The sequence below is a fragment of the Novosphingobium sp. ST904 genome (assembly GCF_001298105.1).
Classification (GTDB): domain Bacteria; phylum Pseudomonadota; class Alphaproteobacteria; order Sphingomonadales; family Sphingomonadaceae; genus Novosphingobium.
Genome location: NZ_LGJH01000166.1, coordinates 1 through 56532 on the forward strand (window position 1 = coordinate 1; position 56532 = coordinate 56532).

The 56532-nt window shown below is 65.0% G+C and carries 50 protein-coding genes, 1 tRNA gene and 8 pseudogenes; 34 read left to right on the forward strand and 25 right to left on the reverse strand.

The window, feature by feature from the left end; translation table 11 throughout:
• Positions 1-275: 275 nt before the first annotated feature.
• The 6 genes from ADT71_RS27925 to ADT71_RS27950 form a co-directional block, all read right to left on the reverse strand.
• Positions 276-1058: a sulfite exporter TauE/SafE family protein gene (locus tag ADT71_RS27925; RefSeq protein WP_054441998.1), complete on the reverse strand. Its 783-nt coding sequence runs from the start codon at positions 1056-1058 to the stop codon at positions 276-278.
• Positions 1059-1092: 34 nt separating this feature from the next.
• Entirely contained in the window at positions 1093-3651 is a 2559-nt protein-coding gene (locus ADT71_RS27930; RefSeq protein WP_054441999.1) for a TonB-dependent receptor, read from the reverse strand.
• A gap of 86 nt (positions 3652-3737) precedes the next feature.
• Positions 3738-3938: a YezD family protein gene (locus ADT71_RS35250; protein WP_054442000.1), complete on the reverse strand. Its 201-nt coding sequence runs from the start codon at positions 3936-3938 to the stop codon at positions 3738-3740.
• 271 nt (positions 3939-4209) lie between these two features.
• The gene (locus ADT71_RS27940) at positions 4210-4650 is read right to left on the reverse strand and encodes an Rrf2 family transcriptional regulator (RefSeq protein ID WP_054442256.1); all 441 of its coding nucleotides are present in this window, start codon (positions 4648-4650) and stop codon (positions 4210-4212) included.
• A 143-nt stretch (positions 4651-4793) separates the two neighbouring features.
• On the reverse strand, positions 4794-5288 hold the full coding sequence (locus ADT71_RS27945) for a hypothetical protein (RefSeq protein ID WP_054442001.1): 495 nt from the start codon (positions 5286-5288) through the stop codon (positions 4794-4796).
• 99 nt (positions 5289-5387) lie between these two features.
• Positions 5388-6092 (reverse strand): SDR family oxidoreductase, encoded by a 705-nt coding sequence (locus tag ADT71_RS27950; RefSeq protein WP_347812919.1) that lies wholly within the window; start codon positions 6090-6092, stop codon positions 5388-5390.
• Positions 6093-6233: 141 nt separating this feature from the next.
• Here ADT71_RS27950 and ADT71_RS27955 point away from each other — a divergent pair, with 141 nt between their 5' ends.
• Complete coding sequence (locus ADT71_RS27955; protein WP_231636281.1) at positions 6234-6824, forward strand: GlxA family transcriptional regulator; 591 nt, start codon at positions 6234-6236, stop codon at positions 6822-6824.
• Positions 6767-7033 carry a helix-turn-helix domain-containing protein gene (locus ADT71_RS34705; protein WP_231636282.1) on the forward strand — a complete coding sequence of 89 codons (267 nt, stop codon included), beginning with the start codon at positions 6767-6769 and terminating at the stop codon, positions 7031-7033. The genes ADT71_RS27955 and ADT71_RS34705 overlap by 58 nt, the downstream gene beginning before the upstream one ends.
• Position 7034: 1 nt before the next feature.
• Here the strand turns inward: ADT71_RS34705 and ADT71_RS27960 are convergent, their stop codons facing one another.
• Together ADT71_RS27960 and ADT71_RS27965 are read right to left on the reverse strand one after the other, a co-directional pair.
• Positions 7035-8030, reverse strand: coding sequence for a bile acid:sodium symporter family protein (locus ADT71_RS27960; RefSeq protein ID WP_054442002.1), 996 nt, complete (start codon positions 8028-8030; stop codon positions 7035-7037).
• 31 nt (positions 8031-8061) lie between these two features.
• On the reverse strand, positions 8062-9081 hold the full coding sequence (locus ADT71_RS27965; RefSeq protein ID WP_054442003.1) for an aldo/keto reductase: 1020 nt from the start codon (positions 9079-9081) through the stop codon (positions 8062-8064).
• A 383-nt stretch (positions 9082-9464) separates the two neighbouring features.
• On the opposite strand from ADT71_RS27965, the pseudogene ADT71_RS36110 reads away from it, so the two are divergent.
• From ADT71_RS36110 to ADT71_RS28010, 10 genes and pseudogenes are all read left to right on the forward strand, one after another.
• Positions 9465-9737 (forward strand): annotated as a pseudogene (locus ADT71_RS36110) (TonB-dependent receptor); the annotation flags it as partial.
• Positions 9738-9868: 131 nt separating this feature from the next.
• Positions 9869-11845, forward strand: a complete 1977-nt coding sequence (locus ADT71_RS27970) for a TonB-dependent receptor (protein ID WP_369818372.1) — start codon at positions 9869-9871, stop codon at positions 11843-11845.
• Between the two features lie 212 nt (positions 11846-12057).
• Positions 12058-13323, forward strand: coding sequence for a CynX/NimT family MFS transporter (locus ADT71_RS27975; RefSeq protein WP_231636285.1), 1266 nt, complete (start codon positions 12058-12060; stop codon positions 13321-13323).
• A gap of 217 nt (positions 13324-13540) precedes the next feature.
• Positions 13541-14755 (forward strand): SRPBCC family protein, encoded by a 1215-nt coding sequence (locus ADT71_RS27980; RefSeq protein ID WP_054442004.1) that lies wholly within the window; start codon positions 13541-13543, stop codon positions 14753-14755.
• 186 nt (positions 14756-14941) lie between these two features.
• On the forward strand, positions 14942-15427 hold the full coding sequence (locus tag ADT71_RS27985; RefSeq protein ID WP_054442005.1) for a VOC family protein: 486 nt from the start codon (positions 14942-14944) through the stop codon (positions 15425-15427).
• Positions 15428-15540: 113 nt separating this feature from the next.
• Entirely contained in the window at positions 15541-16371 is an 831-nt protein-coding gene (gene ygiD, locus ADT71_RS27990; protein ID WP_231636286.1) for a 4,5-DOPA dioxygenase extradiol, read from the forward strand.
• A complete protein-coding gene (locus ADT71_RS27995; RefSeq protein WP_054442006.1) occupies positions 16362-17459 on the forward strand; it encodes an acetamidase/formamidase family protein in 1098 nt (365 codons plus the stop codon). Before ygiD ends, ADT71_RS27995 begins: the two co-directional genes overlap by 10 nt.
• A gap of 77 nt (positions 17460-17536) precedes the next feature.
• A complete protein-coding gene (locus tag ADT71_RS28000) occupies positions 17537-18349 on the forward strand; it encodes a TauD/TfdA family dioxygenase (protein WP_054442007.1) in 813 nt (270 codons plus the stop codon).
• A gap of 8 nt (positions 18350-18357) precedes the next feature.
• The gene (locus ADT71_RS28005) at positions 18358-19602 is read left to right on the forward strand and encodes a serine hydrolase (RefSeq protein ID WP_054442008.1); all 1245 of its coding nucleotides are present in this window, start codon (positions 18358-18360) and stop codon (positions 19600-19602) included.
• 70 nt (positions 19603-19672) lie between these two features.
• Positions 19673-19905, forward strand: a pseudogene (locus tag ADT71_RS28010) (ribbon-helix-helix domain-containing protein).
• A gap of 90 nt (positions 19906-19995) precedes the next feature.
• Here ADT71_RS28010 and ADT71_RS28015 read toward each other — a convergent pair.
• Together ADT71_RS28015 and murA are read right to left on the reverse strand one after the other, a co-directional pair.
• The gene (locus ADT71_RS28015) at positions 19996-20211 is read right to left on the reverse strand and encodes a hypothetical protein (protein WP_054442009.1); all 216 of its coding nucleotides are present in this window, start codon (positions 20209-20211) and stop codon (positions 19996-19998) included.
• Between the two features lie 60 nt (positions 20212-20271).
• Positions 20272-21555 (reverse strand): UDP-N-acetylglucosamine 1-carboxyvinyltransferase, encoded by a 1284-nt coding sequence (gene murA, locus ADT71_RS28020; RefSeq protein ID WP_054442010.1) that lies wholly within the window; start codon positions 21553-21555, stop codon positions 20272-20274.
• A gap of 127 nt (positions 21556-21682) precedes the next feature.
• Here murA and galU point away from each other — a divergent pair, with 127 nt between their 5' ends.
• Entirely contained in the window at positions 21683-22564 is an 882-nt protein-coding gene (galU, locus tag ADT71_RS28025; RefSeq protein WP_054442011.1) for a UTP--glucose-1-phosphate uridylyltransferase GalU, read from the forward strand.
• Between the two features lie 63 nt (positions 22565-22627).
• Here galU and ADT71_RS28030 read toward each other — a convergent pair whose 3' ends face one another.
• The 4 genes from ADT71_RS28030 to ADT71_RS28045 all read right to left on the reverse strand — a co-directional run bounded on the left by ADT71_RS28030 (position 22628) and on the right by ADT71_RS28045 (position 27566).
• Entirely contained in the window at positions 22628-23317 is a 690-nt protein-coding gene (locus ADT71_RS28030; RefSeq protein ID WP_369818359.1) for a lytic transglycosylase domain-containing protein, read from the reverse strand.
• A 64-nt stretch (positions 23318-23381) separates the two neighbouring features.
• Complete coding sequence (locus tag ADT71_RS28035) at positions 23382-24515, reverse strand: phytase (RefSeq protein ID WP_054442013.1); 1134 nt, start codon at positions 24513-24515, stop codon at positions 23382-23384.
• On the reverse strand, positions 24515-27289 hold the full coding sequence (locus ADT71_RS28040) for a TonB-dependent receptor (protein ID WP_054442014.1): 2775 nt from the start codon (positions 27287-27289) through the stop codon (positions 24515-24517). The genes ADT71_RS28035 and ADT71_RS28040 overlap by 1 nt, the downstream gene beginning before the upstream one ends.
• Before the next feature lie 202 nt (positions 27290-27491).
• Positions 27492-27566, reverse strand: a tRNA-Thr gene (locus ADT71_RS28045).
• Between the two features lie 57 nt (positions 27567-27623).
• Here ADT71_RS28045 and ADT71_RS28050 point away from each other — a divergent pair.
• The 10 genes and pseudogenes from ADT71_RS28050 to ADT71_RS28090 all read left to right on the forward strand — a co-directional run bounded on the left by ADT71_RS28050 (position 27624) and on the right by ADT71_RS28090 (position 35740).
• Positions 27624-27899, forward strand: coding sequence for a hypothetical protein (locus tag ADT71_RS28050; RefSeq protein ID WP_132468613.1), 276 nt, complete (start codon positions 27624-27626; stop codon positions 27897-27899).
• A gap of 78 nt (positions 27900-27977) precedes the next feature.
• Positions 27978-28664, forward strand: a complete 687-nt coding sequence (gpmA, locus tag ADT71_RS28055; protein ID WP_054442016.1) for a 2,3-diphosphoglycerate-dependent phosphoglycerate mutase — start codon at positions 27978-27980, stop codon at positions 28662-28664.
• A gap of 1 nt (position 28665) precedes the next feature.
• Positions 28666-29153 (forward strand): annotated as a pseudogene (purE, locus tag ADT71_RS28060) (5-(carboxyamino)imidazole ribonucleotide mutase).
• Positions 29154-29302: 149 nt separating this feature from the next.
• Positions 29303-30367 carry a 5-(carboxyamino)imidazole ribonucleotide synthase gene (locus ADT71_RS28065; protein ID WP_054442017.1) on the forward strand — a complete coding sequence of 355 codons (1065 nt, stop codon included), beginning with the start codon at positions 29303-29305 and terminating at the stop codon, positions 30365-30367.
• A 7-nt stretch (positions 30368-30374) separates the two neighbouring features.
• On the forward strand, positions 30375-30860 hold the full coding sequence (locus tag ADT71_RS28070; RefSeq protein ID WP_054442018.1) for a dihydrofolate reductase: 486 nt from the start codon (positions 30375-30377) through the stop codon (positions 30858-30860).
• Between the two features lie 12 nt (positions 30861-30872).
• Complete coding sequence (locus ADT71_RS28075; RefSeq protein WP_197283154.1) at positions 30873-31805, forward strand: bifunctional riboflavin kinase/FAD synthetase; 933 nt, start codon at positions 30873-30875, stop codon at positions 31803-31805.
• Positions 31806-31865: 60 nt separating this feature from the next.
• A pseudogene (locus ADT71_RS36115) lies at positions 31866-32694 on the forward strand (class I tRNA ligase family protein); the annotation flags it as partial.
• Between the two features lie 475 nt (positions 32695-33169).
• Entirely contained in the window at positions 33170-34765 is a 1596-nt protein-coding gene (locus ADT71_RS36120; protein WP_369818360.1) for a class I tRNA ligase family protein, read from the forward strand.
• 20 nt (positions 34766-34785) lie between these two features.
• Positions 34786-35319, forward strand: a complete 534-nt coding sequence (gene lspA / locus ADT71_RS28085; RefSeq protein ID WP_054442019.1) for a signal peptidase II — start codon at positions 34786-34788, stop codon at positions 35317-35319.
• 4 nt (positions 35320-35323) lie between these two features.
• Positions 35324-35740 (forward strand): DUF3035 domain-containing protein, encoded by a 417-nt coding sequence (locus tag ADT71_RS28090; RefSeq protein WP_054442259.1) that lies wholly within the window; start codon positions 35324-35326, stop codon positions 35738-35740.
• An 85-nt stretch (positions 35741-35825) separates the two neighbouring features.
• Here the strand turns inward: ADT71_RS28090 and ADT71_RS28095 are convergent.
• Positions 35826-37156 (reverse strand): annotated as a pseudogene (locus tag ADT71_RS28095) (hemolysin family protein).
• 224 nt (positions 37157-37380) lie between these two features.
• On the opposite strand from ADT71_RS28095, the gene ADT71_RS28100 reads away from it, so the two are divergent.
• The 3 genes from ADT71_RS28100 to ADT71_RS28110 all read left to right on the forward strand — a co-directional run bounded on the left by ADT71_RS28100 (position 37381) and on the right by ADT71_RS28110 (position 39531).
• A complete protein-coding gene (locus ADT71_RS28100; protein ID WP_054442260.1) occupies positions 37381-38055 on the forward strand; it encodes an OmpA family protein in 675 nt (224 codons plus the stop codon).
• A 133-nt stretch (positions 38056-38188) separates the two neighbouring features.
• On the forward strand, positions 38189-39049 hold the full coding sequence (nadC, locus tag ADT71_RS28105; RefSeq protein ID WP_054442020.1) for a carboxylating nicotinate-nucleotide diphosphorylase: 861 nt from the start codon (positions 38189-38191) through the stop codon (positions 39047-39049).
• 71 nt (positions 39050-39120) lie between these two features.
• Positions 39121-39531, forward strand: a complete 411-nt coding sequence (locus tag ADT71_RS28110; RefSeq protein WP_132468617.1) for a hypothetical protein — start codon at positions 39121-39123, stop codon at positions 39529-39531.
• 3 nt (positions 39532-39534) lie between these two features.
• Here the strand turns inward: ADT71_RS28110 and ADT71_RS28115 are convergent, their stop codons facing one another.
• Positions 39535-39990, reverse strand: coding sequence for a nucleoside deaminase (locus ADT71_RS28115; protein WP_054442022.1), 456 nt, complete (start codon positions 39988-39990; stop codon positions 39535-39537).
• Positions 39991-40104: 114 nt separating this feature from the next.
• Between ADT71_RS28115 and rpmB the strand changes: the two genes are divergently transcribed.
• Positions 40105-40392, forward strand: a complete 288-nt coding sequence (gene rpmB / locus ADT71_RS28120) for a 50S ribosomal protein L28 (protein ID WP_054442023.1) — start codon at positions 40105-40107, stop codon at positions 40390-40392.
• Between the two features lie 144 nt (positions 40393-40536).
• Here rpmB and ADT71_RS28125 read toward each other — a convergent pair whose 3' ends face one another.
• The 4 genes and pseudogenes from ADT71_RS28125 to xseA form a co-directional block, all read right to left on the reverse strand.
• Positions 40537-41538 (reverse strand): esterase-like activity of phytase family protein, encoded by a 1002-nt coding sequence (locus ADT71_RS28125; protein WP_054442024.1) that lies wholly within the window; start codon positions 41536-41538, stop codon positions 40537-40539.
• Between the two features lie 78 nt (positions 41539-41616).
• Complete coding sequence (locus tag ADT71_RS28130) at positions 41617-42501, reverse strand: M23 family metallopeptidase (protein ID WP_054442025.1); 885 nt, start codon at positions 42499-42501, stop codon at positions 41617-41619.
• On the reverse strand, positions 42498-42701 hold the full coding sequence (locus tag ADT71_RS28135; RefSeq protein WP_054442026.1) for a DUF2093 domain-containing protein: 204 nt from the start codon (positions 42699-42701) through the stop codon (positions 42498-42500). The genes ADT71_RS28130 and ADT71_RS28135 overlap by 4 nt, the downstream gene beginning before the upstream one ends.
• 27 nt (positions 42702-42728) lie before the next feature.
• Positions 42729-44245: pseudogene (xseA, locus tag ADT71_RS28140) on the reverse strand (exodeoxyribonuclease VII large subunit).
• A gap of 5 nt (positions 44246-44250) precedes the next feature.
• Between xseA and purD the strand changes: the two are divergent.
• Positions 44251-45537 (forward strand): phosphoribosylamine--glycine ligase, encoded by a 1287-nt coding sequence (gene purD, locus ADT71_RS28145; protein WP_054442027.1) that lies wholly within the window; start codon positions 44251-44253, stop codon positions 45535-45537.
• A complete protein-coding gene (locus ADT71_RS28150; RefSeq protein WP_054442028.1) occupies positions 45527-46117 on the forward strand; it encodes a hypothetical protein in 591 nt (196 codons plus the stop codon). The genes purD and ADT71_RS28150 overlap by 11 nt, the downstream gene beginning before the upstream one ends.
• A gap of 36 nt (positions 46118-46153) precedes the next feature.
• Here ADT71_RS28150 and ADT71_RS28155 read toward each other — a convergent pair whose 3' ends face one another.
• The 3 genes and pseudogenes from ADT71_RS28155 to ADT71_RS28165 form a co-directional block, all read right to left on the reverse strand.
• Positions 46154-46522, reverse strand: a complete 369-nt coding sequence (locus ADT71_RS28155; RefSeq protein ID WP_054442029.1) for a hypothetical protein — start codon at positions 46520-46522, stop codon at positions 46154-46156.
• The gene (locus ADT71_RS28160) at positions 46519-47055 is read right to left on the reverse strand and encodes a hypothetical protein (protein ID WP_054442030.1); all 537 of its coding nucleotides are present in this window, start codon (positions 47053-47055) and stop codon (positions 46519-46521) included. Before ADT71_RS28160 ends, ADT71_RS28155 begins: the two co-directional genes overlap by 4 nt.
• A 130-nt stretch (positions 47056-47185) precedes the next feature.
• A pseudogene (locus ADT71_RS28165) lies at positions 47186-48192 on the reverse strand (adenosine kinase).
• A 193-nt stretch (positions 48193-48385) separates the two neighbouring features.
• Here ADT71_RS28165 and ADT71_RS28170 point away from each other — a divergent pair.
• On the forward strand, positions 48386-48844 hold the full coding sequence (locus tag ADT71_RS28170; protein ID WP_231636287.1) for a hypothetical protein: 459 nt from the start codon (positions 48386-48388) through the stop codon (positions 48842-48844).
• Positions 48845-48999: 155 nt separating this feature from the next.
• Here the strand turns inward: ADT71_RS28170 and ADT71_RS28175 are convergent, their stop codons facing one another.
• Both ADT71_RS28175 and ADT71_RS28180 read right to left on the reverse strand, forming a co-directional pair.
• Positions 49000-49707: a DUF1013 domain-containing protein gene (locus ADT71_RS28175; protein ID WP_054442031.1), complete on the reverse strand. Its 708-nt coding sequence runs from the start codon at positions 49705-49707 to the stop codon at positions 49000-49002.
• Positions 49708-49860: 153 nt separating this feature from the next.
• Positions 49861-50862 (reverse strand): NAD(P)H-quinone oxidoreductase, encoded by a 1002-nt coding sequence (locus tag ADT71_RS28180; RefSeq protein ID WP_054442261.1) that lies wholly within the window; start codon positions 50860-50862, stop codon positions 49861-49863.
• Between the two features lie 89 nt (positions 50863-50951).
• Between ADT71_RS28180 and ADT71_RS28185 the strand changes: the two genes are divergently transcribed.
• From ADT71_RS28185 to ADT71_RS28200, 4 genes and pseudogenes are all read left to right on the forward strand, one after another.
• Entirely contained in the window at positions 50952-51185 is a 234-nt protein-coding gene (locus ADT71_RS28185) for a DUF1192 domain-containing protein (protein ID WP_054442032.1), read from the forward strand.
• 146 nt (positions 51186-51331) lie between these two features.
• A pseudogene (gene clpA, locus ADT71_RS28190) lies at positions 51332-53700 on the forward strand (ATP-dependent Clp protease ATP-binding subunit ClpA).
• 82 nt (positions 53701-53782) lie between these two features.
• A complete protein-coding gene (locus ADT71_RS28195) occupies positions 53783-54787 on the forward strand; it encodes a ligase-associated DNA damage response exonuclease (RefSeq protein WP_054442033.1) in 1005 nt (334 codons plus the stop codon).
• Between the two features lie 96 nt (positions 54788-54883).
• Entirely contained in the window at positions 54884-56488 is a 1605-nt protein-coding gene (locus ADT71_RS28200; protein ID WP_054442034.1) for a cisplatin damage response ATP-dependent DNA ligase, read from the forward strand.
• The last annotated feature ends 44 nt before the right edge of the window (positions 56489-56532 follow it).

Genomic DNA, 56532 nt, shown 5'->3' on the forward strand with positions numbered 1-56532 from the left:
CCGTCCCCGATCTTTACCTCGAGGAGCAAGTTGCCCGTAGCTGGTGGCGACCGCTGCGAAACCGTGTGGTCCGCTGCGGTGAGAGGCCCTCTAAGTCCCGCCCTTGATTCGGTCAACACCCCTTTTTCAAAAAAATGACACTTAATCAAAAAATGACGGGTTTCAGCCATTCCCGCCTCGGCATCCGGTAGCGCTTTGCTCCAGATGCGACTTGGGCCGAGGCGAAAGATGATTCGCCCCGGCCCAAATGTGCCTGATTTATCCCGATCAGCGCCTCAAAGGCCGGGAATCAGGTTCCATGCCTTCGCAATACTGAAAACGCTGGAGGCAATCAGAACGAGCGAGACTGCGAACAGCAAAGTTCGCGGCGGAACCCGCTTGGCCAACAGCGCGCCGAACGGCGCTGCGATCACGCCCCCTATGATCATCCCGATCGTCACCCCGCTGAAGGCACTGAACCCCAGCGCACCGATAAAGGAGATGGAGATCGACAGGGACAAAAGGAACTCCGCCGTGTTCACCGTGCCAATCACCTTGGCCGGATCTCCGCCCTGAATCAGCAGGTTCGAAGTGACGACGGGGCCCCAGCCCCCTCCACCGGCCGCATCGAGGAAGCCGCCGGTGAGCGCCAGTGGGCGGGTCATCCGGGGGTCCTCGAAACGCGGCTTCGACATGCGGATCGCCTTGACCAGCAGATAGAAGCCGATGCCCGTGAGATAGAGCATGATGTAGGGCCTCGCGACCGAGGCATCGATGTTGGACAGGAAGTAGGCTCCGAGTACGCCCCCCGCCACGCCGAAGGGAACCAGCCGCTTGAACAGCCCCCAATCGACGTTGCGGTGAACGATGTGACTCGCGCCGGAAGCACCCGTCGTGAATATCTCCACGAGATGCGTACTGGCCGAAGCCGCCGCCGGCGCGACTCCCAGGACGCTGACCAGCATCGTCTGGGAAATCACACCGAAAGCCATGCCCAAGGCGCCGTCGATGACTTGCGCCGCGAACCCGACGACCACGAAGGGCAGGATATCGCCCAGGCTTAATCCAAGATCGAACATGAGGTTGTCCTCCCTGTTCCGTGAATGACGGAGATCAGAAGCTGTACCGGACGGTCATGCCCCAGGTACGCGGATCACCGGGAAGCCCCGCGATCAGGCCGGTGTTGCCGGGACCGACGAAGAGCTGGTCGAAGTAGTTCTGGTCGAAAGCGTTGCGAACCCAGCCGTAGATATCGAAGCCGCTGTCAGCCCGGAAGCCGAGACGGAAGTTCGAAAGGCTGTACCCATCGATCCAGGTGTAGGCCGAAGGAGACGGATTCGACGAGAAGTTCGAACGATAGCTGCCGTCGTAGCCGAAGTAGACTTCGCCCTCCTTCCCAAGCAGGGAGACCGGGTTGTTGATCTCCGCGCCGAACGAGAACGACCACTTCGAAACACCAGGCAGGCGTTGGCCCGAAATGTCGCAGTTCTGGGGGCTGAGCGAGTTCGGCACGCCGGCGGCGCCCGGCGTCTGGCCGGTGATGACAGCCGTACCGCCCGAAAGTTCCGGCGGGCACGGCGCATCAGTGAACTTGCGATAGGTCGCGTCGGTATAGGCGCCGTTGACGTAGGCGTTGAAACGCTCGCTCGGACGGACCGAGAAGTCCCACTCGACGCCCTGCGAGCGAACCTTCTGCGCATTGGCGAGATAGCCACGCAGCACGCCATACTGGCCGTTGGTAACGTTGGCCTGATAATTGCCGATGTCGGTACGGAAGATCGAAAGGTTCAGAGTAGCCCGGCGGTCCCAGAACTGGGTCTTGATGCCGGCCTCGTAGTTATGAACCGATTCCGGCTTCACCGTGGCCGAGGCGAGAATCGGGTTGTTCTGAAGGTCGACCGGCACGCCGTTCTGGTTGATACCGCCCGACTTGAAGCTCTTTGCGTAAGTTGCATAGAACAGCACGTCCGGCGTGATCTTGTAGCTTGCGTTGAAATCGTAGCTGAAGTTCCAGTCGCTGAATTCGGGCGAGATTTCCTGCGGGGTGTAGATCGCCAACTGCGCGGTCTGGCGCGGCGTATAGGACGCCTGACCGAGCAGCAATTCATTGCCCTGTCCGTCAAAGACGCGGCGCTGGTAGTAGCCTTCCTTCTTGTCGTAATTCAGGCGCACGCCGGGCTGGAGCGTCAGTTCCGGCGTAAGATGCCAGCTCAACTGGCCGAACAGCGCAGCGCTGGTGTTCTTGAGATACTGCGTGTTGTAGGCAACCAGGCCGTTCAGCACGGAAGGATCGCAGGCGAGCTGGTTCGACGTCGTGGGGCCGCAGCCCGATGAGCCCGGCGGGACGACGGAGTCGTTGCCCGGATTGATGCTCCAGCGGCTGGCGGCGGCGCCTTGCGCTTCGGTGCCCTGCGTATCGATGCGCTGGTAGAAGCCGAAGGCACCGACGACGAAGTCGATCTTGTCACTGCTGTAGTTGTAGCGCAGTTCCTGCGTATACTGGTCCTGCTGCGAGGGGTTCTGCGACAGGGAGACGATCGGCAGGCCGGTGAAGTCACGGTCGTTGGACGGATCCCAGTCCCAGAAACGCCAGGCGGTGACCGAGGTCAGTTCGCCCGCGCCGAGATTCCACTTCACGCGCAGCGATGCGCCGCCGATCTTGTTCTTCGCCTTCAGCGGCGTGTCGAGATCGGTAAGACGATCGAAGGGATCGGTGCTGGGCGGTGCATAGCCCTGCGCCGCGGCGAGCGCGGCGAACTGGCGGTTGAGCGCACGCTGGGTCGTACCGGTGCGGACGTAGACCGAACCGCAGCAGTTCGCATCCTGCGTGCTGAAATCCCCTGCAAGCGTGATCGCCAGCGTGTCGGTCGGCTTCCAGAGCAACTGGCCGCGCAGGCCGAGGTTGTCCTGGCTCTGAATCCACTGGTTGGTCGTCACATTGTAGATCGTGCCGCGACGGTCAGTCGAGGAGATGGCAACGCGTGCCGCCAGCTTGTCCGTCAGCGGACCGGAAATAGCGGCCTTGGCCTGCTTGAAGTTGTAGTTGCCGATCGAGACTTCGGCCTTGCCTTCGAAGTCGAAGGTGGGCTGGTTCGTCGTGATGTTGATCGCGCCGGCCGTGGTGTTCTTTCCGTAGAGCGTACCTTGCGGCCCGCGCAGCACTTCGATCTGGGCGACGTCGAGGAAATCGAACGTGGCCGAGGCGACGCGCGAGTTGTAGACGTCGTCGATGTAGATACCGACGCCCTGTTCGATACCGTCATTGGTAAGGCCGAACGGCACCCCGAGACCGCGAATGTTGACCGCCGTGTTGCGCGGGTTCGAGGAATAGAACTGCAGTGTAGGCGTGAGCTGCTGGAGGCGGCCGACGTTGAACGAGCCGGTGGAGTCGATATGCTCGCCGCCCACCACGGAGATCGCCAAAGGCACTTCCTGGCTCGATTCCTGACGGCGACGTGCCGTCACGAGGATCTCACCGCCGCGATCGTGGGCGCCCGTGCCCACCGAGGTCGGCGGTCCCTCTTCGGTGCCGTCGGCATTGACCGATGTCGTCGTCGCCACCGGTTCCGCGGCTTCCTCGGCCAATGCGGGCGTCGCGGCCAGCATGAGCGTGAACGATAGGCAAGCGAGTGGAAGCGGGGCCGGAAGCGGCCCGCGAATAAACTTTCTCATGAAGTCCCCCTTATGTTTTTCGAAGGGCCTCACATCCGGCGGTCCGGTCTGCGCGGCAGGCTGTCAGGTTCCGGTGAAGCGCACGCCTACGAGGCGAAGCGCCGCCGTTCAGTGATGTCCAGCTGAACGAGCTTTCCATCGTGGACTGTCAGTTGGATGACGCCGTAGCGCATCTGATCCAGGGCATCGGCGACTACCTGAAGAGGTGCCGCCTTGGGATTTGTGCCCTCTGAATCCCTGGAGAGGTGCAGTCCCGATCGCTGGTTGTCCGATGACGGTTGAGACATTGCGAATCTTCCTCCGAGCGCGGCTTTATCCTGCCGCCGTCCGCACTCTATTCTCAACTTAATAAGTTGACAATACGTCTACCCGAAAGTTTCTCGTTTTCACGCCAAAGCAAAATCTATTTACGCCGAAGCGATGAATGGCTCCCCCCTTTGAACAGGATGGCAAATAGGGATCGCAGCCATCGACCGCCCGGCTATCCGGACGGTATCGCTTGAGAAAAATATAAATAAAATGGATACTTACTTGCCGCGCGGGGCGGTGCTTCCGCGCTTAGACGTCTTCGTCGATCTGCGCGGGAACGGGGTCGATCCGGTCAGAAAGACGCACGCCGTCAAGCAGTTCAGCGGTGCGATCACGCACTTCCAGCATCAAGGCACGAGTGCGACATTCACCTTCTTCAAGGCAATTCTTGCACTTTTCGTGCGCGAAACGACTGGCGCAGGGCACGAGTGCGAGCGATCCGCGCATCAGGCGAATGAGATCGCCATAAGTGATGTCGATCGGGGAGACCGCAAGCCGGTAGCCGCCATCCTTGCCTCGCTGGGAATCGACAATGCCGAACCGGGTCAGTTCAGACAGGATCGTCGTCAGGAATTTGGCGGGAATGTTCTGTGCTTCGGCGATCTGCGCGAGTTGAATCGGACCTTGCCCGTAGTTGTCGGCAAGATGCTGCATGGCGCGGATGGCGTATCGGGTTTTCTGCGAAAGCACGTTCCCGTCATGCAGCAGCGCAAGAGCCGATGGCAAGGCCGTTAAGCCGTGATTTCACAGATTGTCAGCCTTTTTGGTTGGCAAGGCAAAATGGCGCCTCCGCCGGAGGCCGGTTCAGGCGGAGGCAGGTGTCGAAACAGGGTTCAGGCGGCTGTCCGGCGGGCGACCGAGAAAGTACGGATGCCCAGTGCGATCATGGCGGCAAGCGTCGCGAGTTGTGCTGCGAGAAATGGAGTCTCGGTCCCTTGGGGAGCGAGAGCATGAAGCGACGGCACTTTCAGGAAGGCCTGTGTCACGAAGGCCAGCAGGTTGAGGTAAAGCGCCAGGCTCGCGCTCACTGCATAGATCGCCCTCGCGCGGCCCTTCAGCCGGTAACGGTAGACCGCAATGAAGGCGACTGCGAGAACCGGGGTCGAGACGATTCCGGTAATGAGCGCCGGCGTAATCGCGCGGATCGGAAACAGGAAACCGGTGATCGTCGTCGCCGCCGTAGTGACGAGAAAGAGCCCGGTGAGGAACCGCACTCTCACGCGGCCCGATGCGAAGGCCAGCATGACCACGATCCCGGTCGCGATCGCTACCAGGCTGATCGCGACATGGAGTGCGGTGAACTGGGCGATATCGAGACCAAGGATCATGACACGCCCCCTCAGTTGGCCGCCACCGCGCCGTAGCGCAGCGCGGGTGTTGCAAGCGAAAGGTTGGGACGCATCGCGATGCGCGCCGCCAGATAAGCTTCATACTGCGCCATGTCGGGCAGCGCCGGGATGGTCACCGCTTCTCCCATGTCGAGACCGGCGAGCGCGGCATCGACCATGTCTTGCGCTTCCATAGACCATGTGCGCGGGAAGCGTCGCCATCTTCTCATCGGTCCAGATCGCGGTGCGAGTGATCCCCGGCAGCACCGCCTGGACGCGAACGCCCTTGGGGCCAAGTTCGGCGGCGAGCGCTTCGCTAAATGCCAGCACATAGGCCTTCGTGGCGGGATAGACCGCCGTGAAGGCATCCGGCATCAGCGCCGTGACGGAAGTGATGTTGACGATGGTCCCCTCTCCCGCCGCAGCCAACCGGGGCGCGATCGCCGCCGAAAGGCGGGTTACGGCGCGGATGTTGAGGTTGATCATGCCCGAAAGATAGTCGGGGTCGGCTTCGACGATCGAGCCTTCGTTGGCGATGCCCGCATTATTGACGAGGCCCACGATCGCATCGTCGGCGCGCAGCCGCTGTTCCACGTGCAACAGATCCTCGGCCACCGCGAGATCGGCAGCGATCACTTCCACCGCGACGCCGGTTTCCGCCTCGAGCCGCGCGGCGAGATCGGCCAGCCTGTCCTTGCGGCGAGCGACGAGGATCAGGTCATGCCCGCGACGGGCCAGACGGTCGGCATAGAGCGCGCCGATGCCATCGGAAGCGCCGGTAACGAGGTAGGTGTTCTTGCTCATCGTACTTCTCCTGGGCTTTTATTGCTTTCGGGGTCGGCGTCTTTGCGCCGGGCACGATTGGAGATAGGCTTTGCCGTCCCGTTCGGGGCGCGGCGCTTGCGACATTGAGCAGGCCAAAACCGACAAAGGATGTTCGCGACGATGAAACCGACTTCGCGGCCTGAACTGGAAGTTGGCCTCTTACTCTACCACGGCTGCCAGATGGCGATGATCCATGGAATTACGGACCTCTTCGCCATAGCTTCCCACTTCTCCACCGGGCGCGGCGCCACGCTGGCCTCCAGCTGCGGCGGCGCCTTCATCCTCGCCGCAACCGGGCTTCTCGATGGCCGTCCGGCAACCACGCACTGGCTTTTCGCGCAGGACTTCCGGGAGCGGTTCCCCAAGGTTCTCGTAGAACCTGACAAGATCGTGATCGAGGACGGTGACATCATCACCGGAGGCGGACTCATGGCCTGGACCGATCTGGGCGTGCGGCTGGTTGACCGCCTGCTTGGCCCGACCGTCATGATCGAAACCGCGAAGTTCCTGCTCGTCGATCCCGCCGGGCGCGAACAGCGGCACTATTCCAGCTTCGCGCCGAAACTCACGCATGGCGACGAGGCGATCCTGAAGGTGCAGCACTGGTTGCAGTCCCGCGGCGGCCGGCGGCCAGCGTGGCCGAAATGGCGGATATGGCCGGGCTTGAGGAACGCACGCTCCAGCGCCGTTTCAAGAGCGCGACCGGGATGAAGCCCACCGAATACGTCCAGCACTTGCGCATCGGCAAGGCGCGCGAACTGCTGGAATTCACCCGGCGCTCGATCGACCAGATCGCCTGGTCGGTGGGCTATGAGGACGCCACCGCGTTTCGCCGCGTGTTCAGCCGGATACTTGGCCTGACTCCCGGCGACTATCGGGCTCGCTTTCACAGTGGAGCGGAACTGGCGGTGGCAGCCTGATTCACGCCGGAGAAAGCGCCTCGTCGCCCTTCCCCTCTTCGGCCTTGGCGGCGAGCCTTCGGGCGAGAACGGCGCAGACCATCAGCTGGATCTGGTGGAAGAACATCAGCGGCAGGATGATCGCGCCGACCTGCGCGGCGGGAAACAGCACGCCTGCCAGCGGCACGCCGGTCGCCAGGCTCTTTTTCGAGCCGCAGAACAGGATGACGATGCGGTCTTCGTGATTGAAGCCCAGCAGCCTGCCCAGCACATTTCCCAGCACCATCACGAGCGCCAGAATCCCAAGCGAAAGCGCCGCGATGAGCGCCAGTTCGGAAAGCGTCACCTTCTGCCACAGTCCCTCGAGCACGGCGGCCCCGAACGCGGTATAGACCACCAGCAGGATAGAACCGCGATCCGTATAGCCCAGCAGCTTCTTGTGCCGTTGGACGAAGCCCCCGATCCACGGCCGCAGCAGGTGTCCCGCCACGAACGGCAGCAGCAGCTGGAGCGAGATCGTGACGATCGGATCGGTCGAGAAGCCCTGCGCCTTGCCGGTGATGAGCAGCGCGGTGAGCACCGGGGTCAGGAAAATGCCTGCAAGGTTCGAGAACGAGGCGCTGCACACCGCCGCCGCCACGTTGCCGCCCGCAATCGCGGTGAAGGCGATCGAACTCTGCACCGTCGAGGGCAGCAGGGTCAGGAACAGCACCCCGGTTGCCAGCGAGGGTTCGAGGCCCGGAATGGCGCTCACGCCAAGGCCGATCAGCGGGAACAGCACGAAAGTCAGGCAGGCCACCGTCAGGTGCAGCTTCCACGCCCGCGCCCCGTCGAGGATAGCCTCGCGCGAGAGCTTGGCGCCATGCAGGAAGAACAGCAGCGCGATCCCCGCATCGGCCACCCCGCCCGCCACATCCGCCCAGACCCCGCGCGCCGGAAGCACTGAGGCCAGCCCCACCGTCGAGACCAGCAGGAGAAGATACGGGTCGATGTTCAGGCGCGAAAGCAGGCGATTCATGGAGAGTCCTGATCGAGGGAAAAGAAGGAAATCAGCCGGGAACGGGACCGGAGCCCGCACCGGAATCGCGAATGGCGGCGGCAATTCCGGCCAAGTCCTCATCGCTCAGCACCAGACCGGCCGCGGCCACCCAGCCGTCCACTTGCGCCGGGCTGCGCGCGCCGACGATGGCCCCCGTCACGCCCGGAACAGCCAGCACCCAGGCAACCGCCACCGCAGCCTGCGACACCCCGTGCCGCTCTGCCACCGGCTTCATCGCCGCTGCCACAGCCAGGTTGCGAACGAGATTCTCCCCAGTGAAGTCGGGATGGCGGCTACGCCAGTCATCCGCGGCAAGCGCCGCCGCGCGCTCGGCCGAGAAGGCCCCGGAAAGCAGGCCCGACTGCATCGGGCTATAGACGATCACCCCGGTATCCCGGGCAAGACACCATGGCAGTTCCCGTTCCATCGCACCGCGCTTCAACGCCGAAAGCGGCGGCTGAAGGGTGTCGACATGGCCCATGCCCTCAGCCTCGGCCAGTTGCCCGGCATCGTGATTGGACAGGCCGACCGCCCTCACCTTCCCCGCCGCCTTCAGTTCCAGCAAGGCGCCCCAGTATTCGTCCAGCGCCGCGCCGTCCTCTGCCGGCCAATGCATCTGCAGCAGGTCGATCCGCTCCACGCGCAGGCGCCGCAGTGAATCCTCGGCCTCCTGCACGATCGACGCCTTGCGGCCGACCCGAATCTTGGAATTGCGGTCGTTCGGATCCCAGACCTGCCCGCACTTGGTGAAGACATAGGGCCGTTCGTGAACGGGCATCCCCGCAAGGGCGCGCGCGACCACCTCCTCGGAGTGGCCAAGGCCGTAGATCGCCGCCGTGTCGATCCAGTTCACTCCGCGTGACACGGCATGGCGGATGGCACGGATCGAATCTGCATCGTCCTGCGCGCCCCAGCCGACCGCCCAGTCCGGCCCGCCGATGGCCCAGGCGCCAAATCCGACGCGGCTGATCTCCATGCCCGTCAAACCGAGCGGACGGGTGGCGAGCCTTTCTGCGATGCCGGTGGTCATGGCTGTGCTTCTCCCTGAGGGGCGGTGTGATCAAAGCCTGCGCCGCCGACCTTCGAACTCATCCCGCCATTGCCATGCCTCCGGCGCCCGGTCTTGTCGCCAGACCACCCGGCAGCTTGACGCAAGACGCCATGCCCCGCCGATTTTGCATTGCAAGAAAGCGGGCTGCGGGAAAACTCCTGTTCGTTAACCCGTACAAGCCTTGGAAAACCGGCGATTCGTACTAACTTCGCCCTCCGTCGCAGGTTTCAACGGTCAAGTACTTATTCGCAAATGCACAAGACCGCGTCCGTTCCCCGCGCCAGATTTTCCGACAAGCGGCCACAAGCACAAGCACGAGCCGCAAAACCGGGAATCGGTCTGACTTTGTTCGGGGAGCTACCATGATCAGCAAGTCACGAATCGCCTACGCGCTCGCCTCGAGCGTTTCTCTCCTCGCGTTCGCATCGGGCAGCGCGCACGCCGAGGAAGCCGCAGCAGCAGCAGCCACCGCTGCCGCCGCGCCGTCCGAAGGCCTTACCGATATCGTCGTCACTGCCGAGCGCCGCGACGTCAGCCAGCAACAGGCGCCGCTTTCGGTCAGCGCCATCACCGCCGAAACGCTCAAGGCCTCGAACATCAACGACATTACCGGCCTCAACGGTACGGTTCCCGGTCTCGTGGTCGCCCGCAGCGGCGGCGGCGAGCGCATCATCTCGATCCGCGGCATCGGTTCGAAACGCCCGAGAACACCAACACCCAGCCGGGCGTCTCCTATCACATCGACGGCGTCTACATCTTCAACTCGATCGCCGCGAGCGCGGCCTTCATCGACGTGGCGCAAGTCGAGGTACTGCGCGGTCCACAGGGCACCCTGTTCGGACAGGGATCGACCGGCGGCACCATCAACGTCGTATCGATCGAGCCGAGCACCGAGAGCCTGAGCGGCAATCTCAACGCCGGGATCGGCAACTACAACTACATGGAGGGCTCGGGCGCGGTGAACGTGCCCCTGTCCAGCACCCTCGCGGTGCGCGGCGCCTTCCAGTACACCAAGCACGACGGCTACGCCTATGCCACCAAGGTGCCCGGTGTAGAAAAGTACGACCTCGACGATCAGGACGAGACCGGCTGGCGTCTCGGCGCCAAGTGGCAGCCTGCTTCGAACTTCTCGGTCGTGCTGAACACGGTGCAGTTCAACAGCGAGACCAACGGCCCCGCCCAGAAGAACATCCTCGATCCCGAAACCGATCCGCGCGTACTGACGCAGGACTATCCGGGTCGCTCCAAGGTCAAGACGCAGCTCTATACCGGCGTGGTGAAGTGGGAGACGCCGTTCGCCACGATCAAGTCGATCACCGGCTACCAGAAGCTCCATTCCGAACAGGCGTGGGATTCGGACGGCCTCGACACCGAAACGTTCTTCCAGAACACCTACAACCCGATCAGCTTCACCGGCGTGGCCTACGACCATGTGCCGCTGTGGGAATCGGACACCAAGAGCTGGAGCCAGGAGCTCAACCTGACCTCCAACGGCAGCGGCCCGTTCAACTGGGTTCTCGGCGGGGTCTACCTGCACTCCAAGAACAGCCAGTACATCAACGAATACCGCGGTTCGACCGGCGACATCCTTTCCCCGGCGCTGCCCACCAGCACGACCTGGAACGATCCCGCGATCGAAAACCTGACTTATGCCGAACTGTCCTCGATCAAGCGCGATCTTTACGCCTTCTTCGCACAGGGCACCTACGATCTCACCAGCCAGCTCAAGCTGACCGCCGGCGTGCGATACAACCACGACAAGGCCACCGGCATGTTCGACAGCATGTCCGGCGGCACTTCCAGCCAGACCTCGGGCGCCTATCTCCAGCCTTCCTCCACGGGAGGCCGCAAGGGCGATGCATGGACCGGCAAGGTCGCGCTGGATTACCAGATCACGCCAAGCAACATGGTCTATGCAAGCTGGACGCGCGGCTTCAAGCCGGGGGGCATCAACTCTTCCGCTTCCGCGGGAAACAGCTACTCGATCCTGCCGACCTACAAGCAGGAAACCGTCGACTCGTTCGAGATCGGCACCAAGAACCGGTTCCTGGGCGATACGCTCCAGATCAACGGTTCGGCCTTCCTCTACAACTATCGCAACATGCAGTTCCTGGAGGAAGACCCGATCCTTTACGGCGAGGGCATCAGCAACGCCCCCAAGGCGCGTGTCTACGGCCTCGAACTCGAAGGCTCCTACATTCCCACCGAAGGACTGCGCTTCGACGCCTCGATGTCCTATCTGGAGGGCGAATTCACGTCGCACTACCTCGCGCTCGATCCGACCAACGCCGCCAATGCCCAGAACGCGGCGGGCTATCCCGATTACCTGTTCTGGACCAACTTCGCCGCCGCCGTGGCGGCACGCGATGCCGCGCGGGAGGATATCAAGGGTAACCGCATCCCCAAGCTGCCGCGCTGGCAGGGCAATGTGGCCGCGACCTGGAACGGTCAGGTCGGTCCGGGCGAACTGACCGCCCGTGCCCAGCTGATCTACCGGGGCAAGTACCAATACCGCCTGTTCAACGAAGGCGACGTCGACATCACGCCCTCGTACACGCAGGTCAACCTGATGCTGAAGTACGAACCGCAGGACACCAACACCAACGTCACCCTGCGCGTCGTCAATCTCTTCGATAAGAACGGCGTGAACTCGCGCTTCTCCGACCCCTACGGCAGCGCCCAGGTCATGGAGACCTTCATTCCGCCGCGTCAGGTGATCCTTTCGGTCGGCTACAAGTTCTGATCCGGCCCGAAAGGGTCGCGGGAACGGCAACGGGCGCGGAGGCTTCGGTCTCCGCGCCCTTTCCTTTTCGGACAAAGTGCCGCCGATCCTTGTTCCGCAGCCTCGATCAACTATCTAGGCGCAGGTCATCAAGAGTGTGCAGCCGCAGCATGAGAGCCTGCACGGCGTGTCAGTCCGGCGATTCCATCCGGACGGAGCCCGCAGGAGTAGCAATGCCGCGCAGTGCCCTCGTCATGTTCGCCGCCTCGCTGGGGTTCTTCTTCGTGACGGCGACGACCTTCACCTCTCTCGGCTATGTGCTCTATACGATGGTGGCGCAGCTCGGCTGGTCGAAGGCGGCAGCGGGGCTCAGCTTCTCGCTGCTCGGGCTCGCCTGTGGTCTCGCCAGCCCGCTGCCGCCGCTGCTGATGAAATCCATCGGCACCCGGCTGACGATGTTTGCGGGCTGCCTCACCCTTGCCGCCGGGTTCTTCATCGCTTCGCAGATCGAACACCTGACGCTGTTCTTCGTGGCCACCACGCTGATGGGCATCGGCTTCTCGCTCGTCGCTCCCTCGCCCGCCGTCTACCTGCTGGCGACATGGTTCCCGCGCACCTCCTCACGGATGATCGGCTTCTACTTCATGACCGGCGCGGCGGGCGGCATCGTCGGCCCCCTGATCGTCGGCGGCATCGTCGGCCTGACCGGCGACTGGCGCCTGCACTGGCTGGTCATGTCCGTAAGCGCCCTCATCCTCGGCCTGATCTGCCTTGCCTGCATCCGGGACGCGGTGAAGGTGGAAAGCGTCGAGCAGGTCAAGGGCGCAGGCCATGAGCAGGCCGCCCCGGCGCAGAACAGCGTGTGGACCGTGAAGCAGGCGCTGATGACCCCGAGCTTCCTGATTCTCGCCCTCCTCATGACGGTGGTGCAGACGGCGGTCACTTCGGCGCACTCCATTCTCGTGGCTCACATCGCCAACCTCGGCGAAGGCGCCGCGCCCGGCGCGATCGCCATGAGCCTGCTGGCCTTTGCCGGCACCGGCGCCAAGGGGCTGACCGGCACCCTGTGCGAACGCATCGACCCGCGCCGCATTCTCGTAGCGGGACTCGCCCTGCAGGCCCTGGCCATGGCATTGCTGTGGTCCGCCTCGATGGTGCTTGTCGCCACGGCAGCCGCCACTCTGTTCGGACTGGGCTGGGGCATGGCCTGGCTCTCGGCCCATATCCTCCTCCTGCGCTACTTCGGCGCCGGCATCGCCGGCGATATGACCGCCATGGCCACCACGGCAACGACTCTTGCAGTCCTCGGCCCGATCGGTGCCGGCCGGATCGCCGACGTGACCGGCGGCTATTCGCTGGCCATCCTCGTGTTTGCCCTGCTGCTGGCTGCCGCCACGATCATTGCGGTGCTGTTCCTGCGTGCGCCGGTCTATCGCCCCGCACCAGCCGCCCCGCAGCCAGCCGCGATCGACGAAGACGGAATGGTCCCGGCCGAATAAGCAGTTCCCGCCGGAAGCAAAAGCCACCCGAAGCGCTGTAGTCGCTTCGGGTGGCTTTTGCATTTTTGAAGCGGACTTCGCAGGGCGGTATCCATTCCTGCCAAAAGTCACTGCGCCCAGTGCAAAGCCCTGCCCTGCGGCACCCGCTAGTCTGGCCCGGTTGCGGGAGGACGCACGGCGTTCTCCCCGGTCTCACCGATACGGGGATCAGGCAGGAATGACTCTACTCAACGATCAGTTCTTCGACAGCCTTGGCAGTTCCATCAAGGACACGCTCGAAGCCGACACGCTGCCTCCGGCCTGCTATACCGACGAGGAATTCCACCACTTCGAGAAAGCTGCCCTGTTCGAGCACGAATGGCTCTGCGTCGGCCGTGCCGAGTGGCTGGAAAAGCCCGGTGACTTCTTCACCGTGACCCGCGCGGACGAGCCGATCATCGTCACCAAAACGCGCGACGGCACCGTCAAGGCGCTTTCGGCGGTCTGCCAGCACCGCGCCATGCTGGTGGCGGAGGGTCACGGCAATGCCCGCGCCTTCGTTTGCCCCTATCATCACTGGACCTACGATCTGGACGGCACGCTCGTCGGCGCACCGGCGATGAACCGCACCTGCAATTTCGACAAGAAGGCCGCCAGCCTGCCGGAAATCCGGCACGAGATCTGGCACGGCTTCGTCTTCATCAACCTCGACCCCGAAGCCGAGCCGCTGACCCCGCGCCTTTCGGGGCTGGAGGATGTCGTCGCCAACTATGACTTCGCGAACCTGCGCGGGCCGCGTCCAGAGGAAGCCACCGTGTTCCCCTGGAACTGGAAGGTCATGCTGGAGAACAACAACGACGGCTACCACGCCAGCCGCCTGCACGCAGGGCCGCTGCACGACTTCATCCCGAGCGGGCTCGCCACTTTTCCCGAAGTGCCGGAAGATTCGGCGGGCTATTATCGGCTCAACGGCACGCTCCACAAGAACGCCGCCTTCAACGCCACGCAGAAGTCGGTCTTCCCGGTGTTCCCCAAGCTTACCGAGGAGGAGCAGAACCGGCTCCTGTTCGTGAACCTGCCGCCCAGCCTCTCGCTGGTCGTGCTGAACGACACCGTGCTCTATCTCATCATGGACCCGCGCTCGGCCCAGTCGCACGCCCTGACCATCGGCACGCTGATGGTGCCCGAGGCCATGGACGATCCGCTGTTCGAGCTGAAGATGAAGATGAACGACACCGCAGTCGAGGAAATCGTCAGCCAGGACTTCCACGTCGACGAGCTGGTCCAGCAGGGCCTGCGCTCGAAGTTCGCGCCGCGCGGTCGCTACTCCTGGCAGGAGGGGGCCCAGCGCCTGCTCAACGTCTGGCTGGTGGAGCGCTATCGCCGCGAATGGGACCGCCGCCGCGGGCCCCAGAAACCTTTGGCTGCCCCGGTCACCCGCCTGCGCGCCTGATTCACAAACCTGAGTTTTACCGTCACCCATTCCCGACGGTCTGCGGCGTCCGGTCTCGTACCGGGCGCCGCCTTTTTATCCGCGCTTCCGGGCAGGCGCGAGGAATCAACGATTCGTGCGCGGCATGGCGAGCGTCCGCAAACCTACGGGCTAGGCCTGTCTCCATACCAACGGGAGCACGCCTACATGACCAACACCCTCATCTTCGTCGACTTCGCCACCGACGATCCCGCCAAGGCCGGCGAATTCTATGCGGAAGTCTTCGGCTGGGAAAACGACGCGCGCCCGCACGGTATCTACCACCGCATGGTCCCTGGCGGCTTCTTCCAGAACAAGGACGGGTCGGACAGCCAGATCGGCAACCTCCACCTCGGCGTGTTCGACGCGAACAACGCCCGCCCGCACCCGAATCCCGAAGGCGTGGAGCCGCGCACCTTGTCCACCGGTGGCCGCAAGGCGCGCATCTGGGTGCTGATCGGCGACGACGACAGCCCCGAACGCATTCTCGCCACCGCCGAAAAGCTGGGCGGCAAGGTGCTCTGGCGCAACCATTACTGGAAGGAATTCAACGGCTACAACCATGCCTTCGCCGACCCCTGGGGCAACGAGATACTTCTGTGGGGCAAGGCCGGCGAGAATCCGCAGATTCCCGAGGACTATACGCGCGAATAGGCAGGGGCATCCACGGCGGCGCGACAAGTTCTTGTGCGCGCCGCCGCAAGACCGCCCGCCCCGCTTCTCCATAGCCTGCACGCATCGAAGCAATACCCGGAGCCAGACGCACAATGAGCCGCCTTCCCATCGTTTTCTTCGGACATGGCAGCCCGATGGTGGCGCTGGAAAAGAGCGCCGTCACCCGCACCTGGAACCAGATCGCGGAGGGCATCGGCAAGCCGCGCGCAATCCTGTGCATCTCGGCCCACTGGCAGACGCGCGGCACCGCCGTCACCGCCATGGCCCAGCCGCGCACGATCCACGACTTCGGCGCCTTCCCGCAGGCCCTGTTCGACGTGCAGTACCCCGCCCCCGGCGATCCGGAACTGGCGACACGCGTGCGCGAACTGCTCAGCCCCATGCCGGTGAGCATGGACGCCAACTGGGGGCTGGACCACGGCACCTGGTCTGTGCTGGTCCACGCCTATCCCGAAGCGGACGTTCCGGTGATCCAGCTCGGCATGGATCTTGGCAAGAGCGCGGCCGAGCACTGGCTGGTCGGCCGCATGCTGCGCCCGCTGCGCGACGAGGGCGTGCTGATCATGGGAACCGGCAACATCGTCCACAACCTGCCGGCGATGGACTGGGCCAACCCGGCCGCCGATCCCTATCCCTGGGCCGAGCAGTTCAACTCCACGATGTGCAAGGCCATCGCCTCCGACGATCCGCAGACCGTGATCGACTACGAGGCACTGGGCGATGCCGCCCGGCTCTCGGTGCCGAGCTCCGACCATTTCCTGCCGCTGCTCTACGTCCTGGGCGCCCCGCCACGAGGACGAGGCGGCAACCTTCGAACCCGATTTCATCCAGCACAAGTCGCTCAGCATGACGAGCGTGCTGATCGGCGCCGAATAAGCGCCCGCACCCCATTTCCTTCCCAACAGGAGTTCCGATGGCACTGATCAGCCTTAAGCCCGAGCCCGCCAGGGAGGCCGCTCTCCAGCCGTCGGCCCTGCACCATCTTCGGGCCACGCCGGAAACGGTGCACTGGGGCTACTTCTCGCCCGAGATCAAGCCGGCGCTCTATGTGAAGAGCGGCGACCTGATCCAGGCGCAGGCCGTCACGCACCATGCCGGCGACGATCCGGACCTGATGTTCGACGATGACATCCGCCGCATCTTCACCGAAATCGATCCCGCCACCCGTGCGCCGGGCTGCCATATCATGACCGGCCCGATCTTCGTCGAGGGCGCCGAACCCGGCGACATGCTGGAAGTGCGCTACATGGCGATGCGCCCGCGCTTCAACTACGGCTCGAACCTCGCGGCCAACTGGGGCCATCTCTACGAGGAATTCGGCGAGACCGAGCGCGTCACGATCTACAAGATCGATCCCAACGCCAATACCGCCAGCGCGCTCTACGCCTATGACGTGGACGAGAAATATGTCGTGCCCGGCCGCATCACCCATTGCCCGGAATGCGACCGCTCCACCGCGCTGCCCGGCATCACCATCCCGGCCCGTCCGCACCTCGGCACCGCCGGCGTCGCGCCGGCCGTCAACGAGGCGGTGAGCACGATTCCCCCCGGCCTTCACGGCGGCAACATCGACAACTGGCGCATCGGCGCGGGCGCGACGATGTATTACCCGGTGCAGGTCAAGGGCGGCCTGTTCTCGATCGGCGACCCCCACATCAGCCAGGGCGACGGCGAGATCAGCGGCACCGCGATCGAATCCTCGCTCGACGTGCTGTTCCAGATCATCTTGCGCAAGGACTTCTCCTTCCCCTCGCCGCTGCTGGAAACGCCGGATTGCTGGATCGTCCACGGCTTCGGAGAGAATCTGGACAAGGCGATGAAGTCCGCCTCGCTGGACATGCTCCACCTCCTCACAGAGCATCAGGGCCTTTCGCGCAACGACGGCTATTCGCTGATGAGCGTCGCTGCCGACTTCGGCGTGACTCAGGTGGTCGACGGCACGCAGGGCATCCACTGCCGCATCGAACGCCGCATCTTCCCCGATAAGGGCAGCGTTCGCGATCCCGAATGAAACCGAACGCACCGGACGCGAGAGCCCTCACTCCGCGTCCGGTGCGTGCCCAAGAAGACAAGAACCGGAGCCCGACAATGGGTTATGAACTGATCGACGTCCGCCCCCTGACCAAGCGCATCGGCGCGGAAATCTTCGGGGTCGACTTGCGCCAGCCGCTCGGCAACCAGGCCTTCGCCGAGATTCACGACGCGCTGATGAAGCACCAGGTCGTGTTCTTCCGCGATCAGGATATCGATCACGAGGCGCACAAGGCGCTGGGCCGCGCTTTCGGCCGGTTGGCGATTCACTCGGGCGTCGCCGGGCTTCCCGACCATCCCGAAGTTGTCGCGATCCATGCCGACGAGAACTCGAAGTTCGTCGCGGGCGAAAACTGGCATTCGGACCTCTCAGCCGATGCCGAACCGCCGATGGGTTCGATCCTGCACATCCACACCCTGCCCGAAGACGGCGGCGATACGCTCTTTGCCAGCATGTATGCGGCCTATGACGCGCTGTCCCCGGCAATGAAGGCCTTCCTCGATCCGCTGACCGCCGTTCACGACGCCAACCACGTCTACAAGGCGATCTTCCCGGATTCGACCAAGACCTACCCCTGCAATTCGCACCCGGTGATCCGCACCCATCCGGTCACCGGCCGCAAGCTGCTGTTCGTGAACTCGTCCTACACCACGAAGATCAACGAGCTGTCCGGCCCCGAGAGCAAGGCCGTGCTCGATTTCCTGTTCGACCATGTGAAAGACGCCAATTTCCACGTCCGCTTTCGCTGGCAGAAGAATTCGGTGGCCTTCTGGGACAATCGCTGCACCCAGCACTTCGCGGTATGGGACTACTTCCCCGAGGTCCGCTCGGGCTTCCGCGTGACGGTGGCCGGCGACCGGCCCTTCTGAGCCCGTCGATGCAGTTGCACCTGCTGCTTGCGGCGACGGCGCTGGTTTGCGCAGCGCCCTCGCTTGCCGCTGCTCCAGCCGAGACACTGCAACGCGAACTCGACGCGATGGTCGCCTCAGGCGAATTGCCACAGGCGCTGGTGCTGATCGAACAGCACGGCAAGCCGCTGATAGAGCTTTCAAGCGGCTACGCCGATATCGAAAGCCGGCGTCCGATCGCCCGCGATGCGATTTTCCGGCTCTACTCGATGTCGAAGCCGATCACCTCGGTCGGGATCATGATGCTGGCCGAACGGAGCAAGCTCGCGCTGACCGATCCTGTCGGCAAGTATCTGCCGGAAATGGCGAACTTGCGCGTCTGGGACGGCAGCAAAACGGCTGACACGATTGCCGCTACACGTCCGGTCACTATCGAGGACCTGCTGCTCCACCGCTCCGGCCTCACTTACGAATTCATGGGCGATACCCCGGTCCAGCGCTGGTATCGCGAAAAAGGCGTCAGCCGCACCACCGCCGTCGCCAGCGCCCATGCGCAAGTGCCGCCCGCCGCGACGCTGGATAACCTCGTGGCCCGCCTGGGCCGGGCCCCCCTGCTCCACCAGCCGGGCGAGCGCTTCAGTTATGGTTTCTCCACCACGGTACTCGGCGCGGTGATCGAGCGCGTTTCCGGCGAAAGCCTCGACGCTTTCCTGAAGGGCAACATCCTCGACCCGCTGGAAATGAAGGACACGACTTTCGTCGTCAGCGACACGCAGGCACCACGTCTCGTCACCGGCTACCTGGCGACCGAACAGGGCCTCCGTGCGGTGGACCTGCCGGAAACGTCGGAATATCGAAACTCCGCGCGGCTGCGCGATGGCGGCGGTGCATTGGCCGGAACGCTGGAGGACTATCGCCATTTCGCGGAAATGCTGGCCGGTCGCGGAAAGTGGCACGGCAAGCGGCTGCTCAAACCGGAATCGGTCGATGCCATGTACACCCCTCGCCTGAGGACGGGCGGCGGCGAACATCTCGACAGCCCCTTCGGCTACGGCCTTGCGATAGGCGACCCCGGAACCGAAGCGCGCGGGGGACTGCCGGTGGGCGCCGGCAGCTGGTCAGGCTCGGCCAACACCTATTTCTTCGCCGACCCGGCTCACGATGTCGTCGCGATCCTGATGACCAACGAACTCACGCCCGGCCCATTCGAAGCGCGAACCTGGAAGCTGCGCGAGGCGCTCGACCGTGCGGCACTGGCTGTCACCAAACGCTAGGCGGCGTGGACCCCACCCCGGCGCGATGTTGACGTTTCCCCTCCTCCCCAACCCGGCTACGCTCTCTTCCATGACCCAACTTTACCACCCGCCGATCAAGCGCTCGATCGAGATCGCCGGCACAAGACTTCGATCAGTCTCGAACCGCTGTTCTGGGACATGCTCAAGGAAATCGCCGTGCGCCAGCGCGTGCCGCTGAACGCGCTGGTCGCGCGGATCGATGCGGACCGCCTGGAAGCAGAAACGCCTCCCGGCCTGGCCAGCGCCATCCGCGTCTGGCTGGTCGATTCGCTGCGGACCTGAGCCGGCCTGAAAACGGGAAGGGGCGGAAGCCTTGCGGCCCCGCCCCTCGGGTACACTGCGATGGCTCGCAGGAAACTCAGTAGGTAGAAATCAGTAGCTGGAAGGCGGATCGCTGGCCGGGAAGCTCTCGTCGATCGCCTCGTCCGTCTTCGACCAGCGCGGCGGCTTGGTCGTCATGCTTTCCGGCCCGGCATCGCGGACGTGGCCGAAACCGCCTCCGGCAGCTGCTTCTTCCTTGTCGCGGTTCGCGTACTTGTAAAGTGCGTAGCCGACTGCGCCGGCTGCGGCCAACTTGATCAGGCCCATGGTCGTTGCTCCTCTCGGGTATTCAGGAAGAGCAACGCGCCATGATCGCGAACGGTTGCCTTACTCGCCGCCGACCCGTTCGATCTGTGCGCCGACCAGAGCGAGCTTTTCCTCGAGACGTTCATAACCGCGATCGAGATGGTACAGACGGTGGACCTGCGTTTCGCCCTCGGCCGCCAGACCCGAGATCACGAGGCTCATCGAGGCGCGAAGATCGGTTGCCATGACTTCGGCCCCGGTGAGCCGCGGAACGCCGTGGACGATGGCGGTGCGCCCCTTGGTTTCGATATGCGCGCCCATGCGGTTCAGTTCGGGAACGTGCATGTAGCGGTTCTCGAAGATCGTCTCGGTCAGGACACTCGAACCCTCGGCCCGGCACAGCAGTGCCATGAGCTGGGCCTGCATGTCGGTGGCGAAGCCCGGATAGGGTGCGGTCGAAAGCGTAACCGGCCTGAGCGGACCGTCCGCCGCAACGTGAAGCCCCTCGGCCGTCGGTTCAACATGGACGCCCGCATCGCGCAGCGCCTGCACGGTGGCTTCCATATCCTCGATCTTGGCGCCCTTCAGCGTGACTTCGCCGCCGGTGATGGCCGCCGCGCAGGCATAGGAGCCCGCCTCGATACGATCCGGCATGACCATGTAAGTCGCGCCGTGCAGGCGGTTCACCCCGTGAACGGTGATGTCGGACGTGCCGATACCCTCGATCTGCGCGCCCATGGCGACGAGCAGATTGCAAAGGTCCACGATCTCCGGTTCGCGCGCTGCATTGTGCAGGGTGGACTTGCCCTTGCAGAGCACGGCCGCCATCAGCGCGTTCTCGGTCGCGCCGACAGAGACCACCGGGAAGGAATAGCGGCCGCCCGGCAGGCCGCCGTCCGGCGCGATCGCGCGAACGTAGCCCGCCGCCATCTCGATCTGCGCGCCCAGTGCTTCGAGCGCCTTGAGGTGCAGGTCGATCGGGCGATTGCCGATCGCGCAGCCGCCGGGCAGCGAAACGGTCGCCTCGCCCATGCGCGCCAGCATCGGACCAAGCACGAGGATCGAAGCGCGCATCTTGCGCACCAGATCGTAGGGCGCCACCGAACTGGTAATGCGCGGCGCCTGCAAGGTCATCACGCGGCCGAAATCTTCAGGACGGCTGCCCGCGATCATCGTCGAGATGCCGAACTGGTTCATCAAATGCTGGAACCCGTCGATGTCCGCCAGACGCGGCAAATTGCGCAACGTCAGCGGCTCTTCGGTGAGCAAGGCGCAAGGCAGCAGCGTCAACGCCGCGTTCTTCGCACCGGAAACGGGAATGGTGCCGGAAAGGCGCTTGCCGCCTTCGATGATGATCTTGTCCATTGCCCGCTCTTTAACGGGATTTGGCCGTGCAGCAAGCACGGCTCGGAGAAACTTGGATAGACTGTTGCGCTGCGTCTGCGAAGCGGCTTTAACTTCATTGTAACCAAACGGAGTCAGACCTTTAACCATGTCTGCACCACAGTACAAAAAGCCCGTCCGTAAAGCGGTGTTCCCGGTCGCCGGCCTTGGAACCCGCTTTCTTCCCGCCACCAAGGCGATTCCGAAGGAGCTTCTACCTGTCGTAGATCGGCCGCTGATCCAGTATGCGGTAGACGAAGCGCGTGAAGCGGGGATCGAGGAATTCGTCTTCGTTACCGGTCGCGGCAAGACGGCAATCGTCGAACACTTCGACACGGCCTACGAACTCGAAGCCACGATGACCGCGCGCGGCAAGTCGCTCGATGCCCTGGAGCCGACGCGAATCCAGCCCGGCAATCTCGTTACGGTGCGTCAGCAGGTTCCCCTCGGCCTCGGCCATGCGGTCTGGTGCGCCCGCGCGGTGATCGGCGACGAACCTTTCGCGATCTTCCTTCCCGACGAACTGATGTACGGCTCGCCCGGCTGCATGGCCCAGATGGTGGAGGCTTATAACGAAGTCGGCGGCAACCTCGTCTCGGTTCTGGAAGTGCCGCGTGAGGAAGTTTCCAGCTACGGCGTCATCGCCCCCGGCGCCAGCAATGGCGCACTCACCGAGGTCAAGGGTCTGGTCGAAAAGCCCAAGGTCGATGAGGCGCCTTCCAACAAGATCGTCTCGGGCCGATACATCCTTCAACCGGAAATCATGGACCTGCTGGCCAACCAGGGCAAAGGGGCAGGCGGCGAAATCCAGCTCACCGATTCGATGGCCAAGCTGATCGGCCAGCAGCCGTTCCACGCCGTTACTTTCGCCGGCCAGCGGTTCGATTGCGGCTCCAAGGTCGGCTTCGTCGAAGCCACTCTCGCCATCGCGCTCGACCGGGCGGACATGGGTGAGGAAGTGCGCAGCATCGCCCGGAAGCTGCTGGGCTGAACAGGCTGCGGTGCGGAGACGCTCCGTCTCCGGCCGCTCCTTCGATGGTTTTTTTGCGAAAAATTACCGGCGAACGGGATCGGTCAGCCGCGCCATGATCGAGGCGACATAGGCCTGGGTTTCGCGAATGCGCGGAATCCCGCCCGCTTTCTGGACCCGGCCCGGCCCGGCGTTATAGGCCGCCAGCGCCTTTTCGATATCGCCGTTGAACGCATCGAGTTGCATGCGCAAATAGCGCGCGCCGCCTTCCAGATTGGCCATCGGATCGCCGGGATTCACGCCCATCTGTGCGGCCGTACCCGGCATGAGCTGCGCCAGACCGCGCGCGCCGACGGGGGACATCGCCATTTCGTTCCAGCGGCTTTCCTGCCAGACCACCGCTTCGAGCAGGGTCGGGCTGATATCATACTTCGCCGCCAGTTCGGCGACACGCGCGCGCCAGCGCATGGGACCGGCAGCGTCGAGAGCTTCCGTGATCGAACGCGGATGCAACAGCGTGGCATCTATCTCGGTCGGCGCGGAGCCCGGCGCGGCGGCAGCAGCATCGTCAGCGAACTCGACCATCGGAGCCTCGCCCGCAGGGGCCGCCAGTGGATCCACCACAGGTTTGGCGGGGCCGCCCGCCACCCATTGATAGCCGCCGGAACCGATTTCCAGCACGTCCGCCGAAGCGGTGCCGGGAATCGCCATGGCCGCCGCAGCTATTGCTGCCGCAGCGGCCGTGCCGTTCATGCGATTCGGAAATCTCACCATCGCGGCCTTGTTACCGCAGCAGCCGCGCAAGTCTCAACACTTACGCGACCAACCGCTCACCCCGTCACTCGATGCCGAGTGCGGTGCGAATCGACTTCCATGAAAGCAACTTGAAGTTCTGTGCTTCCGGCGCATTGTTGCCGTCCTGCGCGACCATGAGGCCTTCGGGGAATGCCGGACCGAAATCGCCCAGCATGACTTCGATGCCATCGGTATCGCTCGTGCCGTCGATCGTGCCGCCATTGATGCGGAACCGGCCCGCGGGCTTGCCGGTGGAAAGGTCGAACAGCGCATAGGCATTGTCGCCCTGGCTCGAGGCGACGAGCCACGCCCGGCCGCCATCCTCGCGCGCGACGGCAAGCCCCTCGACATCGGCGACGAGGCCATCCTGGGCGCCCACGCGGGCGAAGGGCTGGGCCACGAGCGCCTCGCCGGCCAGCGGCACCTTCCAGATGCCGACGTCCTCCTCGGCCACGAACAGCACCTTGCCGGCATCGTCGACCACGCAGCCTTCCGACTGGGTGGCGAATTTCACCAGACGCACGTAGTCGGCGGCGATCCGCCCTTCCCGTTCGACCAACCGGCTTTCCGCCACCGACCCGTCCTTGAGCACGACATAGGCCCTCGCCAGTTCGTCGCGCGCTAGGGCATTGCCCATGCAGAAACCGTAAGCCTCGGCCGGAGCATGACCCGCAGGCAGGAACGCCTCCGCCCCCAGCGCCGCGAGCTTGCCGGTCCCGCCGTCAAGCGTAAACAGGGCGATGCGCGGTTCTGCCCGGTCGGTACGATCGCTCGCCCCCACCAGGATACGCTTCGAACCGTCGGCAAAGCGCACTTCGCGAAGGTCGGCATTGTTGAGAGCCCCGGCCGCCGCGAAATCGCGCACCTTGCCATCGAGACCGTAAACGTAGAGCCCGGCCTTCTTGTCCGTTCCCAGAATCAGGCTGGCGGCGGGATCGGCCGAATTGCGCCAGATCGCCGGATCGTCCGCCGCATCGACGTTCACGGTGCCGACCGGCTGGGTTTCCGCCTGCGCCGGCACGTCGACGGCGGGCAGCATGACCGGAGCCGGGCCGCCCGTGGTCGCGCAACCGGAAAGCAGGCCGGCGGAAAGCACGCCGGAAAGCACGAGGGCCGGGAGCAAAGCTCCCGACCCCTGCTTCACGATACCGGCGATGTTCGTGAATTCGACTTTCATCAGAACGTCACCCGCGCGCCGAACTTCACGGTCGAGCCGTATTCCTCGTACTGGAGCACGCGCTTGGCGCCCGCCAGGTTCTGATAGGCGAAGTACTTGGCGTTGTTCACGTTCACCCAGTCGGCAAAGAGGCGGATGTTGTCAGTCAGCTTGTACTTGGCCGAGAGGTCAAGCTGGAAGTGCTGGTTGACGGTGCGGTCCGTCTCGGCGTCGTCGCCCACTTCGTCGAGGTACTTGTCGCGGAAGGTCCCGGCAGCACGCAGGCTGACCGGGCCCTTCTCGTAGCCGAGCACGACGTTGAAGGTGTTCTTCGACGCATTCGGCAGCGAGATGCGGCGCGCCACGTCGTCACCGTCGAACACCGTGCCGCGGGCATAAGTGTAGGTGTAGTTCAACTGGGTGAGCAGGCCGTCGAAGGGCGAAGGCAGCATCGAGAAGACCTGGCTGTAGCTCACTTCGACGCCGGCGATTTCCGCCTTGTCGCCGTTCACCGGCATCAGCACTTCGTCATAGGTCGCGCCGTCGATCGTGTAGTCGTAAAAGCGGCGATCGACCGCGTAGTCCTTGATCGACTTGTAGAACCCGCCAACCGAGAAGGCGCCGTTGTTGGCGAAGTAGTAGTCGAAGCCGGCGTCGAAGTTCCAGGCCTGGTAGGGCTTGAGATTCGGGTTGCCGAATTCGGCCTCGTTGTCCTCATTGACGGTAAAGCGCGGCGCAAGCTGCGAAAGCTTGGGACGCACGATCGTCTTGTAGCCGGCCAGACGGGCCACGAGGTTCTGCTGCGGGCTGTAGCGGATCGTCAGGCTTGGCAGCCAGTTGGTGTAGTTGCGCTTGTAGGTCACCGGATCGATGGTGACGGTGTCGCCGTCGTCGGAGACGAGGCTGCCGTTGAGCTTGTTGTGCGTGCGCTCCATGCGCACGCCGCCGATCACGCGCAGCGTCGAGCTGTCCCAGCGCGCCAGTGCATAGCCGGCCTGGATGTCTTCGCGCACCGAATAGTCGCTCACCGCCGAATTGAGCACGCTGTCGTAGTCGCTGACCACGAAGGCGTCGGGGTTGGCCAGCAGGAAGTCGGCCGGGCCGGTCTTGCTGGAGACGGGGCCCATGTCGAGCAGGCGATAGGTCTGCGTGCCCAGCACGTCGGCCAGGGTGTAGTCCGCACCGTCCGCCAGTTCGTAATAGGTCATGTTGAAGTCGTAGGACTTCTTGCGCCACCGCGCCTTGCCGCCGACCTGGACGGTGAAGTCGCCGTTGTCACCCGCGAAAGTCCGGGCGAGATCGGCCTTTACCGCCCATTCCTCATCCTGGCTGTCCGACAGGGTGGTCAGTTCGGTCTTGTTGAATTCATACTCGGACGCGTCGTTGAACGTGTCCGCGCCTTCCGTCACCGAATAGGTCGGATAGTATGTGTTCGAGTAATCCATGTCGACGACGGTGCCCGCGCGGAAACGGGCGCGGAAGCGGGTCGGATCGATCGAGAAGGTCTCCTTCTCGGACGACTTGGCATAGCTGGCCTGCCAGTTGAACTTCAGCGTGCCGGTGTCGGTATCGCTGCCGATCGCGACCGAGCGGATGCGCTGGCGTTCGAAACGGTCCTTGAGGTCGCGTTCCACGGTGATGCGCTCGTCTGCGCCGTCGAAAGTCGCGCCGGTCGCGGTGATCGCGCTGGGCGTGTCGAAATCGCCGAAGTCCAGCGTGGTGCGGCGGCGATATTCGTGATCGTCGAACTGCGCCCAGTTGCCGCGGATATAGGCCTTGGTGGTTTCCGATGCGCGCCAGTCGGCCGAAAGCGCCGCGTTGATGCGCGTGCGTTCGACGTCATAGTCGCGGTATTCGACCGATTCGGCCCAGGCGTTGCCATCGTCGTCGGCATGCCAGCCGCCGGTCTCGACGTTATCGGTCTCGAACTTGCGCTTGTAGTAGCTGACCGAGCCGGCGATGCCGAAGTTTTCGCCCAGCTTCTGGGTGAAGTCGAAGGCGCCCTTCGGCGTAACCTTGCCCGAATAATCGTTCCAGCTGCCTTCGGCGCTGAGCGAGTAGCGGTTCTTCTTCGAATCGAAGGCGCTGGTGGTCTTGATCTCCACCGACGCGCCGATGAAGTCGCCGTCCATGTCCGGCGTGAAGGACTTCTTCACTTCGACCGATTCGATCGTGTCGGACGATACCACGTCGAGCGCGACCGAGCGGGCATCCGATTCCGGCGCGGGCATGCGCACGCCGTTGAGCGAAGTGCCATTGAGATCCGGATCGAGGCCGCGGACCGACACATAGCGACCTTCGCCCTGGTCGTTGAGAATGTTCACGCCCGGCAGGCGGCGCAGCGATTCGGCAACGTTCTGGTCGGGGAACTGGCCCACCGCGTCGCGCGTTAGCACCGAGACAACGCCATCGGCGGCCTTCTGGCGCGACAGGGCGCTGGTGAGGTTCGCGGTCTGGCCGGTGACGAGGATGTCTCCGCCGCCGATCGCCGGGAGATCGAAGTCACCGGAGATACGGCCGGTCGCCGGGACCGAAACGGTCTGCGTGGTGACTTCGGCGCCGACGTAGCGCGCTTCCAGCGTGTAAGTGCCCGCGGGCACGTCACCGAACACGTAGCTGCCCGTACGGTCGGTTTCGGAAGAACGGTTCAGCTCGACGATGCGGACCGAAGCGGACTGCAACGGGCGAGAACCCGAGGCATCATGGACGCTGCCGACAACTTCGCCGGCATGGGCGATGGTTGCGAAGGAAGCCGATGCGAGCAGTCCCGCGATCAGGCGAATGGAAGTCTTCATTCTGGGCAGGCCCCTGTATTACGACGAATATGACGACGAATTCAGGGGCGCCTCTAGGCATCGTTCATGACAGTTATGTGCCGACAGCGTGGCACTTCCATGACATCGCCGCAGTGCAGCATATTGGCCACAGCCACGCGCCGCAGCCGATCGCGTGCGGCCGCAGCAAACTGCGGGCAACCATTTATCGATGTGAGGGAAATGGTGCTGCTGGGGAGGATTGAACTCCCGACCTCGTCATTACCAATGACGCGCTCTACCACTGAGCTACAGCAGCGCCTTATGTCCGTTTCCGGAGGCGTCCGTCCTGGCGACCCAGGACAGGGGCGGGCTAATGTCCGTGACGGGGGGGATTGTCAAGCGGCTCTTGCGTATTCTTTTTCAGAAAGCCATTTCGCCCGCCATCGAAGGCCCTTCGAAAGACGCCCGGACCATGACGAATGCCCAGCAATCCCGCGAGGAACGGCTTGCAGCCAAGCTCCGCGAAAATCTTCGCCGCCGCAAGCAGCAGGCCCGTGCACTGAACGAGGGAGGGGATTCCGCGCCCTTGTCCGAATCGGAAAGCGAAAACGAATCAGGCAGGCTTTCCAAATCGCCCCCGGAAAGCTAGGGGCTGCGCCCAGACATTCAGTCAGTCTGCCAACGGGCGTTTCCCGAGGGGATCGCCGATGAGACCTGGGAGTACGCCTTGCCTCGCCTGATCCTCGTCCGCCACGGCCAGAGCCAATGGAACCTCGAGAACCGCTTCACCGGCTGGTGGGACGTCGACCTCACCGAAAAAGGTGAGGAAGAAGCCCGCGCCGCCGGAACGCTCCTGAAGGAAAAGGGCATTGTGCCTACCGTCGCCTTCACCTCGCTCCAGACCCGCGCGATCCGCACCCTGCACTTCGCGCTCGAAGCCGCCGGCCTGCTGTGGATCCCCGAGACCAAGGACTGGCGCCTGAACGAGCGCCACTACGGCGGCCTCACCGGCCTCAACAAGGCCGAGACCGCTGCGAAGCACGGCGAGGACCAGGTCAAGATCTGGCGCCGCAGCTTCGACACGCCGCCGCCGGTGCTCGAAATCGGCAGCGAGTTCGATCTCTCCACCGATCCGCGCTATGCCGGGATCGACGTGCCGCAGACCGAAAGCCTCAAGGACACCATCGCCCGCGTCCTGCCTTACTACGAAGGCTCGATCGTGCCGCATCTCAAGGCCGGTGCCGACGTGCTGATCTCCGCCCACGGCAACAGCCTGCGCGCACTGGTGAAGCACCTCTCGGGCATTTCGGACGACGAGATCACCGGTCTCGAAATCCCGACCGGCCAGCCGATCGTCTACGAACTGGCGAACGATCTCGCGGTGCTCGACCGCTACTATCTCTCGGAGCGTTGAGATGAGCGGGGTGGGGACTCCTGTAGCCATCGTCATGGGCAGCCAGTCCGACTGGCGACCATGCAGCGCGCAGCGGAGATGCTGGACAAGCTGGGCGTCGCCTATGACGCCCGCATCGTCTCGGCGCACCGCACGCCGGAACGTCTGGTCGATTTCGCCAAGGGCGCGGACGGCGAAGGCTTCAAGGTGGTGATCGCCGGAGCCGGGGGCGCCGCCCACCTGCCCGGCATGATCGCCTCGATGACGCATCTTCCCGTGCTCGGCGTGCCGGTGCAGTCGAAGGCGCTTTCGGGGCAGGACAGCCTGCTCTCGATCGTCCAGATGCCCGCCGGCATTCCGGTCGGCACCCTGGCGATCGGCGAGGCGGGCGCGGCCAATGCGGGCCTGCTCGCCGCGGCGATCCTTGCCACGTCGGACCCCGCGCTGGCCGAGCGCCTCAAGACCTTCCGCGCGGACCAGACGGCCAGCGTGGCGGAAAAGCCGGTCTGATTGCTTCGGACCGGCTGTTTTGCCAGCTCGGGCATGATGCTTCGACAGGCTCAGCATGAGCGGGTAACGGTGTTATCCGAATTGAATTGAAGTCCGCTCGCCCTGAGCTTGTCGAAGGGCACGGGCACAACGCAAGTGATACGAAGAATATGATCCCTCCCGGCGAAACCATCGGCATTCTCGGCGGCGGCCAGCTCGGCCGGATGATCGCGATGGCTGCGGCCCAGCTCGGCTACCGCAGCCACATCTACGCCCCCGAAGCCGATTCGATCGCTGCGGAAGTCAGCGCCGAGTTCACCTGCGCCGCATGGGATGACACGGAGGCCATGGCCCGCTTCGCAGCGGGCTGCGCGGTCGTCACTTACGAATTCGAGAACGTGCCGGTCGGCCCGCTTGCCGCGCTGGGTGACGTGCCACTGCTGGCCCACGCCCGCGCGCTCGAAACCGCGCAGGACCGGCTGAACGAGAAGCGCTTCGTCACGGACCTCGGCGGCACCCCTGCCCCCTTCGCGCCGGTCGATTCCGCCGAGGACCTTGCCCGGGCCATTGCCGAGATCGGCGCGCCCGGCATCCTCAAGACCCGCCGCGACGGCTACGACGGCAAGGGCCAATGGCGCATTATGACGCCTGCGGACGCCGAGGGCCTCGACCTGCCCGCCCAGCCGCTGATCTACGAGGGCTTCGTCACCTTCTTCGCCGAGTTCTCGGTCATCCTGTGCCGCGGCGCGGATGGCGACATCCGCTACTTCGATTCGGCCCACAACGTGCACGAGAGCGGCATTCTCGCGCTCAGCACCGTGCCCGCACCGCAGCGCCTGCTCGAACAGGTCCCGGCCGCACGCGAACTCGCCGCCAAGGTGGCCGAGGCGCTCGACTATGTCGGCGTGCTCACGCTGGAATTCTTCGCGACCGAGAACGGCCCCGTCTTCAACGAGATGGCGCCGCGCGTGCACAATTCCGGGCACTGGACCATCGAGGGCGCGGTCACCAGCCAGTTCGAGAACCACGTCCGCGCGATCTGCGGGCTGCCGCTCGGCGATACCGGCCTGGCCGCCGATGCCGTCGAGATGCGCAACCTGATCGGCGACGAGGCGGACGACTGGGCGGCGATCCTGGCCGATCCGGCCAACCACCTGCACCTCTACGGCAAGGGCGCCGCGCGTCCGGGCCGCAAGATGGGCCATGTCACCCGCCTGACCTTCGAGCGGGACTGACCGGCACTTGGCGCAGGACCTCTTCCTTATCTACGCCCGCGCCGCCAACGGCGTGATCGGCCGCGACGGCGCCCTGCCCTGGCGGCTGCCCGCCGACCTCCGCCGCTTCAAGGCCATGACTCTCGGCAAGCCGATGATCATGGGCCGCAAGACTTTCGACAGCTTCCCCTCCCCGCTTCCCGGCCGCCGCCATATCGTGCTGACCCGCGATACGGCATGGCAGGCCGAAGGCGCGGAAGTGGCGCATTCGGTGGACGAAGCGCTTGCTCTGGCAGGCGAAGGCGAAGTGGCGGTAATTGGCGGCGCGGAAATCTACCGGCTGTTCCAGAACCTCGCGCATCGCATCGAACTGACCGAGATCCACGCCGACTACTCCGGCGATACCGAAATGCCCGCAACCGGCCCCGAATGGCGCGAAACCGCACGCGAGGAACATCCGGCGGCCGGTGATTTTCCCGCACACGCTTTCGTCACGCTGGTCCGGGACCTATAGGCCTGATCTGACATGATTCGTCTCGACAACCGCGAAGCCCTTCCCGAATCGATGCGCGGCGCCGTGCTGGCGCTCGGCAATTTCGACGGGTTCCATCAGGGCCACCAGGCCGTGGTCGGCGAAGCGATTCGCTGGGCGCGCGAACTCGGCCGCCCGGCGGTGGTCGCGACTTTCGATCCGCACCCGGTCCGCCTGTTCAAGCCCGACGCGCCCGCCTTCCGCCTGACCACGCTGGACCAGCGGCAAGACCTGTTCGAGGCCGCCGGGGCCGACGCCATGCTGGTGCTCCACTTCGACCGCGCCATGGCCTCGATGGAAGCGGCCGACTGGATCGAGCAGGTGCTCGGCCACCAACTCGGCTGCGCGGGCGTCGTCACCGGCGAGGATTTCACGTTCGGCAAGGGACGCGGCGGCAATCCGCAAGTCCTGCGCGAGGTCGGCGCCCGCTTCGGGCTGATCGGCCGTACCGTCGGCGCCGTGCATGACGACAAGGGCGTGGTCTCTTCCAGCCGCATCCGCGACGCGCTGAAGCTGGGCGAGTGCGAGACCGCCGCCCGCCTGCTCACCCGCCCCTTCGCGGCGCGCGGGATCGTGCAGCACGGCGGCAAGCTGGGCCGGACCATCGGCTTCCCCACCGCCAACATCAACATGAACAACTACTTGCGCCCGCGTTACGGCATCTACGCCGTGACCGGCCGCATGCCGGACGGGCGCGTCCTGCCCGGCGCCGCCAACATGGGCGTGCGCCCGACCTTCGAGCCGCCGATCGAGCTGCTGGAGCCCTATTTCTTCGACTTTTCGGGCGACCTCTACGGTCAGGAGATCGAGGTGGCCTTCCACCACTTCCTCCGTCCCGAGGCCAAGTTCGATTCGCTTGACGCGCTGGTCGTGCAGATGGGCCGTGACTGCGACCGCGCCCGCGAACTGCTTTCGCACATCGGCTGACGCCGACACGCCATCGACGGACTTCCAAGAGCCGCGCATTTGTTCTAGTGCGCAGCGCATATGACCGAACAGCGCGATTACAGAGCGACCGTCTTCCTGCCGAAGACCGATTTCCCCATGAAGGCCGGGCTCCCCCAGAAGGAGCCGGGTATTCTTGCGCGCTGGCAGGAACAGGACATTTACGCCAGGACCCGCGAAGCCCGCGCGGGCCGCGAAAAGTTCGTGCTGCATGACGGCCCGCCCTACGCCAACGGCGACATGCACATCGGCCACGCGCTGAACCACATCCTGAAAGACATGGTCGTGCGCACCCAGACCCTCTTGGGCAAGAACGCACCCTACGTCCCCGGCTGGGACTGCCACGGCCTGCCCATCGAGTGGAAGGTCGAGGAAGAGTACCGCAAGAAGAAGAAGAACAAGGACGAGGTTCCGGCCGAGGAATTCCGCGCCGAATGCCGCGCCTATGCCCAGAACTGGGTGAACGTGCAGCGCGAGCAGCTGAAGCGCCTCGGCGTCAACGGTGACTGGGACAAGCCCTACCTCACCATGGACTTCCAGGCCGAAGCCACCATCGTCACCGAACTCTTAAAGTTCGCCGAGCACGACATGCTCTATCGCGGCGCCAAGCCGGTCATGTGGAGCCCGGTCGAAAAGACGGCGCTGGCAGAGGCCGAGGTCGAGTACGAGGACATCGTCTCGACCCAGATCGACGTGGCTTTCGAGATCACCGAATCTGCGATTCCGGGGCTTATCGGCGCCTATGCGGTGATCTGGACGACCACGCCGTGGACGATCCCCACAAACCAGGCGCTCGCCTATGGGCCGGAGGTTGAGTACGTTCTTATCACCGTGACCGCGGAAACAGAGCGCCGGTATCTCGTAGCCAAGAACTTGCTAAGCGAATTCGATAAGCGGACTGCCATCATCTCAAGCCTTCAGCTTCTTGAAGGTGTTGAGACAAGCGTAAATTATGCCGACATCAAAGGCTCCGAACTCGCAGGCACCCTCGCCCGTCACCCCATGCACGCGCTGGGCGGCTTCTTCGCCGAACCGCGTCCGCTGCTCGCGGGCGATTTCGTCACCACCGAGAGCGGCACCGGCCTCGTCCACATGGCGCCCGACCATGGCGAGGACGACTTCCTGCTCTGCAAGGCGAACGGCATCGGCCCCAAGTTCGTGGTCGAGGCGACGGCAAGTATCGTGAGGACTGGGGCTGGCTCGGCGGTCAGGGCTCGGTCATCAACCCCAAGTTCAACGCCCCCGACGGCCCGATCTGCTCGGACCTGCGCGAGGCGGGCGCGCTGCTGGCGGCTTCGGCCGACTACAAGCACTCCTACCCGCATTCGTGGCGTTCCAAGGCCAAGGTGATCTTCCGCTGCACCCCGCAGTGGTTCGTGCCGATGGACAAGGTTCTGGGCCACCTGCCCTCCAAGACCCGCGCCGAGCGCCGCTGGGAAGGGGAAGGCGGCGCCATCGATCCTACGGACGAAACCGCCGAAGCCTCGCCGACACTGCGCCAGGCCGCGCTCGAAGCCATCGCCGAAACGCGCTTCGTCCCCGAAAAGGGCCGCAACCGCATCGGCGCCATGGTTGAAGGCCGCCCGGACTGGGTGCTTTCGCGCCAGCGCGCCTGGGGCGTGCCGATCACGCTGTTCGTCGATCGCAAGTCTGGCGAATACCTCGTCGATGCCGAAGTGAACGCCCGCATCATCCACGCCATCCGCGAGATCGGCGTCGATGCCTGGTCGGACGCCCGCGCGCAGGAATACCTCGGCGCCAAGTACAGCGCCGATGACTACGAACGCGTCGTCGACATTCTCGACGTCTGGTTCGATTCCGGCTCGACTCACGCCTTCGTGCTCGAATCGGGCCGCTGGCCCGAACTGGTGCCGGCCGAGGATCACACCGGCCCCACCGCCGACCTCTACCTTGAAGGCAGCGACCAGCATCGCGGCTGGTTCCAGTCCTCCCTGCTCGAGAGCTGCGCCACGCGCGGCCATGCGCCCTACAAGGCAGTGCTGACCCACGGCTTCACGATGGATGCCAAGGGCTTCAAGATGTCGAAGTCGCTCGGCAATACCATCAGCCCGATCAAGGTGATGGAAACCAACGGCGCCGACATCATCCGCCTCTGGGCGCTCTCGGTCGACTATACCGAGGATCACCGCATCGGTGACGAGATCCTGAAGGGCGTGGCAGACCAGTACCGCAAGCTGCGCAACACCCTGCGCTACCTACTGGGCGCGCTGGACGGCTTCTCGGACGACGAGAAGCTGCCGATTGAGGACATGCCCGAGCTGGAGCGCTACGTGCTCTCGCTGCTGGCGGGCGTCGACGCCACGCTGCGCAAGGCGGTCGCGGACTTCGACTTCAATACTTACGTTCGCACCCTGCTGGACTTCTGCAACGAAGACCTTTCGGCCTTCTTCTTCGATATCCGCAAGGACTGCCTCTACTGCGACGCGCCTTCGGACCCGAAGCGCCGCGCCTATCGCACCGTGCTGGACATGCTGTTCCACGCGCTGGTGCGCTATGCCGCGCCGGTCACCGTCTTCACCGCCGAGGAAGTCTGGCAGAGCCGCTTCCCCGGCGCTGAGAGCGTGCACCTGCTCGAATGGCCGGTCGTCCCTGCCGTCGAAGCTGACGCCGCCCGCTGGGCCGAACTGCGCGCCCTGCGCGTGAAGGTGACCGAAGCGATCGAGCCGCTGCGCCGCGAGAAGATCGTGGGCTCCAGCCTCGCCGCCACCGTGACGGTTCCGGCTTCCGCGCCGGAAGGCGATCTTGCCGAACTGTTCATCACTGCGACAGTGACGCGTGGGCAGGGAGATGACGTGACTGTCACCCCCTCCACCGACCACAAGTGCGGCCGCTGCTGGCGCCACCTTCCCGACGTTTCGGAAGATGGCGACCTGTGCGATCGCTGCGACGACGTGGTGGGCGCGCTGGAGGAGCAGGCGTGAGCGGCGCCGTGTCCGGGAGCATGTCCATCTGGCGCAAGCGCCTGATCGGCCTGCTGATCGCGGCGGTGGTATTCGTGATCGACCAGGGCTTCAAGGCCTGGGTCGTGAACGGGCTCAGGCTGCGCGACGTGCACGTGATCGAGCTGCTGCCGATCTTCGACTTGCGCTGGACCAAGAACCTCGGCGTTTCGCTCGGCCTGTTCACGGCGGATTCGCCCGAAGGCCGCTGGGCGCTGGTGGCGATGACCGCCGCCATCGCCCTGTTCGTGTTCATCTGGATGCTGCGCGAACGCAAGCTTGGCGAAATCGCCGCGCTGGCGCTGGTGCTTGGCGGCGCACTCGGCAACATCCGCGACCGTTTCACCATGGGCTACGTGATCGACTATGCCGACCTCCATTTCGGCAACTTCCGTCCGTTCCTCATTTTCAACATCGCCGACGTCGCCATCACGGTGGGCGTCCTGATTATCCTTGCCCGCTCCCTGCTTTCGCGCGACAAGCCGGAAACGAATGGCGGACATGACACGGCGCCTGGCGCCGCCCCGGAGATTTGAATTGATGCCCATGATGAAGACCGGAGCCCTGATTCTCGTCGCCGCGGGCGCGGCGCTGGTGTCCGGCTGCGGAAGCACCGGCCTGCTGAACCACGCCGGTCCCGACGAGTTCGCCGTGCAGCGCCAGACGCCGCTCGTTGTCCCGCCCGATTTCTCGCTGGCCCCGCCGAAGCAGGGTCAGCCTCGCCCCAGCGACGATTCGCTCCAGCAGCAGACGCTTGATGCGCTGTTCGGCGGTCCGCAGGCCCGCAGCGACATCGAGAAATCGACGCTGAACCTGGCCGGCCCGTCGGACCCGGCGATCCGCTCGACCGTTGGCGATCCCGGCACCTTCGCCGTCGCCAAGGGCCAGGTGACCCGCGCGATCCTCGCCGCCCCCGAAGGCGACGGCCGCGACGCGCAGACCGCCGTCGGCACCTGATCGGTTTTCCCGAACAGCCAAACGAAAAGGGCCGGAGCATCGCTGCTCCGGCCCTTTTCGTATCCGGTATGGACGGATCGGGGCCTCAGCCCTCTCCCGCCACGCCGTCGTCGGAATCGTCGTCCAGCCGGGAGACGAGGATCTTGTCGATCTTCAACCCGTCCATGTCGACGACCTCGAAGCGCCAGCCCCGGTCGACGAAGTATTCCCCCTCGCGCGGGACTTTCTTGAGCACGGCGAGGATATAGCCCGCGGCGGTGGCATATTCGCGGTCGTCCGGCAGGGTCATGTCCAGACGGTCGGCCAGCGAATCGGCCGGCATTGCGCCGGAGACCAGCAGCGAACCGTCCTCGCGCTCGACCACCATGGGCTCGTCGCCCTCGTCCTGGTGGCCCACGAAAGTCCCCGCCAGCGCCGCCAGCATGTCCGACGTGGTGACGAGACCTTCGAGATGGCCATATTCGTCGTGAACCATCGCCATCGTCACTTCGGCATGCTGAAGCTTGCGCAGCGCATCCATCGCATCGAGCTGGTCGGGAAGGATCTCGGCCTTCTTCATCATGGCGGTGATCTCGACCGACGTCCGGCCAGCATCGCCGCCAGCACCTCACGCACCTTGAGGATGCCGATGATGTTGTCGGGCGAGCCTTCCTGCGCCACCGGCAGCATCGAATGCGGTGAAGCCTCGATCTTGGCGCGCAGGATCTCCTCGCTTGCGCCCGCGTCGATCCAGTCGATCTGGTTGCGCGGGGTCATCAGTTCGCGCACCGGGCGATCGGCAAGGCGCAGTACGCCCGTCATGATCGCGCGCTCCTCTTCCTCGATGACGCCCGAACGGGTCGCCTCGGCGAAGATCATCTGGAGCTCTTCCGCCGTAAGCTGCTCCTCGCCGCCCCGGCGCACCGACAGCAGGCGCAGGATCAGGCCCGAGGACTTGTCCAGCAGCCAGACGAACGGCGCCATCGCCTTGGCCAGCCAGGCCATCGGCCGCGCCATGATGAGCGCCACCGGCTCCGCCGCGCGCAGGGCAAGCTGCTTGGGCACCAGTTCGCCGATAACGAGGCTGGCGAAAGTCGTGGCGATGATGACCAGGGTGAAGCCCGCTTCACCTGCAAAACGGATCGGAACGCCCAGCGCGGCAAGCCGTTCGCCCACCGGCCCGCCCAGGCTCGCGCCCGAATAGGCACCGGCGATGATGCCGATGAGGGTGATGCCGATCTGGACGGTGCTGAGGAACTTGCCGGGGTCCGCCGCCAGTTCCAGCGCGGTCCTGGCCGCCCCGCTGCCCTTGTCGGCAGAGACCCTGAGCCTCGCCGCGCGCGCCGAGACTATGGCCAGTTCGGACATGGAGAACAGGCCATTGATCAGGATCAGGCCGGCGATGATGAGGAGGTCGGTCCAGGGAAAAGGTGTCACAGTGATCCTGCGCTAGCAGAATTCGCCGCACCTGCGAAGTGGCCGTTGCAGGATCGGCCGTTTTGTCATGCGCCGGCAAGGCTCCGCGAAATGCGAATAGTCCGTTGTAACCACGGGAACACATTGCCGACACACTCGTTTTGCCCGGATCATCCATATGCTATTCATGTTCACTACCACACAGACCCGTCGTGGAAGAATTTCTCAACAGGAAGGGGAACATCATGATGAAGTCACGCCTGCTGACCTCCGCCGTCGCCGCGCTTTCACTGGTCGCGGTATCGGGCTGTGTCACCGACCCCAACACGGGTGAGAGGAAAGTTTCGCGCACCGCCATCGGCGGCGCGGGCGGCGCGGGCCTGGGCTACCTTCTGGGCAGCGTGATCGGCGGCAAGACCGCGCGCATCGTCGGCGCCGGCATCGGCGGCGTCGCGGGCGGCGTGGTCGGGTACCAGATGGACCAGCAGATCCGCGAGCTGAAGGAACAGACCGCCGGTTCGGGCATCGACGTCAGCCAGGAAGGCGACGGCATCCTCGTGAACCTCCCGGACGTGACCTTCGCCGTCAATTCGACCGAGATCAGCCCCTCGTTCCAGGCCTCGCTCGACAATGTCGCGCAGAGCATGGTCAAGTACCCGAACAGCCTGGTCGACGTGTACGGCCATACCGATTCGACCGGATCGGCAGCCTACAACCTCGACCTGTCCAAGCGCCGCGCCGATTCGGTGGCCCGCTACCTGATCAGCCGCGGCGTGTCCTCGGCCCGCATCCAGACCAAGGGCATGGGCAAGGACTACCCGGTGGCGGACAACACCACCGCCGAAGGCCGTTCGAAGAACCGCCGCGTAGAGATCAAGATCACGCCGGTGACCACCGACGAGGCATCGTCGGCGCGCTGATCGCCAGTTTCCGCGAAAGCGGGATCGGGGAAGGGGTCGGCCGCAAGGTCCGGCCCCTTTTCTCTTGCCCACTTCGCCGATGCCCCCTCTCCCAATCTCGACATTCCCGCCGGAACGCGCAAAAGACGCGGCCATGAGCACTTTCGCGATCCCTGGTTTCGACCTTTCCGCCTTCGTCGATGCAACCCTGGCCGAAGACCTCGGCGTCGGCCTGCCGGGGGGCGGGCGCGACGTGACGTCGGAAAGCGTGATCGAGGCCGAAGCCCGGTTCTCCGGCGCGATGGATTCGCGCGATGCCATCACCGTCGCCGGCCTGCCGATCGCGGCGGCGTTCTTCCGCAAGCTCGACCCTGCGATGGAAATCGAGATTCTCGTCGAGGAAGGCGCGCGGGTCGAGCCGGGCTCGCAGCTCATGCGCCTCACCGGCAATGCCCGCGCCATGCTCACCGCAGAGCGGTCCGCCCTCAACACCGTCCAGCACCTGTCCGGCATCGCGACCATGACCCGCGAATACGTCGACGCCATGTGCGGCCATGCAACCCTGCTGGACACGCGCAAGACCATCCCGGGCCTGCGCCACCTCGAAAAGTACGCCACCCGCATGGGCGGCGCCCGCAATCACCGCATGGGCCTGTGGGACGCCGCCATGATAAAGGACAACCACGTCCTCGTGGCGGGCGGCGTCGGCCCGGCCGTGGCACGCGCCAAGGCCGCAGGCGTCACGCAGATCATCTGCGAGGTGGACCACCTGGACCAGATCGAACCGGCCATCGCCGCCGGTGCGCATCACCTGCTGCTCGATAACATGGGCCCGGACATCCTGCGCGAAGCCGTGGCGCTCGTCGCCGGACGCGTGCCCACGGAAGCGTCGGGCGGCGTGAACCTGGCCACCATCGGCGCGATTGCCGCCTCCGGCGTGACATATGTCTCGGTAGGCCGCCTCACCCAGAGCGCTCCTGCTGCCGATATCGGGCTGGACTTCACGCCGCTTTAGAAGATCTTGCGCAATTAGCCGGACCCTCGCATGTTCCGTCGCGTCCGACAGGCAACCGGGGGGAACTTGCCGTGCGTCCATATTCCATGGTGAAATTCGATCGCTTCTATCTCGGATCCCTGGTTCTGGGCGTGGTCAACGCGCTCCTGGCCGCCCGCGATACCCTGTCCGCCGTCAGCGTCGGATTCGTTCTCGGCGTCCAGGCTTTCAGCATGGCCTTGATGATACTGCTCTGGTTCCTGATTTCGCGCCGCGCCAACAACGCGGCGAAGTGGGTGCTGACCGTGTTGACCGCGATCGGCCTTCTCGTCATGATTCCAACGCTGCCGATCCTCGCCGCAGGTTCCGCTCTGGACCTGATCTTCATGGCGGCCGTCACTGCGCTTCAGGTTACCGCAGTCGTCAACCTGTTCCGCGCCGATTCCCGCGCCTGGTTCGCGCGCAAGGGCATCGTCCTGGACGACGAAACCATCTTCAGCTGACGATCAGCGCCGCTGCCGAAAGAATTGCCGCAGCATTTCCGCTGCCGCCGATTCGCCGATTCCCGAATAGACTTCCGGTTTGTGCAGGCACTGGTCGTGCTCGAACACGCGGGCGCCGTGTTCCACCGCACCGCCCTTGGGATCGGATGCCCCGTAATAGAGCCGGGCGATTCGCGCATGGGCGATCGCCCCCGCGCACATGGCGCAAGGCTCCAGCGTGACCCACAGCTCGCAGCCTTCCAGCCGCTCGTTGCCCAGAACCAGCGCCGCGGCGCGAATCGCCTCGATCTCGGCGTGACTCGTGGGATCGTGGCGTTCGCGCGGGCCGTTGCGGCCTGCCGCGATCACCTTTCCATCCTTCACCACCACCGCACCGATCGGCACTTCGCCTGAATCGGCGGCTTCACGGGCTTGCGCGAGAGCGAGTTCCATGTATTCGGGCAGGGGCCAGCGGGTCATGGCAATGCGCTAGACCTTCAAAAAGCTGTGCGCAACTTGACCTTCACCCGGGGAATCGCTAAGGGCGCGCCTTCCCGTATTTACGGCCACAGACTTTTTCGAGCGAGAGTAGACATGTCCCGCATCTGCGAACTGACCGGCAAGGGCCGCCAGGTCGGCTGCAACGTCAGCCACGCCAACAACAAGACCAAGCGCGTCTTCCTTCCCAACCTTCAGAACGTCACGCTGCTGTCGGACGGTCTTGAACGCAGCTTCAAGTTCCGCGTCTCGACCCACGGCCTGCGTTCGGTCGAGCACAACGGTGGTCTCGACAACTGGCTGCTGAAGACCTCGGACACGAAGCTCAGCCCGCGCGCCGTCAAGGTGAAGCGCGAACTGAAGAAGATCCAGGTCGCCGCCTGATCCTTGCGCTCCCTTCCGGGGGCGTGACGATACGGTTCGCGAAAAGGCGTGCAAGCCCGGCTTGCGCGCCTTTTCGCATGTCCGGATTCCTGAACCGGCCCGCAGCGGGTCACCCCTGAAAAGGCCCTTAGCGGGCGCCGGCGATCAGGGCAGATCGGCCGGATCGACGCTCAGCTTCCAGAGCAAGGTACGCTGTAGCGGCGAGAAATTGTCGTCCGAGATCAGCCAGACGGTCAGCCTGCCGTCCTTCCGCGGGGCGATCGCGATTCCTTCGAAGTTGTCGATAGGCAGGTCGGACGAAAGCCGCGCCACTTCGCGGACCTTCCAGACACCGCCGGGGCGAATCGTCCGAGGATCGCCGATCGCGATCCGCCCGGCAAAACGCTGCGGCATCGGCCAGATCAACCGGCGCATCAGTATCAGCAGGCGGCCGTCAGGCATCTGCGCCATGTCGGTAGGGCTGAATCCGGTCGGCGCGTCGAGCGTGAATGCCTGCCCCTCGCCAGCCGATTCGCCCCCTGGCCCCTTCGCCGTGGGATCGCCGGCGAACAGGGCGGCCTCGTGCAGATGGTCGCTCCAGTCGACATAGCCTTCGCGCAGCAGGACGAAGCGCCCGTCCTGCAGGCGCGTCATCGCTTCGGGGCCTGAATTCACGCCCCAATCGGCCATGACCGGCGGACGCACCCTCGCCTCTATCCCGTAGTCCGCGCCCATGCGGTAGATCGCGTTCCGGCCCTCCAGCCCCAGCCAGATCGTGCCCTTGTCATCCTGGGTGGCCGATTCGACATCGCGATCGGCCTTCTCGGGCTGGGCGGAGAGGGCAAGCTCGCCGATCCGGCTGTCCGCCTGCGATTCGCCGGGCGCCCGGAATTCGAGGTAATCGCCCGAATCGCTGAGCGCCAGCATCATGCCCCCGGGCCGCAGCAGCAGCGAGGAGTAGCTCCCGAAGGAATGCGTGCGGCTGCGAGCCAGCCACACCTGCTCCAGCGCGAACGGCCCCAGCCGGGGGCCGGTCCGTTCGGGCGGCGGCAGGTCCAGCGGGACGAAGGCCAACTCGAACGTCTTGAATTTGGGATGATGCGGCGAACGGCCCCAGGTCAGGGGCAGCAAGGACAGCAGGGCGAGGAGAGCAATGGTGCGGCGCACAAGGGCGGGATAAGCATTCCGGCGAAGGCCGCAAGCCGCTTTCGCGCCGCCTCCCCCGGAATCGCCGTCACGCAGGCGTCAATTCATGGCGCCGGTGAACAGGATCGGATCGAGGCGGGCATCGTTCCACTTGATCGACCAGTGCAGGTGCGGCCCCGTGGCGCGGCCCGACATGCCGATCCTGCCGATCACCTGCCCTTGCCGGACATGATCGCCCTGCTTCACGAGAATCTCGGAGCAATGCAGGAAAGCGCTGTTCAGCCCCATGCCGTGGTCCAGCATCAGCAGGTTGCCTTCCAGCGTGAACGGCTTTTCGGCGGCAAGGATCACCACCCCGTCGGCGGGGGCGACGAACGGCGTTCCGCTGGTGCCGGTCGCGATGTCGAGGCCGGAGTGATAGGCCCCCGGTTCACCCCGATAGACCCGCTGCGAACCGAACCGGCCGGAAATGCGCCCCTTCGCCGGCCAGACGAATTGCTGGCGCCACCCCTGCGCATCGGTATGCAGCGCGCGGGCGGCATTGATGCGGTCAAGCTCGGGCTGGCGGATCGCCATGAAGGCCTCGGTCGCACCGCCGGGCTTGCGGGGAATGTTGATGTTCTCGATCTGCCAGGCCCGGGGCGAGACAGGGACCGGCTGCGTTATCCTGCGGCCATTGGCCAGCGTGGCGGTAAGCGTCGCGATCGTGCCGGCATCACGGTCAAAAGCGGCGAACCATGCGCCGTCCGGCGCCACCTGCACCGGCTGTCCATTGAGCGCGAGGGCCGTGGTGCCCGCAGGCGCCTTGCCGCGCATCCAGCCGCCCTGGGTCAATTCGCCGCCATAGGTCAGCGCGCCGGGCGCGGCAGCAGGGGCAACGGGGGCGATAGGCTGCGCCACCAGCCCATTCCACGCGAGCAAAGCCCCCCCGGCCACCACGCCGGCGAGAATCAGCGATGCCCCGAGGGCCTTGCGCGCCGTCATGCCTTTCCGGTGAAGCGCTTGGTCGCGATTTCCGCCGAAGCGTAAGGCTCCTGGAACTCAGCGCTCCAGTAGCGCAGTTCCTCAAGCGGGATCTTCTCGCCGGTGACGGCGCAGAGCACGAAGTGTCCGCCGCTCAGCACCCGGAATCCGTTGGGTCCGTAGGCGAGCTTGGCGGGGCGGTTGGCAGAAGACATAAGCATGGGCGAAATCCTATCAGAGCGCGCCGTTCAAAACAAATCGCCCTGCCTCGAAGTGTCCGCCTTCGGTCGCACCGGGCGCTTTGGCGCCGCCGCCTCGGCAGCGGGTTCCGCAGGTTGTGCCGCCGCGGCGCGGGGTGCGGGCGGCGCCTCGGCCCCCACCGCGACCACAAGCTCGCCATCCCGGAATTCCAGCGTCAGCAGCGATTCGCGCGACGCCGCTTCCCGACTGGTCAGCGCGCGGCCGTCCGGGCCCTTGGCAAGGACGTAGCCCCGCTCCAGCGGCCGCTTCGGATCGAGCTGCGGCAGCACGCGGGAAACCGGCGCCAGACCGTCGCGCGCCATGGTCCAGCGGCGCGTGAGCAGGCGCGGGGTGAGGCCGACGCGCAGCAGCCGCTCCTCGCTGCGTTCCATCCGGTGACGCAGCAGCGGCAGCGAGAGGCGTGAGGCGGTACGGCCAAGCTGTTCGCGTTTGCGGCCCGCTTCGTCACGCAGCCCGCGGCGCAGGCGTTCAGACAGTTCGTCAAGCTTCTGCGCCTTGGCGGCCAGGATCGCCTCGGGCCTGGGCAGGCGCTGGACGCGGGCTTCCAGCCGTTCACGGCCCAAGGTGACCGGGCGCAGCGCGCAGCGGCGCTTGCGATAGGCCAGTTCGTCGAGTGTCGCGGCCAGTTCCATGCGCACCGGAACCGCCATTTCGGCGGCAGCGGTGGGCGTGGGTGCGCGGCGATCGGCGGCATAGTCGCACAGCGTGGTGTCGGTTTCGTGCCCGACCGCCGAAATCACGGGAATCGACGATTCGGCCACGGCACGAACCACGATTTCCTCGTTGAACGACCACAAGTCCTCGATCGAGCCGCCGCCGCGCGCCACGATCACCAGATCGGGGCGCGGAACCGGGCCGCCGGGACGGATCGCCGAAAAACCGCACACGGCATTGGCAACCTGCTGTGCCGAACCTTCGCCCTGCACCAGTACTGGCCAGACGAGGACATGGCTGGGGAAGCGGTCGGCAAGGCGGTGGAGGATATCGCGGATCACCGCGCCGGTGGGTGACGTCACGACGCCGATCACGCGGGGCAGGAAAGGCAGTTCCCGCTTGCGCTCGGGCGCGAAGAGACCTTCAGCGGCAAGCGCGCGCGCAGCTTTTCGAGCAGCGCCAGCAAGGCGCCCTCGCCCGCGATCTCCATCGATTCGATGACGACCTGGTATTTCGAACGCCCGGGATAAGTCGTGAGCTTGCCGGTGGCGATCACCTCGATGCCGTCTTCGGGCCGGAACGCCAGCCGCTGCGCACCGCCGCGCCACATGACGCCGTCGATCACCGCCTTGTCGTCCTTGAGAGCGCAATAGAGGTGGCCCGAAGCCGCGCGCTTGACGCCCGAAAGCTCTCCGCGCAGGCGCACGAAACCGAAACGATCCTCCACCGTGCGCTTCAGCAGATTCGAAATCTCGCTGATCGAGAGCGGCGCAGCGTTGTCCCCGGCCGCTTGCTTCGCTACCAGCCCCCCGGAACGACCATCATCGAATTCGTCGTCATCGAAAGGCACGGCTAATGAACATCCTTCTTCTGGGCTCTGGCGGCCGCGAACATGCGCTGGCCTGGAAGCTGGCGCAATCCCCGCTTTGCGAGATCCTATGGGCTGCGCCGGGTAACCCGGGCGTCGCCGAAGTCGCAAGCTGCATTTCGCTGGATGTCACCGATCACGCGGCGGTCATCGCCTTTTGCGAGACGAACGTGGTCGGCCTCGTCGTCATCGGCCCCGAAGCGCCGCTGGTCGACGGTCTGGCAGATTCCCTGCGCGCCGAGGGCTTTTCGGTGTTCGGTCCGAGCCAGGCGGCGGCCCAGCTCGAAGGTTCGAAGGGCTTCACCAAGGACCTGTGCGAACGCGCGGGCATTCCCACCGCCGGTTACGACCGCGTCTCCAACGAGGCGGACGCCATGGCCGCGCTGGCGAAGTTCGGCGCCCCGGTCGTCATCAAGGCGGACGGTCTTGCCGCCGGCAAGGGCGTGACCGTTGCCATGACCATGGCCGAGGCCGAGGACGCCGTGCGCGAGATCTTCTCGGGCCGCTTCGGCGAAGCCGGCGCCGAGGCCGTGATCGAGGAGTTCATGGAAGGCGAGGAAGCCAGCTTCTTCGCGCTTACCGACGGTTCCACCATCGTCCCCTTCGCCTCGGCGCAGGACCACAAGCGCGTGGGCGACGGCGACACCGGCCCCAATACCGGCGGCATGGGCGCCTATAGCCCTGCCCCGGTGCTGACGCCCATGCTCGAGGCCGAAGTGCTCGAACGCATCATCGCGCCAACCGTGCGCACGCTGCAGAACGAAGGCACGCCCTATTCCGGCGTGCTGTTCCTGGGCGTGATGCTGACGCGCGAAGGCCCCAAGCTGATCGAGTACAATTGCCGCTTCGGCGATCCCGAGTGCCAGGTGATGATGCTGCGCCTCGAATCCGATCTGGTGGAACTGCTCCACGCCTGCGCCGACAACCGCCTCGCCGCGATCGAGCCCCCGCGCTTCAGCCGCGATACCGCGCTCACCGTGGTGATGGCCGCGAACGGCTATCCGGGCACCCCTGAAAAGGGTGGCGCGATTGCCGGTATCGCCGCGGCGGAGGCAAACGGCGCCAAGGTGTTCCACGCCGGTACCGAATTGAAGGACGGCGCACTCGTCGCCAGCGGCGGCCGCGTGCTCAACGTGACGGCGCGGGCCGCTTCGGTCTCCGAGGCGCAGGCCAAGGCCTATGCCGCCGTCGATGCGCTCGATTTCCCCACCGGCTTCTGCCGCCGCGACATCGGCTGGCGCGAAGTGGCGCGCGAGAAGGCTCATGGCAAGTAAGGTCGATACGTTTCTGAAGGGCTCACTGGCGGCAGCGGCGCTGCTCGCCGGTGCCGGCGTCGGCTATTACTACGGCGTGTTCCTGCCCGGACAGGCCGCCCGGCAGGAAGCCCGCGTGCTGGCCGAGCAGGAAGCCCGGCAGAAGCAGCAGGATGCGCAGACCAAGGCGCAGGAACGCGAACAGGCCGAACAGTCGCGCCGGCAGGAAGCCGCGCAGCAGGAATATCAGGACTGCCTGAACTTCGCGGAACTGTCCTACAAGCAGCGCTGGACCGCGAGCTGCCGCGCACAGCACGACGCCGACGTGGCCGCGCTGGCGGATTGTGCCGACAATCTCTTCGCCACCGAGGACGGCTGCCGCGCCAAGGTCCCCGTCCGGCCGGAACGCGATTGCGCCCTGCCCGGCCAGACCGCGCAGAGCTATTCGGATGCGCGCGAACAGCGCAAGGCGGAATGCCTTGCCCGCTTCCAGTCCAACCAGCCGGGAGTCCAGCCGCCCGCCCAGTCGCCCGCTCAGTCGATCCCGCCGTCCGGGGCGAACGGCTACGGCGCGCCTGCCGGTCAGCCGACTACCTTCTGATCTCCCGGCAGACGAGCCGCAGCGGGGCGATCTCGATTACCGGCGTTTCCCACGGGTGAATCGCCATGATGCGGTCCACCGCCTGGCGAAACGTCGGTCGTCGGCGCGGCAGGGCGCGTGTACCTTGACCACCACGGTTGGTGAAAGGCTGATCTTGCCGGATTCTCCGACCGTGGGCGTCGCATCCTGCCCGGGCACGAAGCTCTCCCAGCCCAGGCCCATCTCGACCACGCCCTTGTAGAAGCCGAAATTGCCGAGCTGGTTGTCCTCGCGAATCGTCGCCAGGATCGATGCGAGAACCGGGTCGCGCTCCGCCGCCTCGCCGTCTCCCGCCAGCATGGCGGCAAGAGTCTCCTGCGTAACGGGAACATGGACGCGCAGCATCGTCGCTTCACGGGTGATCATGCCGGTTCATTCTCCATCAGCAGTTTGACGACCATCGCGAGGCGCTTGGCATCCTCGCGGGCAAGGTGTTCCGCCGGCAGGCGAATCCGGGCCTCTTCCAGCGCCGCGTCGACCTGTTCGCGCGAAACGCCCTGCCCGACCATCCATTCCCCCAGGAAGCGGATCGGGAACGGCAGGCTTTCTCCGATTCCCTGGCACAGGATTTCCAGCCAGTACTGGTCGAGATCGGCATCGGAATAGACCTGCCGGTCCCCCACGAAGGCGATGAGTTCGGACAGCACCTGCTCCGGCGGAAGCCCCTCCGATTCGAGAGTGGCAAAGCTGATGCCGTGCAGCGCCTCGGCCTCTTCCGACCAGTCCCACGTCCGCCACACCGGAAGGGGTCTTATCAGCCAAGCACGGCTTTGCCCGTCGACCCGCGCCACCGCCACCTCGATGGGATAGGACGGGCCGTATTCCGGCAGGCAGCTTGCCTCGAAGTCGATGAGGGCCGGTTCGCCCTGTGGATCGTGAGCCGGTATGTGCTGGGCCATGAGTGCTCCTGATCGGGAAAAGGCCAGCCTCGCGCGCAAAAGGCGCCGCGTCAACGCCGTGCCGGACGCAAAGAGGGCTCCGTTCTTGCGAACGGAGCCCTCTTTTCCTGCCGCTGCCGGCCCGGCCGGATCAGCCGACGCGTTCGGCGATCAGCGCCTGGAGGTCCGCCTCAGGGCGGGCACCGTAGTGCGAGATGATCTCGCAGGCGCAGATCGCGCCATACTTGAGGCATTCCTCAAGGCTCTTTCCGCGCACATGGCCGAACAGGAAGCCGGCGGCGAAGAGATCGCCCGCGCCGGTGGTGTCCACCACGCGCCCGATCGGCTCGGCGCGACCCTGGCGCGCTGGCCGTCCGAGAACGCCTCGGCGCCGTCCGCACCGCGCGTGACGACCAGCACCGGAATCTTCGGCGCCAGTTCGGCAACGGCCTTCTCGAAATCGTCATGGCCGACGAGCGCCGCCATCTCGTGTTCGTTGCAGAACAGCACGTCGATCTTGCCGGTCTCGATCAGGTCGAGGAAATCGGCGCGGTGACGGTCGATCACGAAGCATTCCGAAGGGGTGAAGGCGATCTTCCGGCCTGCCGAACGGGCAGCCTCGATCGCCTTGCGCATGGCCGCGCGCGGTTCTTCCGGGTCCCAGAGGTAGCCTTCGAGGTACAGCACGGCCGCGCTGGCGATGGCGTTTTCGTCCAGCGCTTCTGCGGGAAGGTAGTGCGATGCGCCGAGGAAGGTGTTCATCGTGCGCTGGCCGTCGGGCGTGACGAAGATCAGGCAGCGCGCCGTCGGCGGGTTGCCGGGGCGGGCCGGAACGTCGAAGGCGATGCCGCCGGCGCGGATGTCATGCGTGAACACTTCGCCGAGCTGGTCTTCGGCGACCTGGCCGATGAAGGCGCAGCGCGCGCCGAGCGCGGCAAGACCGGCCAGCGTGTTGGCGGCGGAACCGCCCGAAATCTCGCGGGCGGGGCCCATGGCGTCGTAGAGGCTCTTCGCCTGGTCGGCGTCGATCAGCATCATGCCGCCGCGCGAAAGGCCGAGTTCCTCGATCAGCGAGTCCTCGCAGTTGGCGATGACGTCGATGATGGCGTTGCCGATGGCAATCACGTCGAGGCTGGGCGGCACGGGGGATTGGGCCATGCGGAAAAGAGTCCTTGGAATTGTCTGGAAGTCAGGTCGCGAGTAGCGTGCAGCCCGCCGCTTCGCAAGCGTGGCGGCAGTTGACAGCTTCGGAACGCCGCGCGATGCCGGGCGTGACCATGATCGACCAGAGCCAGGCCCGGGCCTCCCTTCCCGCTTTTCGCCGTTCCGTTTCTCGCCCCGCCGCGCTTCGGTGGTTCGCGCTTCAGAGGCCCGCGCCCCGGTGGCCGGCAATGCGCGGCCCTCTTGCCGCCGCTGCGATGGCCGCATTGCTGGCGCCTGTTCGAGCACTTCGGGCGGAGTTTCCAGCACGCCGACCGCCCCGCCCCAGCGCGGCAGCCGGATCCCCGCGGTTCGCCAGCCCTCGCATACCGCGCGCAATCCCAGCATCCAGACCATCCCCGGCGTCGAAGGCGTGATCGGATCGAACGAGGGCCAGCTCGTGCGCATGTTCGGCCAACCCCGTCTCAACGTATGGGAAGGCGATGCCCGCAAACTGCAGTTCACCGGGAACGCCTGCCTGCTGGACATCTTCCTTTACCCCTCGACCAGTTCGAAGGAGCCGGTCGCCACTTATATCGATGCCCGCCGTTCTTCCGACGGACAGGACGTTGACCGCGCCGCCTGCATCGCCGCGCTGCGCAAGCCCTGATCGGCAGGTTGCCCGGGAATCCGGGATACGCGAAAGCGCACCGCGCACATGCGAAAAACGCGCGAGCAGCAAGCCTGCTCGCGGGCGTTTTCGTGTTCCGGCGGAAGGGAACGGCGGATCGGGGCGATCCGCTATTCCCTGATCCGGGTGCCGGGTTACTCGCCGGTTTCTCCGGCAGCCTCGGCAGCGCGCTTGGCTTCGAGCCAGGCGGCGACTTCGGCTTCCTGAGCGGCTTCGCTGGCCGCGCGCGAGGCGGCTTCGCGTTCAGCGCGCAGTTCCTCGATCAGGGCGTCGCGATCGTCGGTCAGACGTTCGTCGCTCTGGCCATCGTCCTGGATGCCGGCCTTCTTGGCGGCCTTGAAGACGATGAAGTCGAGTTCACGCTGCGAACAGAGGCCCAGCGTGACCGGGTCCTTCGGCGTGATGTTGGCAATGTTCCAGTGCGAACGGTCGCGGATCGCGGCGATCGTGTTGCGGGTGGTGCCGATCAGCTTGCCGATCTGCGCGTCCGAAACCTCGGGGTGGTTGCGCAGGATCCATGCGATGCCGTCGGGCTTGTCCTGACGCTTGGACACCGGCGTGTAGCGCGGGCCCTTGGTACGGCTGGAGGTGACCGGAACCTTGTGCATACGGAGTTTGTACTCCGGGTTTGCCTGGCCCTTCTCGATCTCTTCCATGGTCAGTTCGCCCGAACGCACGGGATCGCGTCCGGTATACTTGCTGGATGCCAGGTCATCGGCCATCGCCTGAACTTCGAGCATGTGCAGGCCGCAGAACTCTGCGATCTGCTCGAAGGTCAACGCAGTGGTATCGACCAGCCACGAGGCGGTCGCGTGCGGCATCAGCGGAGTGGGCTGGCTCATGTCTCTATCTCCGGCGGAAACAATAAGGGCCGCCCCTTCGCGGAGCGGCCGTACAGAGCCGATTTAGGGAAACTTTGTCCATTCGGCAAGCAAAAGCCTAGCTTTCGGCAACTCTGTTCTGCTTGCCGCTGCTGCGATTCGTCCCGGACCCGATCAGACTTCGAGCACGATCTTTCCAACGTGGTCGCCCGCCTCCATCCGCGCATGGGCCGCAGCGGCCTCGGCGAGCGGGAATCGGGTGTCCATGACCGGGCGCAGCACCCCATCCTCGACCAGCGGCCAGGCATTGGCGCGAATCTCCTGGGCGAGCAGCGCCTTGAACGAATCCGTGCGCGGACGCAGCGTCGATCCGGTCAGCGTGTACCGGCGGCTCATGACGACGGCCATGTTGATTTCCGCCTTCGCGCCGCCCTGCACGGCAATGGTGACATGCCGGCCATCGGGCGCAAGGCACTTCAGATTGCGCGAGACGTAATCTCCCGCGATCATGTCCAGCACGAGGTCCACGCCCCTGCCCCCAGTGATCCGGGCGACTTCCTCGACGAAATCGGCACTCTTGTAGTCGATCGCATGGTCGGCGCCGATCTCCAGCGCGCGGGCGCACTTGGCGGGCGAACCGCAGGTCACGATCACGGTAAGGCCGAACTGGCGGCACAGCATGGTTGCCATGGTGCCGATGCCGCTGGTGCCGCCATGGATGAGGATGGTCTCCCCTTCCCGCGCCCAGCCGCGTTCGAACACGTTGTGCCACACAGTAAACAGGGTCTCGGGCAAGGCCGCCGCCTCAGCGAGAGAAAGCGATTCGGGCACCGGGAGGCAGGCGCCCACCTTGGCGATGCAATATTCGGCATAACCGCCGCCCGCCACCAGTGCGCAGACGGCCTGCCCCGGCACGAATTCGCTCACGCCTTCGCCCAGCGCGGCGATCCGGCCCGAGATTTCCAGCCCCGGCAGCGGCGATGCGCCGGGCGGCGGCGGATACTTGCCCTGTCGCTGCACCACGTCCGGACGATTGACGCCGGCAAAGGCAACCCTGACGAGAACCTCGCCGGAACCGGGCGACGGAACGGGCACGGTCACGGGCCGGAGAACCTCGGGACCGCCGGGCGCTTCGAAGCCGATCGCGGTCATCGTACTGGGTAGGTTGGCTAACATGATCATCCTGTTGCCACAGTCCCACTTTGAAGTGGAACATAATTTCTGGCCATTGACAGTGCCGAAGTACAGTCCGATGCTGCATTGCAATGGACGACGACGATCGACCGCGGCGGTGGTCATCCGAGAACAACCCCGGAAGGGCTGAACTTGGTGCCGCCAGCCTTCTCGCCAGCGAAAGCCTAGATCGCTTTTCGCTGGACGAACTCGACGCACGCGTCACGCTTCTCGAAGCAGAAATCGAACGCATCAAGGCTCACCGGCAGAAATCGGCCGCGCACATGCGCGCCGCGGATGCCCTGTTCAGGCCGAAGCAATCATGATCGTCGTCACACTGGGCCCGATCCCGGACCTTACCTTTCACGTCAACCTCGCAACCCTCCTGAGCGACCCTATATATGAGTTGAAACGAAGCCCTATCAAAACTCCCCCGCAAGGAGAGTCTCCCTCCCAAATGAAAGTCTTCTAGATGCCAAGTTTCGCGCAAAGCCTGGAAAAGACACTGCACTCGGCCCTGTCGCACGCTTCCGAGCGCAGCCATGAGTACGCCACGCTAGAGCACCTGCTGCTCGCCCTGATCGACGATCCGGACGCGGCACAGGTCATGCAGGCATGTGGCGTGGACCTTGGCGACCTCGGTGACGTGGTGCGCCAGTACCTTGACCAGGAATACCAGTCGCTCAAGACCGAGGAAAAGGGCGATCCCGCCCCCACGGCAGGTTTCCAGCGCGTGATCCAGCGCGCGATCCTGCACGTCCAGTCCTCTGGCAAGGATACCGTCACCGGCGCCAACGTGCTGGTCGCGCTGTTCTCCGAACGCGATTCCTACGCCGTCTACTTCCTGCAGCAGCAGGACATGAGCCGCCTCGACGCCGTCAGCTACATCAGCCACGGCATCGGCAAGGGCGGCAAGCGCGTGGAAGACCGCAGCTCCAAGGGCAACGAGGAACACGCCCCCACGCCCGAGGAAAAGGCCGAGGCCAAGAACGCCAGCAAGAAGGATTCGGCGCTCGACCAGTTCACCGTCAATCTCAACGAGAAGGCGCTGCTGGGCAAGGTCGACCCGCTGATCGGCCGCGGCCCCGAGGTGGACCGCACGATCCAGATCCTCTGCCGCCGTTCGAAGAACAACCCGCTCTATGTGGGCGATCCCGGCGTTGGCAAGACCGCCATCGCCGAAGGTCTGGCGCGCAAGATCGTCGAAGGCGAAGTGCCCGAAGTCCTGGCCGAAGCGGTGATCTACTCGCTCGACATGGGCAGCCTGCTGGCCGGCACCCGCTATCGCGGCGACTTCGAGGAACGCCTGAAGCAGGTCGTCTCCGAACTGGAGAAGATGCCGCACGCGATCCTGTTCATCGACGAGATCCACACGGTGATCGGCGCCGGCGCCACCAGCGGCGCGCGATGGATGCCTCGAACCTGCTCAAGCCCGCGCTGTCGGGCGGGACGATCCGCTGCATCGGTTCGACCACCTACAAGGAGTTCCGCAACCACTTCGAGAAGGACCGCGCCCTGCTGCGCCGGTTCCAGAAGATCGACGTGAACGAACCCACCGTGGAAGACACGATCAAGATCCTGCGCGGCCTGCGTACCGCGTTCGAGGAACACCACAAGGTCAAGTACACGCCGGACGCGATCAAGACCGCGGTCGAACTTTCGGCGCGCTACATCAATGATCGCAAGCTGCCCGACAAGGCGATCGACGTGATCGACGAAGTGGGCGCGATGCAGATGCTGGTGCCCCCCAGCCGCCGCAAGAAGACGATCACCGCCCGCGAGATCGAGCAGGTGATCGCCACGATGGCGCGCATCCCGCCCAAGTCGGTCAGCTCGGACGACAAGAAGGCGCTCGAAAATCTCGAACGCGACCTGAAGCGCGTGGTGTTCGGCCAGGACAAGGCGATCGGGGTGCTTTCCACCGCGATGAAGCTGAGCCGTGCGGGGCTTCGCGATCCGGACAAGCCGATCGGCTCGTTCCTGTTCTCCGGCCCTACCGGCGTCGGCAAGACTGAAGTGGCCAAGCAGCTCGCCGCGGTCATGGGCATTCCGATGCAGCGCTTCGACATGTCCGAATACATGGAGCGTCACTCGGTCAGCCGCCTGATCGGCGCGCCTCCGGGCTATGTCGGGTTCGATCAGGGCGGGTTGCTCACCGATGCCGTCGACCAGCAGCCGCATGCGGTCCTGCTTCTCGACGAAATCGAAAAGGCGCACCCCGACCTGTTCAACATCCTGCTGCAGGTGATGGACAACGGCCGCCTGACCGACCACCACGGCAAGACCGTGGACTTCCGCAATATCGTGCTCATCATGACCACGAACGCGGGCGCATCGGACATGGCCAAGTCGGGCATCGGTTTCGGCGACGTTTCCAAGGCGGATGCCGGCGAGGAAGCGGTGAAGCAGCTCTTCACCCCGGAATTCCGCAACCGTCTCGATGCTATCGTGCCCTTCGCCTATCTCGGCAAGGAAACGATCAGCCGGGTCGTGGACAAGTTCATTCTCCAGCTCGAACTCCAGCTGGCCGACCAGAACGTCCACATCCAGTTCGACTCCGATGCGCGCGAATGGCTCGGCCACCGCGGCTATGACAAGCTCTACGGTGCCCGCCCGATGTCGCGCGTCATTCAGGAGAAGGTCAAGCAGCCGCTGGCGGAAGAACTGCTGTTCGGCAAGCTGGCGCAGGGCGGCGAGGTTCACGTCTCCGTCAAGGAAGACGCGCTGAACTTCGAACTGACGCCCGCCGCGCCCAAGGTGGTCAAGGGCAAGAAGGCCCCGGCCGCAAAGAAGTCGGCCAAGAAGCCCGGTCCCCAGTCGGAAGCCAACGCGGACGACTGATCGCACGGCCCCCGCGGGCCAGCAGGATCGACGATCAGGAAATGGGGCGGGAACCACAGGGTTCCTGCCCCATTTTGCTCACATGCCTCGCGATTTCTCCTGGATCCGACCTGAGCCCTGGGGAATCCACGTCGTCCCCGCCGATTGCTGGATCGATCCCTCCCGCCCGGTGGCGCGGGCACTGGTGACTCATGGCCACTCGGACCATGCGCGCGGCGGACACGGCGAAACGGTCGCCACGCCGGAAACGCTGGCCATCATGAAGTTGCGCTACGCAACTTCCGAGGGCGCCGTGCCGGTCGCCTATCATGAGACGCTGAAGCTCGCCGGCGGCGTATCGGCCACTTACATCCCCGCCGGGCATGTCTTGGGCTCGGCACAGATTCTCCTCGAACATGCCGGCGAGCGCATCATCGTGACCGGCGATTTCAAGCGCCGCGCCGATCCCACCTGCCCGCCCTTCGAAGTGACGCCCTGCGATGTCCTCATCACCGAAGCCACCTTCGGCCTTCCCGTATTCCGCCACCCCCCCGTCGAGCACGAGATCGCCAGACTGCTCTCCGCCCTCGCCGTCAATCCGCAGCGCTGCGTGCTGGTCGGTGCCTATGCCCTCGGCAAGGCGCAGCGCCTGATCGCCGAACTGCGCCGCGCAGGACATCATGACGCCATCTACCTGCATGGCGCGATGGAGCGGATGTGCCGTCTTTACGAGGAACTCGGCGTCGATCTCGGCGAACTGCGGCTGGTGAGTGACGTCACGAAGTCGGACCTCGCCGGAAGCGTGGTCATCGCCCCGCCTTCCGCCCTCAACGACCGCTGGAGCCGCCGCCTCCCCGATCCGATCACCGCCATGGCCTCGGGCTGGATGCGGGTGCGCCAGCGCGCCCGGCAGCGGATGGTCGAACTGCCGCTGGTGATCTCCGATCATGCGGATTGGGACGAACTGACTCAAACCGTGATCGACGTGAATCCTGCCGAGACCTGGATCACGCATGGGCGCGAGGAAGCGATGCTGCGCTGGTGCCAGTTGAATCAGCGAACCGCGCGGGCGCTGGCGCTGGTGGGATACGAGGATGAAGATGATTGAGAGGATTCGCGCAAAGACGCGCAAACCCGCGGCAACCGGAAAGCGCGCCGTCAGCGTGCAGCCGCGCCCCTGCCGGTCCGGCTTTGCCTGTCCCTGATGGAACGCTTCGCCGCCCTTCTGGACGCTCTGGTCTATACCCGCAGCCGGAACGCCAAGCTCAAGCTCCTGGCCGACTACCTGCATGATACGCCTGACCCCGATCGCGGATGGGCGCTGGCCGCGCTGACGGACGGGCTCGATTTTCCCGCCGTGAAGAGCTCGACGATCCGCAACCTCATGGGCGAGCGGATCGACCCGATCCTCTGGACCCTGAGCCGGGATTATGTCGGCGATTCCGCCGAGACTGCCAGCCTGCTCTGGCCCGGGCCCGAGAGCCCGCCCGATCCGCCGACCGTTACCCAGGCCGTGGACGCCCTCTCCCGCATGACCCGCGCCAATGTCATGGCCGAACTGCCGCGCCTGTTGGACCGGCTCGATGCGGAAGGACGCTATGCACTGCTCAAGCTCGCCACAGGCGCAATGCGGATCGGCATCTCGGCCCGACTGGCCAAGACCGCGTTCGCGCAGGCTTTCGATGTTCCCGTAGAGGATGTGGAGGAGCACTGGCACGGCCAGCAGCCTCCTTATGCCGCCCTGTTCGACTGGGCCGCACACGGCGCCGAGCCCCCCTCATCCGAAGACCTGCCCCTGTTCCGCCCCTTCATGCTGGCGCATCCGCTGGAGGATACCGAGCTCGATCTTGCCGACTATGCGGCCGAGTGGAAGTGGGATGGCATTCGCGTGCAGGTCGTTCGCGTTGCCGGGGAAACGCGGGTCTACTCCCGCTCGGGCGACGATATTTCCGGCACCTTCCCCGAGATTGCCGCAGCACTCCATAGCGACGCGGCGCTTGATGGCGAACTGCTGGTGCGCGGCATGCACCAGGGCGGCGAGGAAGGCGGCGCGGCCAGCTTCAACGCGCTTCAGCAGCGGCTCGGCCGCAAGCTGGTGTCCAGGAAGATGCTGGCGGAATATCCGGCGTTCGTGAGGCTCTATGATGCTCTCATCATCGAAGGCGAAGACCTGCGCGCGCTTCCCTGGCGAGTGCGGCGGGAGCGTCTGGAGGCGGTCGTTCCCAGGCTCGATCCCGCGCACTTCGATCTCAGCACCGTGATCCCCGCGAGCGACTTCGCCGAACTCGCCGCCATTCGCGAACGTGCACGGGACGACGCGATCGAGGGGCTGATGCTCAAGCGCCGCGACAGTCCCTATGTCGCCGGCCGCAAGACCGGCCTCTGGTACAAGTGGAAGCGCGATCCCCTGCTGATCGACTGCGTGCTGATGTACGCCCAGCGCGGCAGCGGAAAGCGTTCGTCCTTCTATTCCGACTACACCTTCGGCTGCTGGGACGGCGACGCGGACGATATCGCGAATGGCGGCGCGGAACTGCTCCCCGTCGGCAAGGCCTACTTCGGCTTCACGGACGAGGAATTGAAATGGCTGGACCGCCACGTCCGCAACCACACCGTCAATCGCTTTGGCCCAGTGCGCGAGACGGACAAGTCGCTGGTGCTGGAAGTGGCCTTCGATTCGGTTCATCTCAGCAAGCGGCACAAGTCCGGCCTCGCCATGCGCTTCCCCCGCATTCACCGTATCCGCATGGACAAGCCAGCCCATGAGGCGGACCGGATTGAGACCCTGAAGGCGATGATCCGGGATTGACCGGGATCAAGTTCCACGTGGAACAGATCGGCTAGAGCGGGGAT

Coding starts and splice junctions, on each gene's coding strand:
- ADT71_RS27925 (WP_054441998.1), bottom strand. CDS start 1,058: ATGTTCGATCTTGGATTAAGCCTGGGCGATATCCTGCCCTTCGTGGTC.
- ADT71_RS27930 (WP_054441999.1), bottom strand. CDS start 3,651: ATGAGAAAGTTTATTCGCGGGCCGCTTCCGGCCCCGCTTCCACTCGCT.
- ADT71_RS35250 (WP_054442000.1), bottom strand. CDS start 3,938: ATGTCTCAACCGTCATCGGACAACCAGCGATCGGGACTGCACCTCTCC.
- ADT71_RS27945 (WP_054442001.1), bottom strand. CDS start 5,288: ATGATCCTTGGTCTCGATATCGCCCAGTTCACCGCACTCCATGTCGCG.
- ADT71_RS27950 (WP_347812919.1), bottom strand. CDS start 6,092: ATGAGCAAGAACACCTACCTCGTTACCGGCGCTTCCGATGGCATCGGC.
- ADT71_RS27955 (WP_231636281.1), top strand. CDS start 6,234: ATGAAACCGACTTCGCGGCCTGAACTGGAAGTTGGCCTCTTACTCTAC.
- ADT71_RS34705 (WP_231636282.1), top strand. CDS start 6,767: ATGGCCGGGCTTGAGGAACGCACGCTCCAGCGCCGTTTCAAGAGCGCG.
- ADT71_RS27960 (WP_054442002.1), bottom strand. CDS start 8,030: ATGAATCGCCTGCTTTCGCGCCTGAACATCGACCCGTATCTTCTCCTG.
- ADT71_RS27965 (WP_054442003.1), bottom strand. CDS start 9,081: ATGACCACCGGCATCGCAGAAAGGCTCGCCACCCGTCCGCTCGGTTTG.
- ADT71_RS27975 (WP_231636285.1), top strand. CDS start 12,058: ATGCCGCGCAGTGCCCTCGTCATGTTCGCCGCCTCGCTGGGGTTCTTC.
- ADT71_RS27980 (WP_054442004.1), top strand. CDS start 13,541: ATGACTCTACTCAACGATCAGTTCTTCGACAGCCTTGGCAGTTCCATC.
- ADT71_RS27985 (WP_054442005.1), top strand. CDS start 14,942: ATGACCAACACCCTCATCTTCGTCGACTTCGCCACCGACGATCCCGCC.
- ygiD (WP_231636286.1), top strand. CDS start 15,541: ATGAGCCGCCTTCCCATCGTTTTCTTCGGACATGGCAGCCCGATGGTG.
- ADT71_RS27995 (WP_054442006.1), top strand. CDS start 16,362: ATGGCACTGATCAGCCTTAAGCCCGAGCCCGCCAGGGAGGCCGCTCTC.
- ADT71_RS28000 (WP_054442007.1), top strand. CDS start 17,537: ATGGGTTATGAACTGATCGACGTCCGCCCCCTGACCAAGCGCATCGGC.
- ADT71_RS28005 (WP_054442008.1), top strand. CDS start 18,358: ATGCAGTTGCACCTGCTGCTTGCGGCGACGGCGCTGGTTTGCGCAGCG.
- ADT71_RS28015 (WP_054442009.1), bottom strand. CDS start 20,211: ATGGGCCTGATCAAGTTGGCCGCAGCCGGCGCAGTCGGCTACGCACTT.
- murA (WP_054442010.1), bottom strand. CDS start 21,555: ATGGACAAGATCATCATCGAAGGCGGCAAGCGCCTTTCCGGCACCATT.
- galU (WP_054442011.1), top strand. CDS start 21,683: ATGTCTGCACCACAGTACAAAAAGCCCGTCCGTAAAGCGGTGTTCCCG.
- ADT71_RS28030 (WP_369818359.1), bottom strand. CDS start 23,317: ATGGTGAGATTTCCGAATCGCATGAACGGCACGGCCGCTGCGGCAGCA.
- ADT71_RS28035 (WP_054442013.1), bottom strand. CDS start 24,515: ATGAAAGTCGAATTCACGAACATCGCCGGTATCGTGAAGCAGGGGTCG.
- ADT71_RS28040 (WP_054442014.1), bottom strand. CDS start 27,289: ATGAAGACTTCCATTCGCCTGATCGCGGGACTGCTCGCATCGGCTTCC.
- ADT71_RS28050 (WP_132468613.1), top strand. CDS start 27,624: ATGTCCGTGACGGGGGGGATTGTCAAGCGGCTCTTGCGTATTCTTTTT.
- ADT71_RS28065 (WP_054442017.1), top strand. CDS start 29,303: ATGATCCCTCCCGGCGAAACCATCGGCATTCTCGGCGGCGGCCAGCTC.
- ADT71_RS28075 (WP_197283154.1), top strand. CDS start 30,873: ATGATTCGTCTCGACAACCGCGAAGCCCTTCCCGAATCGATGCGCGGC.
- lspA (WP_054442019.1), top strand. CDS start 34,786: ATGTCCATCTGGCGCAAGCGCCTGATCGGCCTGCTGATCGCGGCGGTG.
- ADT71_RS28090 (WP_054442259.1), top strand. CDS start 35,324: ATGCCCATGATGAAGACCGGAGCCCTGATTCTCGTCGCCGCGGGCGCG.
- ADT71_RS28100 (WP_054442260.1), top strand. CDS start 37,381: ATGATGAAGTCACGCCTGCTGACCTCCGCCGTCGCCGCGCTTTCACTG.
- nadC (WP_054442020.1), top strand. CDS start 38,189: ATGAGCACTTTCGCGATCCCTGGTTTCGACCTTTCCGCCTTCGTCGAT.
- ADT71_RS28115 (WP_054442022.1), bottom strand. CDS start 39,990: ATGACCCGCTGGCCCCTGCCCGAATACATGGAACTCGCTCTCGCGCAA.
- rpmB (WP_054442023.1), top strand. CDS start 40,105: ATGTCCCGCATCTGCGAACTGACCGGCAAGGGCCGCCAGGTCGGCTGC.
- ADT71_RS28130 (WP_054442025.1), bottom strand. CDS start 42,501: ATGACGGCGCGCAAGGCCCTCGGGGCATCGCTGATTCTCGCCGGCGTG.
- ADT71_RS28135 (WP_054442026.1), bottom strand. CDS start 42,701: ATGCTTATGTCTTCTGCCAACCGCCCCGCCAAGCTCGCCTACGGACCC.
- purD (WP_054442027.1), top strand. CDS start 44,251: ATGAACATCCTTCTTCTGGGCTCTGGCGGCCGCGAACATGCGCTGGCC.
- ADT71_RS28150 (WP_054442028.1), top strand. CDS start 45,527: ATGGCAAGTAAGGTCGATACGTTTCTGAAGGGCTCACTGGCGGCAGCG.
- ADT71_RS28155 (WP_054442029.1), bottom strand. CDS start 46,522: ATGATCACCCGTGAAGCGACGATGCTGCGCGTCCATGTTCCCGTTACG.
- ADT71_RS28160 (WP_054442030.1), bottom strand. CDS start 47,055: ATGGCCCAGCACATACCGGCTCACGATCCACAGGGCGAACCGGCCCTC.
- ADT71_RS28175 (WP_054442031.1), bottom strand. CDS start 49,707: ATGAGCCAGCCCACTCCGCTGATGCCGCACGCGACCGCCTCGTGGCTG.
- ADT71_RS28180 (WP_054442261.1), bottom strand. CDS start 50,862: ATGTTAGCCAACCTACCCAGTACGATGACCGCGATCGGCTTCGAAGCG.
- ADT71_RS28185 (WP_054442032.1), top strand. CDS start 50,952: ATGGACGACGACGATCGACCGCGGCGGTGGTCATCCGAGAACAACCCC.
- ADT71_RS28195 (WP_054442033.1), top strand. CDS start 53,783: ATGCCTCGCGATTTCTCCTGGATCCGACCTGAGCCCTGGGGAATCCAC.
- ADT71_RS28200 (WP_054442034.1), top strand. CDS start 54,884: ATGGAACGCTTCGCCGCCCTTCTGGACGCTCTGGTCTATACCCGCAGC.